At 70.8% G+C, this 52847-nt stretch carries 50 protein-coding genes, 1 tRNA gene and 1 pseudogene (1 of these 52 only partly in view); 31 read left to right on the forward strand and 21 right to left on the reverse strand.

The features are described from left to right. Positions 1 to 195, reverse strand: partial view of a low temperature requirement protein A gene (locus ABZT04_RS01605; RefSeq protein ID WP_356051612.1) — the beginning only. Its footprint begins 1008 nt before the window's first position; only the first 195 of its 1203 coding nucleotides appear in the window; its start codon is at positions 193 to 195; its stop codon lies beyond the left edge, outside the window. Between the two features lie 49 nt (positions 196 to 244). Between ABZT04_RS01605 and ABZT04_RS01610 the strand changes: the two genes are divergently transcribed. Next, on the forward strand, positions 245 to 421 hold the full coding sequence (locus ABZT04_RS01610; RefSeq protein ID WP_356051614.1) for a hypothetical protein: 177 nt from the start codon (positions 245 to 247) through the stop codon (positions 419 to 421). Between the two features lie 8 nt (positions 422 to 429). On the opposite strand, the gene mscL is transcribed toward ABZT04_RS01610, so the two are convergent. From mscL to ABZT04_RS01640, 6 genes are all read right to left on the reverse strand, one after another. Further along, on the reverse strand, positions 430 to 891 hold the full coding sequence (gene mscL, locus ABZT04_RS01615) for a large conductance mechanosensitive channel protein MscL (RefSeq protein ID WP_356051616.1): 462 nt from the start codon (positions 889 to 891) through the stop codon (positions 430 to 432). Between the two features lie 159 nt (positions 892 to 1050). Then, positions 1051 to 1596 carry a hypothetical protein gene (locus ABZT04_RS01620; protein WP_356051618.1) on the reverse strand — a complete coding sequence of 182 codons (546 nt, stop codon included), beginning with the start codon at positions 1594 to 1596 and terminating at the stop codon, positions 1051 to 1053. Between the two features lie 155 nt (positions 1597 to 1751). Continuing rightward, positions 1752 to 2585, reverse strand: coding sequence for an S-methyl-5'-thioadenosine phosphorylase (locus tag ABZT04_RS01625; RefSeq protein WP_356051620.1), 834 nt, complete (start codon positions 2583 to 2585; stop codon positions 1752 to 1754). Positions 2586 to 2685: 100 nt separating this feature from the next. Beyond that, positions 2686 to 3012: an FmdB family zinc ribbon protein gene (locus ABZT04_RS01630; protein WP_356051622.1), complete on the reverse strand. Its 327-nt coding sequence runs from the start codon at positions 3010 to 3012 to the stop codon at positions 2686 to 2688. Positions 3013 to 3081: 69 nt separating this feature from the next. Further along, on the reverse strand, positions 3082 to 4356 hold the full coding sequence (locus ABZT04_RS01635; protein WP_356051624.1) for an MFS transporter: 1275 nt from the start codon (positions 4354 to 4356) through the stop codon (positions 3082 to 3084). Between the two features lie 282 nt (positions 4357 to 4638). Further along, complete coding sequence (locus ABZT04_RS01640; protein ID WP_356051626.1) at positions 4639 to 6219, reverse strand: potassium/proton antiporter; 1581 nt, start codon at positions 6217 to 6219, stop codon at positions 4639 to 4641. A 194-nt stretch (positions 6220 to 6413) separates the two neighbouring features. On the opposite strand from ABZT04_RS01640, the gene ABZT04_RS01645 reads away from it, so the two are divergent. Next, a complete protein-coding gene (locus tag ABZT04_RS01645; protein ID WP_356051628.1) occupies positions 6414 to 9164 on the forward strand; it encodes a penicillin acylase family protein in 2751 nt (916 codons plus the stop codon). Positions 9165 to 9212: 48 nt separating this feature from the next. On the opposite strand, the gene ABZT04_RS01650 is transcribed toward ABZT04_RS01645, so the two are convergent. Continuing rightward, positions 9213 to 9794, reverse strand: coding sequence for a 5-formyltetrahydrofolate cyclo-ligase (locus ABZT04_RS01650; RefSeq protein WP_356051630.1), 582 nt, complete (start codon positions 9792 to 9794; stop codon positions 9213 to 9215). A gap of 132 nt (positions 9795 to 9926) precedes the next feature. On the opposite strand from ABZT04_RS01650, the gene galU reads away from it, so the two are divergent. From galU to ABZT04_RS01695, 9 genes and pseudogenes are all read left to right on the forward strand, one after another. Continuing rightward, the gene (galU, locus tag ABZT04_RS01655; RefSeq protein ID WP_355905330.1) at positions 9927 to 10829 is read left to right on the forward strand and encodes a UTP--glucose-1-phosphate uridylyltransferase GalU; all 903 of its coding nucleotides are present in this window, start codon (positions 9927 to 9929) and stop codon (positions 10827 to 10829) included. 5 nt (positions 10830 to 10834) lie between these two features. After that, positions 10835 to 12157, forward strand: a complete 1323-nt coding sequence (gene glp, locus ABZT04_RS01660) for a gephyrin-like molybdotransferase Glp (protein WP_356051631.1) — start codon at positions 10835 to 10837, stop codon at positions 12155 to 12157. Between the two features lie 62 nt (positions 12158 to 12219). After that, the gene (gene moaC / locus ABZT04_RS01665; RefSeq protein ID WP_019066545.1) at positions 12220 to 12732 is read left to right on the forward strand and encodes a cyclic pyranopterin monophosphate synthase MoaC; all 513 of its coding nucleotides are present in this window, start codon (positions 12220 to 12222) and stop codon (positions 12730 to 12732) included. Further along, on the forward strand, positions 12729 to 13235 hold the full coding sequence (locus ABZT04_RS01670; RefSeq protein WP_356051632.1) for a MogA/MoaB family molybdenum cofactor biosynthesis protein: 507 nt from the start codon (positions 12729 to 12731) through the stop codon (positions 13233 to 13235). The genes moaC and ABZT04_RS01670 overlap by 4 nt, the downstream gene beginning before the upstream one ends. Before the next feature lie 20 nt (positions 13236 to 13255). Further along, positions 13256 to 13870, forward strand: coding sequence for a GNAT family protein (locus tag ABZT04_RS01675; RefSeq protein WP_356051633.1), 615 nt, complete (start codon positions 13256 to 13258; stop codon positions 13868 to 13870). Positions 13871 to 14054: 184 nt separating this feature from the next. Further along, positions 14055 to 15302 carry a gephyrin-like molybdotransferase receptor GlpR gene (gene glpR, locus ABZT04_RS01680; protein ID WP_356051634.1) on the forward strand — a complete coding sequence of 416 codons (1248 nt, stop codon included), beginning with the start codon at positions 14055 to 14057 and terminating at the stop codon, positions 15300 to 15302. A gap of 61 nt (positions 15303 to 15363) precedes the next feature. Continuing rightward, a tRNA-Ala gene (locus ABZT04_RS01685) sits at positions 15364 to 15437 on the forward strand. A gap of 91 nt (positions 15438 to 15528) precedes the next feature. After that, positions 15529 to 16802, forward strand: a pseudogene (locus tag ABZT04_RS01690) (sensor domain-containing protein). Further along, a complete protein-coding gene (locus ABZT04_RS01695; protein ID WP_356051636.1) occupies positions 16802 to 17449 on the forward strand; it encodes a response regulator transcription factor in 648 nt (215 codons plus the stop codon). The pseudogene ABZT04_RS01690 and the gene ABZT04_RS01695 overlap by 1 nt, the downstream one beginning before the upstream one ends. Positions 17450 to 17471: 22 nt before the next feature. Here the strand turns inward: ABZT04_RS01695 and ABZT04_RS01700 are convergent, their stop codons facing one another. Further along, positions 17472 to 17948 carry a GNAT family N-acetyltransferase gene (locus ABZT04_RS01700; RefSeq protein WP_356051638.1) on the reverse strand — a complete coding sequence of 159 codons (477 nt, stop codon included), beginning with the start codon at positions 17946 to 17948 and terminating at the stop codon, positions 17472 to 17474. Positions 17949 to 18018: 70 nt separating this feature from the next. Here ABZT04_RS01700 and ABZT04_RS01705 point away from each other — a divergent pair, with 70 nt between their 5' ends. Continuing rightward, positions 18019 to 18822, forward strand: coding sequence for an exodeoxyribonuclease III (locus tag ABZT04_RS01705; RefSeq protein ID WP_356051641.1), 804 nt, complete (start codon positions 18019 to 18021; stop codon positions 18820 to 18822). On the opposite strand, the gene ABZT04_RS01710 is transcribed toward ABZT04_RS01705, so the two are convergent. Next, positions 18810 to 19481, reverse strand: coding sequence for a MerR family transcriptional regulator (locus ABZT04_RS01710; protein ID WP_356051643.1), 672 nt, complete (start codon positions 19479 to 19481; stop codon positions 18810 to 18812). The genes ABZT04_RS01705 and ABZT04_RS01710 overlap by 13 nt on opposite strands. A gap of 132 nt (positions 19482 to 19613) precedes the next feature. Between ABZT04_RS01710 and ABZT04_RS01715 the strand changes: the two genes are divergently transcribed. From ABZT04_RS01715 to ABZT04_RS01730, 4 genes are all read left to right on the forward strand, one after another. Continuing rightward, the gene (locus tag ABZT04_RS01715; RefSeq protein ID WP_356051646.1) at positions 19614 to 21125 is read left to right on the forward strand and encodes an NAD(P)/FAD-dependent oxidoreductase; all 1512 of its coding nucleotides are present in this window, start codon (positions 19614 to 19616) and stop codon (positions 21123 to 21125) included. Then, positions 21122 to 22057 (forward strand): alpha/beta hydrolase, encoded by a 936-nt coding sequence (locus ABZT04_RS01720; RefSeq protein ID WP_356051648.1) that lies wholly within the window; start codon positions 21122 to 21124, stop codon positions 22055 to 22057. Before ABZT04_RS01715 ends, ABZT04_RS01720 begins: the two co-directional genes overlap by 4 nt. After that, positions 22054 to 22941, forward strand: coding sequence for an SDR family oxidoreductase (locus ABZT04_RS01725; protein ID WP_356051651.1), 888 nt, complete (start codon positions 22054 to 22056; stop codon positions 22939 to 22941). Before ABZT04_RS01720 ends, ABZT04_RS01725 begins: the two co-directional genes overlap by 4 nt. A gap of 86 nt (positions 22942 to 23027) precedes the next feature. Further along, on the forward strand, positions 23028 to 23282 hold the full coding sequence (locus ABZT04_RS01730) for a hypothetical protein (protein ID WP_356051653.1): 255 nt from the start codon (positions 23028 to 23030) through the stop codon (positions 23280 to 23282). Between the two features lie 62 nt (positions 23283 to 23344). On the opposite strand, the gene ABZT04_RS01735 is transcribed toward ABZT04_RS01730, so the two are convergent. Next, complete coding sequence (locus tag ABZT04_RS01735) at positions 23345 to 26569, reverse strand: S41 family peptidase (protein WP_356051655.1); 3225 nt, start codon at positions 26567 to 26569, stop codon at positions 23345 to 23347. 167 nt (positions 26570 to 26736) lie between these two features. Here ABZT04_RS01735 and ABZT04_RS01740 point away from each other — a divergent pair, with 167 nt between their 5' ends. From ABZT04_RS01740 to ABZT04_RS01765, 6 genes are all read left to right on the forward strand, one after another. Continuing rightward, the gene (locus ABZT04_RS01740) at positions 26737 to 27339 is read left to right on the forward strand and encodes a TetR/AcrR family transcriptional regulator (protein ID WP_356051657.1); all 603 of its coding nucleotides are present in this window, start codon (positions 26737 to 26739) and stop codon (positions 27337 to 27339) included. Between the two features lie 122 nt (positions 27340 to 27461). Further along, positions 27462 to 29693, forward strand: coding sequence for an MMPL family transporter (locus ABZT04_RS01745; protein ID WP_356051659.1), 2232 nt, complete (start codon positions 27462 to 27464; stop codon positions 29691 to 29693). A gap of 98 nt (positions 29694 to 29791) precedes the next feature. Next, entirely contained in the window at positions 29792 to 30286 is a 495-nt protein-coding gene (locus ABZT04_RS01750; protein WP_356051661.1) for a hypothetical protein, read from the forward strand. 56 nt (positions 30287 to 30342) lie between these two features. After that, the gene (locus ABZT04_RS01755; protein WP_356051663.1) at positions 30343 to 30897 is read left to right on the forward strand and encodes an isochorismatase family protein; all 555 of its coding nucleotides are present in this window, start codon (positions 30343 to 30345) and stop codon (positions 30895 to 30897) included. Positions 30898 to 30968: 71 nt separating this feature from the next. Continuing rightward, the gene (locus ABZT04_RS01760; RefSeq protein WP_356051665.1) at positions 30969 to 31478 is read left to right on the forward strand and encodes a YbaK/EbsC family protein; all 510 of its coding nucleotides are present in this window, start codon (positions 30969 to 30971) and stop codon (positions 31476 to 31478) included. Beyond that, entirely contained in the window at positions 31475 to 32320 is an 846-nt protein-coding gene (locus tag ABZT04_RS01765) for a DMT family transporter (protein WP_356051667.1), read from the forward strand. The genes ABZT04_RS01760 and ABZT04_RS01765 overlap by 4 nt, the downstream gene beginning before the upstream one ends. 13 nt (positions 32321 to 32333) lie before the next feature. On the opposite strand, the gene ABZT04_RS01770 is transcribed toward ABZT04_RS01765, so the two are convergent. The 7 genes from ABZT04_RS01770 to ABZT04_RS01800 all read right to left on the reverse strand — a co-directional run bounded on the left by ABZT04_RS01770 (position 32334) and on the right by ABZT04_RS01800 (position 38663). Further along, positions 32334 to 33788 carry a metallophosphoesterase gene (locus tag ABZT04_RS01770; protein WP_356051669.1) on the reverse strand — a complete coding sequence of 485 codons (1455 nt, stop codon included), beginning with the start codon at positions 33786 to 33788 and terminating at the stop codon, positions 32334 to 32336. A 67-nt stretch (positions 33789 to 33855) separates the two neighbouring features. Continuing rightward, positions 33856 to 35019 (reverse strand): serine hydrolase domain-containing protein, encoded by a 1164-nt coding sequence (locus tag ABZT04_RS01775; protein WP_356051671.1) that lies wholly within the window; start codon positions 35017 to 35019, stop codon positions 33856 to 33858. A gap of 35 nt (positions 35020 to 35054) precedes the next feature. Then, the gene (locus tag ABZT04_RS01780) at positions 35055 to 35501 is read right to left on the reverse strand and encodes an organic hydroperoxide resistance protein (protein WP_356051673.1); all 447 of its coding nucleotides are present in this window, start codon (positions 35499 to 35501) and stop codon (positions 35055 to 35057) included. Positions 35502 to 35628: 127 nt separating this feature from the next. Continuing rightward, a complete protein-coding gene (locus ABZT04_RS01785) occupies positions 35629 to 36105 on the reverse strand; it encodes a MarR family transcriptional regulator (RefSeq protein ID WP_356051675.1) in 477 nt (158 codons plus the stop codon). Continuing rightward, on the reverse strand, positions 36102 to 36881 hold the full coding sequence (locus ABZT04_RS01790) for an ABC transporter ATP-binding protein (RefSeq protein WP_356051678.1): 780 nt from the start codon (positions 36879 to 36881) through the stop codon (positions 36102 to 36104). The genes ABZT04_RS01785 and ABZT04_RS01790 overlap by 4 nt, the downstream gene beginning before the upstream one ends. Further along, the gene (gene cbiQ / locus ABZT04_RS01795) at positions 36869 to 37630 is read right to left on the reverse strand and encodes a cobalt ECF transporter T component CbiQ (RefSeq protein ID WP_356051681.1); all 762 of its coding nucleotides are present in this window, start codon (positions 37628 to 37630) and stop codon (positions 36869 to 36871) included. The genes ABZT04_RS01790 and cbiQ overlap by 13 nt, the downstream gene beginning before the upstream one ends. A 1-nt stretch (position 37631) precedes the next feature. Next, entirely contained in the window at positions 37632 to 38663 is a 1032-nt protein-coding gene (locus ABZT04_RS01800; protein WP_356051683.1) for an energy-coupling factor ABC transporter permease, read from the reverse strand. 172 nt (positions 38664 to 38835) lie between these two features. Between ABZT04_RS01800 and ABZT04_RS01805 the strand changes: the two genes are divergently transcribed. Next, positions 38836 to 39189, forward strand: a complete 354-nt coding sequence (locus tag ABZT04_RS01805) for an SsgA family sporulation/cell division regulator (RefSeq protein WP_355908173.1) — start codon at positions 38836 to 38838, stop codon at positions 39187 to 39189. 12 nt (positions 39190 to 39201) lie between these two features. Here ABZT04_RS01805 and ABZT04_RS01810 read toward each other — a convergent pair whose 3' ends face one another. Both ABZT04_RS01810 and ABZT04_RS01815 read right to left on the reverse strand, forming a co-directional pair. Beyond that, positions 39202 to 40881, reverse strand: coding sequence for a penicillin-binding transpeptidase domain-containing protein (locus ABZT04_RS01810; RefSeq protein ID WP_356051685.1), 1680 nt, complete (start codon positions 40879 to 40881; stop codon positions 39202 to 39204). A gap of 130 nt (positions 40882 to 41011) precedes the next feature. Next, a complete protein-coding gene (locus ABZT04_RS01815; RefSeq protein ID WP_356051687.1) occupies positions 41012 to 42652 on the reverse strand; it encodes a penicillin-binding transpeptidase domain-containing protein in 1641 nt (546 codons plus the stop codon). A gap of 230 nt (positions 42653 to 42882) precedes the next feature. On the opposite strand from ABZT04_RS01815, the gene ABZT04_RS01820 reads away from it, so the two are divergent. Further along, positions 42883 to 43782 carry a calcium-binding protein gene (locus ABZT04_RS01820; protein ID WP_356051690.1) on the forward strand — a complete coding sequence of 300 codons (900 nt, stop codon included), beginning with the start codon at positions 42883 to 42885 and terminating at the stop codon, positions 43780 to 43782. Here ABZT04_RS01820 and ABZT04_RS01825 read toward each other — a convergent pair. Continuing rightward, on the reverse strand, positions 43779 to 45521 hold the full coding sequence (locus tag ABZT04_RS01825; RefSeq protein ID WP_356051692.1) for a phospholipid carrier-dependent glycosyltransferase: 1743 nt from the start codon (positions 45519 to 45521) through the stop codon (positions 43779 to 43781). The genes ABZT04_RS01820 and ABZT04_RS01825 overlap by 4 nt on opposite strands. A gap of 62 nt (positions 45522 to 45583) precedes the next feature. Here ABZT04_RS01825 and rsmI point away from each other — a divergent pair, with 62 nt between their 5' ends. From rsmI to ABZT04_RS01860, 7 genes are all read left to right on the forward strand, one after another. Continuing rightward, the gene (rsmI, locus tag ABZT04_RS01830; protein WP_356051694.1) at positions 45584 to 46444 is read left to right on the forward strand and encodes a 16S rRNA (cytidine(1402)-2'-O)-methyltransferase; all 861 of its coding nucleotides are present in this window, start codon (positions 45584 to 45586) and stop codon (positions 46442 to 46444) included. Between the two features lie 317 nt (positions 46445 to 46761). Further along, positions 46762 to 47187 carry a hypothetical protein gene (locus ABZT04_RS01835; RefSeq protein WP_356051696.1) on the forward strand — a complete coding sequence of 142 codons (426 nt, stop codon included), beginning with the start codon at positions 46762 to 46764 and terminating at the stop codon, positions 47185 to 47187. Between the two features lie 54 nt (positions 47188 to 47241). Further along, positions 47242 to 48120 (forward strand): TatD family hydrolase, encoded by an 879-nt coding sequence (locus tag ABZT04_RS01840; protein ID WP_356051700.1) that lies wholly within the window; start codon positions 47242 to 47244, stop codon positions 48118 to 48120. Positions 48121 to 48238: 118 nt separating this feature from the next. Beyond that, positions 48239 to 49543, forward strand: a complete 1305-nt coding sequence (locus ABZT04_RS01845) for a ubiquitin-like domain-containing protein (RefSeq protein WP_356051702.1) — start codon at positions 48239 to 48241, stop codon at positions 49541 to 49543. A gap of 100 nt (positions 49544 to 49643) precedes the next feature. Continuing rightward, the gene (rsmA, locus tag ABZT04_RS01850; protein ID WP_356051705.1) at positions 49644 to 50549 is read left to right on the forward strand and encodes a 16S rRNA (adenine(1518)-N(6)/adenine(1519)-N(6))-dimethyltransferase RsmA; all 906 of its coding nucleotides are present in this window, start codon (positions 49644 to 49646) and stop codon (positions 50547 to 50549) included. Beyond that, positions 50550 to 51479 carry a 4-(cytidine 5'-diphospho)-2-C-methyl-D-erythritol kinase gene (locus tag ABZT04_RS01855; protein WP_356051707.1) on the forward strand — a complete coding sequence of 310 codons (930 nt, stop codon included), beginning with the start codon at positions 50550 to 50552 and terminating at the stop codon, positions 51477 to 51479. It abuts the gene before it with no gap. 192 nt (positions 51480 to 51671) lie between these two features. Continuing rightward, positions 51672 to 52451 (forward strand): MHYT domain-containing protein, encoded by a 780-nt coding sequence (locus tag ABZT04_RS01860; protein ID WP_356051709.1) that lies wholly within the window; start codon positions 51672 to 51674, stop codon positions 52449 to 52451. Positions 52452 to 52847 lie beyond the last annotated feature (396 nt).

Below are 52847 nucleotides of genomic sequence, written 5' to 3' on the forward strand. Positions count from 1 at the left end.
CTGCATCGCGTAGTTGAGGATGCCCCCACCCGCATGGCCCTCGGCGACGGCGTGCGCCAGTTGGATGCCCGCCTGCGCGATGGCCACGACGAAGCACAGGTCGAAGAAGAGCTCCAGGGGCGAGGCGACCCGGTGCGGCTCGTCCCGGCCGCGGGCGGTGAGTGGACGCAGGGGTCTTTGAATCTCGGACGTCATGAGGCCAAGCACAGCAGATGACGTCCACCGGGGGCCGTACCCTGGAGGCATGAGTACCGCCCCCGCCCCCGAGCCGCGCGATCCGAAGCCCGCGCTGGTTTTCGACGATCCGTTGAGCCGGCCCTCCTCGGACGACACGGATCGCGGGTGGGGCGAGCGGGCCGAGGGCGACGGCACCGCCGATCTCAGGCGCTTCCTCGACGAGAAGCCGCCCCACCACATCTGAGCCGTCGGCTACTGCTCCCGGTGCCCGTCGCCGCGCTGTGCGACGAGCGCGTCGCGGATCTCCTTGAGCACCTCCAGCTCGGTGATCTCGATCACCTCGTGCGTGCCCTCCCTGGCCCTGCGCTGGGCTTCCACCCGGGCCAGGTACTTCGCCATCGGCAGCACCATCAGGAAGTAGACGACCGCCGCGGTGATCACGAAGCTGAGGGTGGCTCCCAGGACCGAGCCCCACATCAACTGGATGCCCTTCTCGCCCGAGCAGGAGCTGCTCAGACACGAGCTGTAGGTGTCCAGGTTCTGTGTACCGATCGCGCCGACGACCGGGTTGATGAGCCCCTTCACCACCGAGTTGACGATGTTCGTGAAGGCGGCGCCGATGACCACCGCGACTGCCAGGTCGACGACGTTCCCGCGCATCAGGAAGGTCTTGAAGCCCTGCCAGACGCCCGGTTCCTTCTTCTTCTCGCTCAACTCGGAGCCTCTTCTCGCACGCGCACGGTGTGGAACGAACAGCTCCGCAACCTACGTCAACGCACGGCCATCCTGTCCAATTCAGTAACTCGATCGAGCGACTTGACACGAATTCGCACAGGCGGCTGAGGGCGCGGCTCACGATACGGAGAGCACGGTTCACCACATCGTCACCGCCAGCCGCGCCGTAGCACCCGCACCGGCCAGCCGCGCCGCCGTCGCGCGCGGCACCGAGAGCACCACCAACGCGCCGCCACCGTCCGCCTCCTGGAGTGGCTCGGGCACCTTCGCCACCCGCGCCCCGCGCGCGACCACCCGGGCGTCACCGCCCGCCGCCGACTCCTCTGCGGCGATCACATCGACCCGGTCGCCGGACCGCAGCAGCCTGACCGTGCCGGCGTCGGCGATCCGCACCGGCGCCGACACCCACTCGACCGCCCGGCGCTGCCGTACCGGATCGGCCACCGGGTGCCCTCGGGGCCGCTCGCTGTGCCGCGCCTCCACCGCCTCGCGCGGGCCCGCCGCCACGAGGGCGGCCGCGGTCACCGCGAGCCCGGCCGCCACGGCCCGCCTGCGGTGCCGTAGCAACCGGCGCAGTTGATACCACCCGCCGCGCACCCGCACGGGCGCGAAGTGCGGCACCTCGCACGTGGCCGGAGCGTCGGTGCCCAACGGGCGCGGAAAGGGAGGGGGAGCGAGGGACATGTGGACCACCACCTGCGACGAGGGATCGGCTTGCGGTCCCACGATGAGGCACCGCGCCGCCGCCCGCCGAAGCCCGTGCGCTACCCGCCGGTTGTGGACAACTCCCTCACCCGAACGGGACGTTCCGCGCCCTGGAAGCCTCCCGGCTCCCTCCGCTACGGCAGTTCGAAGCCCGGATCCATCCCGCCCAGCGCGTTCACGCACAGGCAGTCCCGTGCCCCGCTCTCCGGCAGCGCGGCCACCGCGTCGAACAGCACGCCCCGCAGCCGGTCCACGTTCGCCGCGAACACCCGCAGCACCTCGTCGTGGGAGACGCCCTCGCCGGTCTCGACGCCCGCATCCAGGTCGGTGACCAGGGTCAACGAGGAGTAGCAGAGCTCCAGTTCACGGGCGAGCGCGGCCTCGGGATGGCCGGTCATGCCGACCACCGACCAGCCCTGCGCCCGGTGCCACAGGGACTCGGCGCGAGTCGAGAAGCGCGGGCCCTCGATCACCACGAGCGTGCCGCCGTCGACCGCCTCCCAGTCCCGCCCCTGCGCCGCCTTCAGCGAGGCCGCCCGGCCGGTCGGGCAGTAGGGGTCGGCCAGGGACACATGCACCACGTTCGGCACCCGGCCGTCGGGCAGCGGCAGCCCGTCGAAGTACGACCCCGCCCGGGACTTCGTACGGTCCACCAGTTGGTCCGGCACCAGCAGCGTGCCCGGCCCGTACTCGGGGCGCAGCCCGCCCACCGCGCACGGGCCGAGGACCTGGCGGACCCCGACGGAGCGCAACGCCCAGAGGTTGGCGCGGTAGTTGATGCGGTGCGGCGGCAGATGGTGGCCGCGTCCGTGCCGGGGCAGGAAGGCAACCCGCCGGCCGGCGATCTCGCCGAGGAAGAGGGAGTCGCTGGGTGGCCCGTAGGGGGTGTCGACCTGGACCTCGGTCACGTCGTCGAGGAACGAGTAGAAGCCGGAGCCGCCGATTACGCCGATCTCTGCGTTCGCCATGACCAGCACCCTAGCCGCCGCCGGGAAGCCCGCAGGAGGCGGCTCCGGAAACGCCGAGGACCCTGTCGTCGACGACGACAGGGTCCCGCGACGAAGAGTCCTACGCGGCGGAGCTGCTGCTGGACGAGGAGCCCGAGCTCGACGACTTCGACTTCGCGTCCGAGGACGAGGAAGCGGTCGACGGGGTGGACGGCTTCGAGTCCGAGGACGTCGACGGCTTCGGGGTCGCCGGCGAGCTGCTCGACGAGGAGCCGCGGCTGTCGTTCCGGTAGAAACCGGAGCCCTTGAACACAATGCCGACCGCGGAGAACACCTTCTTCAGGCGGCCACCGCAGTTGGGGCACTCGGTCAGGGCATCGTCGGTGAACTTCTGCACCGCCTCGAGGCCCTCGCCGCACTCGGTGCACTGATACTGGTAGGTCGGCACTGTGTCTTCCTCCTGGCACTCTCACTCAATGAGTGCTAACGAGCGTCCATAGTGACGTATTCCCGGGGATCAGTCCACTGCCACCGGCACTCGGTGACCGACGCCACGTGCCACGGTGCGGTTGTGGGGCCGGGTCGCGAGGCGCGACCGCAGGGCCACCAGGGTCCCCAGGGCGAGCACCGTACCGGCCATCGGGACCAGGAAACCGGCGCCGCCCCACAGGCGGTCCTCCAGTTGTCCGGCGGCCGTGACGGCGGCGGCCTGGCCGAGGGCGACCGCGCCGGTCAGCCAGGTGAAGGCCTCGGTGCGGGCGCCGGCCGGGACGAGCCCCTCGACCAGGGTGTAGCCGGTGATCAGGGCGGGCGCGATGCACATGCCGACCAGGAGACCCAGGGCGGCCAGGAGCAGCACCGAGTGGGCGGTCCACAGGGCGGACGCGGTCAGCGCGAGCGCCGCGTAGCCGACGAGGAGACGGCGTTGCGGGGCGACCTTCCAGGCGACGGCACCGCAGACCACACCAGAGAGCATGTTGCCGGCGGCGAAGGTGCCGTACAGGACGCCGTTCAGGCCCGGTTCGCCGATCGACTCGCTGAAGGCGGCCAGGGAGACCTGCATCCCGCCGAAGACGGAACCGATGCCCAGGAAGGTCACGATCAGAACGCGCACTCCGGGGACGCCCAGTGCGGAAACGTGCTCCACGCGTGCGTGCCCGGTGGCGGTCACCCTGGGCTGGGTGCTCTTCTGCGCGGCGAACAGCAGACCGCCGACGAGGGTGAGCGCCGACTCGGTGACCAGGCCGGCGGCCGGGTGCACGGCGGTGCACAGGGCGGTCGCGAGCAACGGGCCGAAGACGAAGGTCAGTTCGTCGGTGACGGACTCGAAGGCGGCGGCGGTCGTCATGAGGGGCGAGTCCTGGAGCTTCACGCCCCAGCGGGCGCGCACCATGGGCCCGATCTGCGGCACCGAGGCGCCGGTCGGCACGGCGGCCACGAACAGCGCCCACAGGGGCGCGTGTCCGAGCGCCAGCGCCGTGAACGTCAGGCCGGACAGAGTGTGCACCAGGACGCCGGGGAGCAGGACGGCCCGCTGTCCGTGGCGGTCGGCCAGACGTCCGCTGTAGGGCGCGAACAGGGCCATGGAGACGCCGGTGACGGCCGCGGCGGCGCCCGCCACGCCGTAGGAGCCGGTGGTGTGCCGCACCAGCAGCACGATGGAGATGGTGAGCATCGCGAACGGCTGGCGTGCCGCGAAGCCGGGGAGCAGGAACGTCCAGGCGCCGCGCGTGCGCAGCAGTTGCCCATATCCAGGACGGGATCCCGAGCGGGAGGTGACCGTGGATGCCACGGCCCGTGCCTTTCTGCCGCCTGGTAGCGCGCCCTGTGCGGGAGGCGCCGAGCACTGTCCTCTTGCGCGGAACTGCGGTAGATACCGGTGCCCACGCGGGGAGGGATTCGGCCGCCATACGGTCGCGCCAGCACTGCGTCAGGCAGGGTTTGGTTCGATGCTGGTTCGATCAGAATGTGCCTTCATCGTACAGGGGATAAGTGAGAGCGGGCCTGTGAAAATGGGCACCACGCGCGCGTTCACCTGTGATTGGTGCAGGCGTGAACCGTACGAAACATGCCCTTAACGGCCGCCCCGGTTGGTGTCCGTGCCCAGCCACCCGGCCAGCTTGCCGCCGTGGCCCACCGCGCGGAGCCGCTGTTCCGCCGCGTCCCGGACGGGGTCCGTGGTGACCACGAGGAGTTCGTCGCCGCGCCGCAGGACGGTGGTGGGCAGGGGGACAAACGATTTTCCGTCGCGTACGACGAGGGTGACCGCGGCCCCGGCCGGCAGCCTCAGCTCGTTGACCTCGACGCCGTGCATCTTCGACTCCGCGGGGATCGCGACGGACAGCAGATGCCCGCGCAGCCGCTCCAGGGGCGCCGATTCGACCCCCAGGTCGGCGGCCTCCGGCCCCTCGCCCAGCTTCAGCGTGCGCGCCAGCCAGGGCAGCGTCGGACCCTGGACGAGGGTGTAGACGACGACCAGGACGAACACGATGTTGAAGATGCGGCGGCTGCCGCCGACGCCGTTCACCATGGGGATCGTCGCCAGGATGATGGGCACGGCGCCGCGCAGCCCGGCCCAGGACATGAGGGTCTGCTCCTGCCACGGCACCCGGAACGGCGTGAGGCTGACCACCACGCTGAGCGGCCGGGCCACCATCGTCAGCACCAGGCCGATGATCAGCGCCGGCCAGACGTCGTCGCCCAGTTCGTGCGGGGTGACCAGGAGGCCGAGCAGGACGAACATGCCGATCTGGGCGATCCAGCCGAGCCCGTCGGCGAAGCCGCGCGTCGCGGGCCAGTGCGGCAGCTTGGCGTTGCCGAGCATCATCGAGGCGAGATAGACCGCGAGGAAGCCGCTGCCGTGCGCCAGGGCGCCCGCGGCGTACGCGGTGACGGCTATCGCCAGGACGGCGATCGGGTAGAGGCCGGAGGCGGGCAGTGCCACATGCCGCAGCCCCCAGGAGCCGAGCCAGCCCACCGCGAGGCCGATGGCCGCGCCGATGGCCAGCTCCAGGGCTATCTCGCCCACCAGCCTGTACCAGTGCTCGACGGGGCCCGCCGTGGAGAAGGCGACGACCAGGATGACCACCGGGGCGTCGTTGAACCCGGACTCGGCCTCCAACGTGCCCGTCACGCGCGCGGGGAGGGGGATTCTCCGCAGCACGGAGAAGACCGCCGCCGCGTCCGTCGAGGACACCACCGCCCCGATGATCAGCGCCTGCCGCCACTCCAGACCGACCAGGTAGTGCGCGCCCGCGGCGGTGACGCCGACGCTCACCGCCACTCCCACCAGGGCCAGCGTCGCGGCGGCCGACAGGACCGGCTCGACCTCCTTCCACTTCGTGCCGAGGCCGCCCTCGGCCAGGATCACGACCAGGGCCGCGTACCCGATGACCTGGGTCAGCTCGGCGTTGTCGAAGTGGATGTCGCCGATGCCGTCCTGGCCCATGGCGATGCCGATCCCCAGGTACACGAGCAGGCTGGGGAGCCCGCTGCGCGAGGAGATCCGGACCGCCGCGACGGCGACGAGCAGGACGAGCGAGCAGACGAGCAGAAGCTGGTCGAGGTGGTGGACAGTCAGTGGCCTTCCCTTCCTCGGCTGACGCGCGCGTGGGGCGGCAGCACACGTACAGGGGACGCGAGGCGGCGGTGCCATGCATCCAAGTACTTCGTTACCTTACCTAACTCTTGACGCTTTCTTGACACTTCTCAAGGCAAGATCGAACGCCCGTCCGCGTCGGTACCCGACTCCGCGTCAAGTCGCTCGGAACCCTGCGCCTATGGTTGCTCCAGCGCTCAGTCAAAAGCACAGCCCGCCCTGCCGCTCGCGTTAGGACAGCAAGGACAGCGATGCCCCCCAACACCACCGCCTCATCGGGTCATAAGCCCGGCAAGTCCGGCAGGAAAAAGGGGCGCAAAGCCCGTCTATTGGTTCTCGTCCTGGTCATGGCCATCATCGGGGGCATCGCCTACGGCGCGTACTGGTCCGTCAGCACCGTCCGCGCGTCCCTGCCGCAGACCACGGGCTCGATCACGCTCGACGGCCTGTCCGGACCCGTCGACGTCAAGCGTGACAGCTACGGCATCCCGCAGATCTACGCGTCCTCCGACGCGGACCTGTTCATGGCGCAGGGCTACGTCCAGGCCCAGGACCGGTTCTACGAGATGGACGTGCGGCGGCACATGACCGCCGGGCGACTGTCGGAGATGTTCGGCAAGGGCCAGGTCAAGAACGACGAGTTCCTGCGCACCCTGGGCTGGGACCGGGTGGCCAAGAAGGAGTACGACACCACGCTGTCGGCCTCCACGAAGAAGTATCTCCAGGCCTACGCCAAGGGGGTCAACGCCTACCTCCAGGGCAAGGACGGCAAGGACATCTCCCTGGAGTACGCGGCCCTCGGCTTCACCAACGACTACAAGCCCGAGAAGTGGACCCCGGTCGACTCCGTCGCGTGGCTCAAGGCGATGGCCTGGGACCTGCGCGGCAACATGCAGGACGAGATCGACCGCGCCCTGATGACCACCCGCCTCGGCCCGAAGCAGATTTCCGACCTGTACCCGGAGTACCCGTACAGCCGCAACCAGCCGATCGTCACCGAGGGCGAGTACGACCAGTACACCAAGACCTTCGACGGCGGCGACAGCTCCAGCGGCACGTCCACGAGCGGCACCACGGGCTCCTCGTCGTCCTCGTCCGGCTCGGCCCTCACGAGCCAGCTCTCGGGCCTCTCGAACGTCCTGGACGACCTTCCGACGGCCGTTGGCGTGAACGGCCAGGGCATCGGCTCCAACTCCTGGGTCGTCGCCGGGAAGTACACCATTACCGGCAAGCCGCTCCTGGCCAACGATCCCCACCTGGAAGCCTCGCTGCCGTCCGTCTGGTACCAGATGGGCCTGCACTGCCGCGCGGTCTCCAGCAAGTGCCAGTACGACGTCACCGGCTACACCTTCGCGGGCATGCCCGGCGTCGTCATCGGCCACAACCAGAACATCGCCTGGGGCATGACCAACTCCGGGGTCGACACCACCGACCTCTACCTGGAGAAGCTCTCCGGCGACGGCTACCTGTACGACGGCACGACGAAGCCCTTCACGACCCGCACGGAGACCATCAAGGTCGCCGGCGGCACGTCCAAGAAGATCGTCGTCCGGGAGACCAACAACGGCCCACTGCTGTCCGACCGCGACGACGAACTGGTGAAGGTCGGCAAGAAGGCCGCCGTCGACACAGCGGCCCCCGATAGAGGCGACGGCTACGGCATCGCCCTGCGCTGGACCGCGGAGGACCCGGGCACCACCATGGACGCCGTCTTCGCCATGGACAAGGCGTCCGACTGGAGCGACTTCCGCGCGGCCTCCACGAAGTTCGACGTGCCCTCGCAGAACCTCGTCTACGCCGACACCAAGAACAACATCGGCTACACGCTGCCCGGCAAGATCCCCACGCGCGGGAAGGGCGACGGCTCGCTGCCGGTGCCCGGCTGGGACTCCAAGTACGACTGGACCGGCTACATTCCGCAGGCCGCTCTGCCGTACGAGTACAACCCGAAACGCGGCTACATCGTCACCGCCAACCAGGCCGTGATCGACAAGGACAAGTACCCCTACACGCTCACCACGGACTGGGGCTACGGCACCCGCAGCCAGCGCATCACCGACCTGATCCAGTCGAAGATCGACGGCGGCGGCAAGATCTCCACCGACGACATGCGGCAGATGCAGCTCGACGACAGCAGTGAGATCGCCAAGCTGCTCGTGCCCAAGCTGCTGAAGATCGACGAGTCCGACGCGGACGTGCGCGAGGCGCAGAAGCTCCTGGAGGGCTGGGACTACACCCAGGACGCCGACTCGGCGGCGGCCGCCTACTTCAACTCGGTCTGGCGCAACATCCTCAAGCTCGCCTTCGGCAACAAGCTGCCCAAGGAGCTGCGGGTCAAGGGCCAGTGCCTGCTGGTCTCGCCGGTCGACACCACCGGTCCCGCCGACGAGACCAACCAGAAGGTGCGCGAGTGCGGCGAGCGCGACGCGGACCAGGCGCAGCCGGACGGCGGCGACCGCTGGTTCGAGGTCGTGCGCACGCTCATGGACGACCCGAACAGCGACTGGTGGAAGACGCCCGCCTCGGGCACCCGTCCGGCAGCGAGCAACATGAACCAGTTGTTCAAGCGCGCCATGATCGACGCCCGCTGGGAGCTGACCGCCAAGCTCGGCAAGGACATCGACACCTGGAGCTGGGGCCGGCTGCACCGCCTGTTCCTGAAGAACCAGACCCTGGGCACCGACGGCCCCGGCATCGTCCAGTACGTCCTCAACCGCGGCCCCTGGAAGCTCAGCGGCGGCGAGGCCACGGTCAACGCGACCGGCTGGAACGCGGCCGGTGGCTACGGAGTCGTCTGGGTGCCGTCGATGCGCATGGTGGTCAACCTCGACGACTTCGACAAGTCCAAGTGGATCAACCTCACCGGGGCCTCCGGACACGCCTACAGCGCGCACTACACCGACCAGACCAGCAAGTGGGTCAACGGTGAGCTGCTGTCCTGGTCGTTCTCGGACAAGGCGGTCGACGGCAGCACGAGCGACACCCTGGTGCTGAAACCGTGAGCCGCTGACATCTGAAATGGCCCTCCACGCGCGCGTGGAGGGCCATTTTCAGTTCTCCGGGAACCGGTGCACCCCGCTCGGTGTCACCGCCGCCCGCACCGGCCGGTCGTGCGCCTCCGAGGGGACGTGTCCGACGACCTCGGAGTCGTACAGCAGCACCATCAGCGCGGGATGCGCACCCGTCCGCTCCAGCCGTGCCAGCACGCGGTCGTACGACCCCCCGCCGCGCCCCAGGCGCATCCCGCGCCCGTCGACCGCCAGGCCGGGCAGCAGGACGACGTCGGCGGCGGCCACGGCCTCCGGGCCAAGCCGCTCCCCGGACGGCTCGAACAGGGCCATCCGTCCGCCGTGTTGGACCCGCGCGAGCGAGCCCTCGCCGCCGTAGGCACCCCAGTCCAGGTCGTTGTCCGGGAGCAGCACGGGAAGCAGGACCTCGACCCCCCGCGCGCGGAGGGCGTCCAGGAGCGCGAGCGTTCCGGGTTCGCTCCCCACGGAGACGTACGCGGCCACCGTGCGCGCCCGTGCCAACTCCGGCAGTTCCAGCGCGCGATCGGCGAGCGCGCGGCCGGCCGCCCGCACGTCATCGGCCGTCAACCTGTTCCTCACCGTGAGGAACTCTTGTCGCAACATTCGCTTGTCAGGCTCGGCTTCATGGCCTAGGTGACGCACAGGTCCCACCCGCATCCTTCCTTATGTGCTCATATGAGAGCGTTTTAACCGGAGCCACAGATTCAGCACAAAGGCACCGGATAAGGTTCGGGCATGACTCAGTCGCACCCCAGGATCAGCAAGGCTGTCATTCCCGCAGCCGGTCTCGGCACCAGGTTCCTGCCGGCCACGAAGGCAACTCCCAAGGAGATGCTGCCGGTCGTGGACAAGCCCGCGATCCAGTACGTGGTCGAAGAGGCCGTGTCGGCTGGGCTCGACGACGTCCTCATGATCACCGGACGCAACAAGCGCCCTCTTGAGGACCACTTCGACCGCAACTACGAACTCGAATCCGCCCTCCAGAAGAAGGGCGACGCGAGCCGGCTCGCCAAGGTCCAGGAGTCGAGCGACCTCGCGACCATGCACTACGTCCGCCAGGGCGACCCCAGGGGCCTCGGCCACGCCGTCCTGTGCGCGGCCCCGCACGTCGGCCACGAGCCCTTCGCCGTCCTCCTCGGCGACGACCTGATCGACCCCCGCGACCCCCTCCTCGCGCGCATGGTCGAGGTCCAGGAGCAGCACGGCGGCAGCGTCATCGCCCTCATGGAGGTCGCGCCCGAGCAGATCCACCTCTATGGCTCCGCGGCCGTCGAGGTCACCGGGGACGCCGACGTCGTCAAGGTCACCGGCCTGGTCGAGAAGCCGGACGCGGCCGACGCCCCGTCGAACTACGCGGTCATCGGCCGCTATGTCCTCGACCCCACCATCTTCGACATACTCCGCAAGACCGAGCCCGGCCGCGGCGGCGAGATCCAGCTCACCGACGCCCTCCAGCAGCTCGCCACGGACGAGAAGATCGGCGGCCCGGTGCACGGGGTCGTCTTCAAGGGCCGTCGTTATGACACCGGCGACCGGGGCGACTATCTGCGTGCCATTGTCAGACTCGCGTGCGAACGTGAAGACCTGGGCCCGGACTTCCGCGCCTGGCTTCGCAGTTACGTAGCCGAGGAGATGTAGCAACGTTGAGCACCGCCGCGACCCGCACCCCAGGACCGGACCACCTCTGGTCGGTGGACGAGCACCTGGAGGACATCCTCGCGACCGTCCGCCCTCTGGAACCCATCGAGCTGCAACTGCTCGACGCCCAGGGGTGCGTCCTGGTCGAGGACATCACGGTGCCGGTCTCGCTCCCGCCCTTCGACAACAGCTCGATGGACGGATACGCGGTGCGCGTCACAGACGTGGCGGGCGCGAGCGAGGAGTACCCGGCCGTCCTGACGGTCGTCGGCGACGTCGCGGCGGGCCAGTCCGAACCCCTCCATGTGGGCCCCGGCCAGGCCGCCCGCATCATGACCGGCGCCCCGCTCCCGCCCGGCGCCGAGGCCGTGGTCCCCGTGGAGTGGACCGACGGAGGCCTCGGCGAGGGCCCGGTCACCGGTATGCGGGCCCGCGGCCAGGACCCCGAGGCGGCCGGCGGACACGTGCAGGTGTACCGCTCGGCCGAGGCACGCGCGCACGTCCGCGCGAAGGGCAGTGACGTGAAGGCCGGCGACCGCGCCCTGGACGCCGGCACGATCCTCGGCCCGCCGCAGATCGCCCTGCTCGCCGCGATCGGCCGCGGCACGGTCCGCGTCCGCCCCCGCCCGCGCGTGGTCGTCATGTCCACCGGCAGCGAACTCGTCCAGCCCGACGAGCAGTTGGGCAGTGGCCAGATCTACGACTCCAACAGCTTCGCCCTCACCGCCGCCGCCCGCGACGCCGGCGCCATCGCCTACCGGGTCGGCGCCGTCGCCGACGACGCCGAGACGCTCCGCTCCACCATCGAGGACCAGCTCGTCCGCGCCGACCTCCTGGTCACCACCGGCGGCGTGAGCGTCGGAGCGTACGACGTCGTCAAGGAGGCCCTGTCCTCGGTGGGCGACGAGGACGAGGAGGGCGCCGGGATCGACTTCCGCAAGCTCGCCATGCAGCCCGGCAAACCCCAGGGCTTCGGCTCCATCGGCCCCGACCACACCCCGCTGCTCGCGCTCCCCGGCAACCCGGTGTCGTCGTACGTCTCCTTCGAGCTGTTCGTCCGCCCCGCGATCCGCACCCTGATGGGCCTGGACGACGTCCACCGACCGACGACCCGGGCCACCCTCACCACCGACAAGGCGCTGACCTCGCCCAAGGGCCGCAGACAGTTCTTGCGCGGGACGTACGCCGACGGCGAGGTGACCCCGGTCGGCGGCGCCGGATCGCACCTGGTCGCCGCCCTCGCGCTGGCCGACTCGCTGATCGTCGTCCCCGAGGACGTCGTGTCCGTCGAGCCCGGCACCGAGGTCCAGGTGGTCCTGCTCCGCTGAGCAGGCGCGGTTGGCGGTACCGTGTCGCGCACAACACGCCCGGACCGGGAGCGCCACACAGCATGACTGAGCCTTTCCGGGGGGACACCCCCGGACCCCTTGAGCAAGACCGGCTGACGCACATCGACGACGCGGGCGCCGCCCGGATGGTCGACGTGTCCGGGAAGGACGTGACCGCGCGTACCGCCACCGCCAGCGGACGCGTCCTCGTCTCGCCCCGCGTGGTCGAACTGCTGCGCGGCGAGGGGGTCCCCAAGGGCGACGCCCTGGCCACCGCTCGCATCGCGGGGATCATGGGTGCCAAGCGCACCCCGGATCTGATCCCGCTCTGCCACCCGTTGTCGGTGTCGGGTGTGAAACTGGATCTGTCAGTCGCGGACGACGCCGTACGGATCCGGGCCACCGTGAAGACGACGGACCGCACGGGCGTCGAGATGGAGGCGCTCACCGCGGTCTCCGTCGCGGCGCTCACCGTGATCGACATGGTCAAGGCGGTCGACAAGGGAGCGGTCATCACGGACGTGAGGGTCGAGGAGAAGACGGGCGGCAAGTCGGGCGACTGGAGCCGGACATGACGTACCGCGCGCTGGTGCTCACCGCCTCCAACCGGGCCGCCGCCGGGGTCTACGAGGACAAGGGCGGCCCCTTGATCGCCGACGGCCTCAAGGGCTTCGGCTTCGCCGTCGACGGGCCGCAGGTCGTCCCCGACGGCGCCCCCGTCGAGTCCGCCCTGCGGGCCGCCGTAGCAGCCGGTTACGACGCCGTCGTCACCACCGGTGGCACCGGCGTCTCGCCCACCGACCGCACCCCCGAGGCGACCCGCGCGGTGATCGACTACGAGGTGCCGGGCATCGCCGAGGCCATCCGGGCGTTCGGACGGGAGAAGGTGCCGACCGCGGCCCTGTCCCGGGGCCTGGCCGGAGTCGCCGGGCGCACACTGATCGTCAACCTGCCCGGTTCCACCGGCGGGGTGAAGGACGGCCTCGCCGTCCTGGAGCCCCTGCTGGCGCACGCCGTGGACCAGATCCGCGGCGGCGATCACCCCAGACCCGCCGACACCAGTGGGGGTGCGAGCTGAACAGCCCATCCTGGCCCGCCGTGCTGGTGGACGGTGACATCGTCCTGCGGCCGATAAAACTCCGCGACCAGCGGGCCTGGCGCGAGGTCAACCGGCGCAACCGGGACTGGCTGCGCCCCTGGGAGGCGACCATTCCGCCGCCCACGCCCAGCGGGCCGATCGCACACCGGCCGACGTACCGGCAGATGGTCCGGCATCTGCGCTCCGAGGCCAACTCGGGCCGGATGCTGCCCTTCGTCATCGAATACCAGGGGCGCCTGGTCGGGCAGTTGACGGTCGCCGGGATCACCTGGGGTTCGATGTGCTCGGGCCATATCGGTTACTGGGTGGACGAGTCGGTGGCCGGGCGCGGGGTGATGCCGACGTCCGTGGCGCTTGTGGTGGACCACTGTTTCCGGGCCGTCGGACTGCACCGCATCGAGGTCTGCATTCGCCCGGAGAACGGCCCGAGCCGTCGGGTCGTCGAGAAACTCGGATTCCGTGAGGAGGGGCTCAGGCCCCGTTATCTCCACATCGACGGCGCCTGGCGCGACCACCTCGTCTTCGCGCTCACCGCGGAAGAGGTGCCCGAGGGTTTGCTGAGCCGCTGGCAGCGGGCACGCTCCCGGAGCACCCCGCACGACAATCCCGCATAGCGCGGAAATTGAATGAGTGTTCGAATGTGATCGCCGGATGACCGCCTTGGGGCAATGAATTCGCCAACTCGGCGGCCTGTTGATCGCATCGGTCACAAAAAAAGCTCGAAATATCAGCCGGATCGTGCGACACACCGGCTCAATTGGCAGATGGCCTCACGCAAACCCCTCTACCGTGTGAGGCGTGAGCAGCAGCGGCCTCATCTACGCAGTCATTGTCGGGGCCTGGGCCGCCTACTTGGTGCCGATGTGGCTCCGTAGGCAGGACGAGCTGAACGAGGCCCGTCCGACGGAACGCTTCAGCACCGCCATCCGGCTGCTGTCCGGACGGGCGGGAATGGAGCGCCGGTACGCCAAGGACCTGCGGGCGCGCTCCACCGAGGAGGGGGAGCCCAGCGCCGTCGTGCCGGACGTTGTCACCGACTCGGTGGACGTCCGGGCCTTCGCCATGCCACCGGCCCGTCCCCAGGTGCACGCACCGGTTCGCCGGCAGAGCCAGGACCGGCCGGAAGCGGCGCGGGAACCGGAGCGCGCGCCGGTTCGCGAACCGGCGCGCGACCAAGCGGCCAAACCGGCAGCCCAGCAAGCCCCCGTCCCCGCCCAAGCACCCAAATCCGCACCCGCGCCCAAGCCCGCGCCCGCACGCAAGCGCGTCCCCGGTGCGCGGCGCACCCCCGCCGAGGAAGCCGCCGCGGCGCGCGCCCGGCGGGTGAAGGTGCTTGCGCGCCGCCGACGTACCACCGTGATGCTCTTCCTCGCCTTCACACTCGGCGCGGTCGTCGCGGCGGTCGGCGGGCTGACCCTCCTGTGGGCGCCCGGCGTACCGGCGGTGCTGCTCAGCGGATACATCGCCTACTTGCGCTCCCAGGAACGCCGCCGCTTCGCCTACCAGATGGACCGGCGCCAGGCCGAAGTCGCCGCGCAGCGACTGCGGGAGCGTCAGACGCGCCGGCGCGCCTCCGTGGACGCCGGGATCGACGACGCCGACGAGGGACCCGACGCGGACACGGACCCCGGGATGTCCGCGCTCGCCGCCGACCGCCGTGCCCTGGTCGAGCAGACCGACCACGCCGAGTGGGTCGACCAGCAGCGCGAGCGGCAGCACCGGCCGGGCCAGGGCGACAGTTGGGACCCGGTACCGGTACCCCTGCCGACGTACGTCACCGCGCCGGTCGCGCCGCGCGCCACGTCCGACGTGGACCTCGGTGCACCCGACGCGTGGAGCTCCGCGCGCTCCAGCGCGGTGTCCCCGGAGCAGGAGACGGTGGCCCACGACGAGGACGCGGAGGACCCGTCGGACGACAAACCGTCGGCGGACGGCCGCACCGACGCCCGCCGCGCGGCCTCCGCCCGCCGCGCCCGCGAGCGCGGTCGCACCCCCCTGTTCGACCAGTACGAGGACGGCGAGCGGCCCCGCGCGGCCAACGAGTGACCAGGCACGGAACGGATTTCCAAGCACCCTGAGGGGGATGCTAGAGTTTCACTCGTTGCAAGGGCCTGTGGCGCAGTCTGGTAGCGCACCTCGTTCGCATCGAGGGGGTCTGGGGTTCAAATCCCCACAGGTCCACCGCAATGAAGATCCCGTCCGATCTGATGATCGGGCGGGATTTTCGCATGTACGGAGCCCCGCAACCACCCCTCCTTCTACGGTGATCCGCATGCGAACCGTCTGGCAGGCCCTGGTGTGGCGTCGGTTTCTGTGGTCGGTGTGGCCGTGGCGGGCCGTGCTGTATCTCGGGAGCGGGGCGGTCGGTGGGGTCGTCGTGCTGGTGGCGGTGTCGGCCGGGGTCGTCGGCGGGGGTGTGCTGGCCGTCGTGCTCGTGGGGGTGCCGTTGCTCGTGCTCACCGCGCTCGCCGGGATACCTGTGGCTGTCGCCGAGCGGTACAGGTTGAGGCTTGTCGACCGGGAGCCGGTGCCGGGGCCGCACCGGGTGCCGGTCGAGCCGGGGTTGCGCGGCTGGCTGACGACACGGTTGCGGGAGCGGGCGACCTGGCGGGAGTTGGCGTACACGCTGCTGTTCGCGCTCGTGCTGTGGCCGCTCGACGCGCTCGCGGTCGGCCTTGGGCTCGGCGCCCCGCTGGCCATGCTGGGGACGCCCGCGCTGATGGGCGACGGCGAGGCCAAGGTGCTCAAGGTGTGGACGGTCACCACCTGGCCGGCCGCCGCCGGGGTCGCCCTGCTCGGGCTCGTGCTGCTGGCGCCCGGGCTCTACGCCCTCGGGGTCGTCGCCGGGGCGCGGGGCGGGCTGACCCGGCTGCTGCTGGGGCCCGATCGCGAGGAGTTGGGACTGCGGGTGGTCGAACTCGCTCGCTCCCGTGGGCGGTTGGTGGACGCGTTCGAGGCCGAGCGGCGGCGGATCGAGCGCGATCTGCACGACGGCGCCCAGCAGCGGCTCGTCGCGCTCACCGTGACGCTCGGTCTGGCCCGGCTTGACGCACCGCCCGGCCCCCTCGCCGACCAGCTCGCCAGGGCCCACGACGAGGCCGGGCGCGCGCTCGCCGAGCTGCGTGAGCTGATCCACGGCATCCACCCCCAAGTACTGGTCGACTACGGCCTCGAAGCCGCCGTCGCCGATGCCGCCGACCGGAGCGCCGTACCCGTCGATCTCGAACTGGAGCTGCCCGGGCGGCTTCCGCCGGCCGTCGAGGCCACCGCCTACTTCGTCGTCTGCGAGGCCCTTGCCAACGTCGACCGGCACAGCGGGGCCGCGCGGGCCGGGGTGCGGGGCGAACACCGGGACGGGCGGCTGGTGTTGGAGGTGCGGGACGACGGGTGGGGGGCGCGGACGCCGGGCGGGGGAGCGGGCTGACCGGGCTCGGGGACCGGGTGTCAGTGCTGGATGGCAGACTTTCGGTGTCGAGCCCGGTGGGGGGTCCGACGGTCCTGCGCGTGGACATTCCCTGCGCTGTGGCCGAGGGGAGGGGGGACTGATGGCGCTGCGTGTCGTGCTGGCCGAGGACAGCGTGCTGCTGCGGGACGGGATCGTCGCGCTGCTCGCCCGGTTCGGGCACGAGGTGGTGGCCGCCGTAGGGGACGCGGACGCGCTGGTGGCCGCCGTCGCCGAGCACGCTCCCGACATCGTGGTGACGGATGTGCGGATGCCGCCCGGATTCCAGGACGAGGGACTGCACGCGGCGGTGCGGCTGCGGGCGGGGCGGCCCGGGCTGCCGGTGCTGGTACTCAGTCAGTATGTGCAGCGCGCGTACGCGGCCGAGCTGCTCGACTCCGGGGACGGGACCGGCGTCGGCTATCTGCTCAAGGACCGGGTCGGCCAGGTCGAGGAGTTCGTGGACGCCCTGCGCGAGGTCGCGGCCGGGGGCACGGTCGTGGACCAGGAAGTCGTACGGCAGTTGCTGCGCCGGCGCCGTGATCCGCTGGCGCGGCTGACCCCGCGCGAGCGGGAGGTGCTGGGGCAGGTCGCGCAGGGCCGGTCGAACGGCGCGATAGCCCGCGAGCTGGTGGTCACCGAGGCAGCCGTCGGCAAGCACATAGGCAGCATCCTCGCCAAGCTGGACCTGCCGCCGGCCGACGACGTGCACCGCCGGGTGCTGGCCGTGCTCACCTACCTGAGAAGCTGAGCCACACCCGCCGAGACACCGGTCACAGCGCCTTCGCGAAGCACAGGCTGTCCTCGTGGAAGCGGTAGTAGCCGAAGCGCACGCAGGGCTCGTAGCCACTGGACGTGTAGAGGGCGATGGCCTCCGGCTGCTTGGTGCCCGTCTCCAGGACCATGCGGATACGGCCGGCCGCGCGGGCGTCCGCCTCCAGGGCGGCCAGTATGCGGCGGGCGAGGCCCAGACCGCGCGCGTGCTCGACGACGTACATCCGCTTCAGCTCGGCGTCGCCGTCCTCGTTGCCCTCGCCGTTCGCGTCCTGGGCGCGCCAGCCGCCGGTGGCGACGGGGGCGTCCTGCTCGTCGTACGCGATCAGGTAGACCCCGTTCGGGGGCTGGAAGTGCGACGGTTCCAGGGTGGTGGCGTCGCCGCCGTCGCCGTAGCGGGCGTGGTACTCCGCCTGGACCTGGTCGTTCAGCTTGACGGCGTCGGGGTGGTCGAACGGGACGGGTCGAATATTCACGCGGAGAATCGTACTTCTCTGTGAAAGGAGGGATCGGGGGCTCCGTCCGGTGTGCCGGTATCGTGCCGGAGTGCTCACTGTGACCTCTGCCAATGTGAACGGACTGCGGGCCGCCGCGAAGAAGGGCTTCGTGGAGTGGCTCGCCGGGACCTCCGCCGATGTGCTCTGCCTCCAGGAGGTGCGAGCCGAGCCGCAGCAGTTGCCGGAGCAGGTCCGTGCCCCCGAGGGCTGGTATGTCGTGCACGCGCCGGCCGCCGCCAAGGGGCGCGCGGGTGTCTCCCTCTATACGCGCCGGGAGCCGGACCACGTCCGGATCGGCTTCGGGTCGGCCGAGTTCGACGGCAGTGGCCGGTATGTCGAGGCCGACCTGCCCGGTGTCACGGTCGCGAGCCTGTATCTGCCCTCCGGCGAGGTCGGCACCGAGCGGCAGGACGAGAAGGTCCGCTTCATGGGTGAGTTCCTCGCCCACCTGAAGGGCCTGCGGGAACGGGCCGCCGCCGACGGCCGCGAGGTCCTCGTCTGCGGTGACTGGAACATCGCCCACCAGCCCGCCGACCTCAAGAACTGGCGCGCCAACCAGAAGAACTCCGGGTTCCTGCCGGAGGAGCGCGAGTGGCTGAGCGGTGTCCTCGCGGCCGAGAACGGCGGGTACGTCGACGTCGTACGGGCCCTGCACCCGGACGTGGACGGGCCGTACTCGTGGTGGTCCTACCGGGGCCGGGCCTTCGACAACGACAGCGGCTGGCGCATCGACTACCACGTGACGACCCCCGGGCTCGCCGCCAAGGCGGTCAAGGGGTACGTCGAGCGCGCGGCCACACACGAGGAGCGCTGGTCGGACCACGCGCCGGTCACCGTGGTCTACGACCTCTGAGGGCCCTGGCCGGACTGCAGTCGCCGGTCCATCGCCAGCGACAGCTCCGCCTCCACCACGCTCTTCGCCAGTGGCCGCAGCCGTTGCAGATCCTCCGTCGTGCCGCCCCGGGTGAGCACCAGGTCGGCGAAGAGTTCCGCGAGGGACTCGGTGTGCTCGCGGACGCGGCGGCCCGCGCTGAGCACGTCGGCGAGCGGGATGCCCTCGCGCACCAGCGCGGCCGTGACATCCAGGAGGCGGCGGCTGATGTGGACGATCTCGCCGCCGTCGGTGCCGAGATAGCCGAGTTCGAGCGAGGCGGCGAAGTTCTCCGGGGTGGCCTGGTCGCCGAAGTAGTCGGCGAGGGCCTCCGGGGTGAGCCGGACCGGGGTCTCCTCGGTGGGCGCGCCGAGGCCCAGCAGCTCGCCCACGTTGCGGCCGTGGTCGAAGGCCTCGGCCAGTTCCGCGATGCCGTTGAGGGTGTGGCCGCGTTCGAGCAGCGCCGAGATGGTGCGCAGCCGGGCCAGGTGGGTCTCGTCGTACCAGGCGATACGGCCCTCCCGGCGGGGCGGGTGGATGAGTTTGCGCTCGCGGTAGAAGCGCAGGGTGCGCACCGTGATGCCGGCCGCCTCGGCCAGCTCCTCCATGCGGTATTCGCGCTTCTCGGTGTTCTCCGCCACGCCCGCACCCTACGTCGTACCCTCAGTAACTTTCCTCGTGCTGCCCCCTACCCATGAGTACGGAGCTGCTCTACGCTCCGATTGCGCCAGTGTTCACTGGCGTGGTCGCATGGTCGTAGGGAAGGGCACGGGATGACCGAACACGAGCATGTGCGGGTGGCGGTGATCGGGTCCGGGTTCGGTGGGCTGGGGGCCGCGGTGCGGCTGCGGCGCGAGGGCGTCACCGACTTCGTCGTCCTGGAGCGCGCCGACAGCGTGGGCGGGACCTGGCGGGACAACAGCTATCCGGGGTGCGCCTGCGACGTACCGTCCCATCTGTACTCGTTCTCCTTCGCGCCGAACGCCGACTGGCCGCGCACCTTCTCCGGGCAGGGGCACATCCGCGCCTATCTGGAGAATGTCGCGGACGTCTTCGGGCTCAGGCCCCACCTCCGCCTCAACACCGAAGTGAAGATGATGACCTGGGACGCGGAGCGACTGCGCTGGGACATCGAGACCAGCGGCGGTTCGTACTCCGCCGACCTCGTCGTCTCCGCCACCGGGCCGCTGTCCGACCCCAAGATCCCGGACGTCCCCGGGCTCGAATCCTTCCCCGGCAAGGTCTTCCACTCGGCCCGCTGGGACCACGACTACGACCTGCGCGGCAAGCGCGTCGCCATGGTCGGCACCGGCGCCTCCGCGATCCAGATCGTGCCGTCGATCCAGCCCGAGGTGGAGCGCCTCACCCTCTTCCAGCGCACCCCGCCCTGGGTCATGCCCCGCGTCGACCGCGCCATCAGCGGCGCCGAACGCGCCATGCACCGCGCACTGCCCTTCACCACCCAGGCCCGCCGCGGACTCCTGTGGGGATTGCGGGAGTTGCAGGTCCAGGCGTTCACCAAACGGCCCAACGAGCTGGGCCTGGTGGAGCAGTTGGCCAAGCGGAACATGGCCCGCTCCATCAAGGACCCGGCGCTGCGCGCCAAACTCACCCCCGACTACCGCATCGGCTGCAAGCGCATCCTGCTCTCCAGCACCTACTATCCCGCCCTCACCCAGCCCAATGTCGACGTCGTGACCAGCGGGTTGAGCGAAGTCCGCGGTTCGACGGTCGTCGCCGCCGACGGCAGCACGGCCGAGGTCGACGCGATCGTCTTCGGCACCGGCTTCCACGTCACGGACATGCCGATCGCCGACCGGGTCGTCGGCGCGGACGGCCGCACCCTGGCCGAGGCCTGGAAGGACGGCATGCAGGCCCTGCGCGGCGCCTCCGCCGCCGGATTCCCCAACTGGATGACCGTCATCGGGCCCAACACCGGCCTCGGGAACTCCTCGATGATCCTCATGATCGAGTCCCAGTTGAACTATCTCGCCGACTACGTACGACAGTTGGACGTCCTCGGCGGACGCGTGGTCCTCGACGCCCGGCCCACCGCCGTGAGCGCCTGGAACCGGCGCGTGCAGGAACGGATGAAACGGACCGTGTGGAACACCGGCGGCTGCACCAGTTGGTACCTCGACGCGAACGGCCGCAACACCACCATCTGGCCCGGTACGACGACCGAGTTCAGGCGCGCGACCCGCCGCGTGGATCTCACGGAGTACGACGTCGTCCGAGCGCGGGCCGACAAAAAGGCGGAGCAGGCGGAGGTGGTGGACGCATGAGCCGGCTGCTGCACGTCTCGTCCGGGCCCTACGCCCCGCCCGCGCCCGTCAGCGAACTCACCGTCACCTCGGCCGACGGCTCCCGGCTGCACGTCGAGGTGCACGGCCCCGAGCACGCGCCCGCCGTCGTCCTCGCGCACGGCTGGTCCTGCTCAACCGCCTTCTGGGCGGCGCAGATCCGGGACCTGTCCGCCGACCACCGCGTCATCGCCTACGACCAACGGGGCCACGGACGCAGCCCGGTGAGCGTCGCGCACAGCACCGACGCCCTCGCCGACGACCTGGAAGCCGTACTGGAGAAGGCGCTCGCGCCCGGTGAGAAGGCCGTGGTCGTGGGGCACTCCATGGGCGGGATGGCCGTGCTGGCGGCTGCCGGGCGGGCCCGGTTCCGGGAGCACGCGGTGGCCGTTCTGCTGTGCAGCACGGGGAGTTCGCGGCTGGTCGACGAGTCGCTCGTCGTGCCGTTGCGAGCCGGGCGGGCCCGGACCTGGCTGACCCGGAAGGTCCTCGGGACCCGGGCGCCGCTCGGGCCGGTCACGCCGGCCGCGCGGCGGATCCTCAAGTACGGGACCATGGGCCCCGGTTCGGCACCGCACATGGTCGAGGCGTGCGCGCGGATCGTGCACGCGTGTCCACGAGCGGTGCGGTACGCGTGGTCGCGGGTCCTCGACTCCCTCGATCTCGACCACGGCGTACGGGAGTTGGCGGTGCCCACCGCGGTCGTCGTCGGTACGGCGGACCGGATGACACCGCCGGTGCACGCACGGGCGCTGGCCGCCGCGCTGCCGCAGTGCGTCGGAATCACCGAGCTGGCGGGGCTCGGCCACATGACGCCCGTCGAGGCGCCCGAGCTGGTCAGCGCGAAGATCCGCGAACTGACCGCCACCTACCTGGAGTTCGACCAGGCCGAGCAGGTCAAGGAGGGCACATGAGCGACAGGGTGAGCCTGGAGGGTCAGGTCGCGGTCGTGACCGGGGCCGCGAGGGGCGTCGGCGAACTGCTCGCACGCAAGCTCTCCGCGCGCGGCGCCAAGGTGGCGCTGGTCGGCCTGGAGCCTGACGCGCTCAAGCAGGTCGCCGAGCGGCTGCACACCGACAGCGGCCACTGGTACGCCGACGTGACGGACCACGAGGCGATGGCGCGGGTCGCCGCCGAGGTCAAGGAGCGGTTCGGGAAGGTCGACATCGTCGTCGCCAACGCGGGCGTCGCCAGCGGCGGGCCGTTCCTCGACTCCGACCCGGTGGCCTGGCGGCGGGTGATCGAGGTCAACCTCATCGGATCCGCCGTGACCGCGCGGGCGTTCCTGCCCGTGCTGATGGAGAGCCGCGGCTATCTGCTGCAGATCGCCTCCCTCGCCGCGATCACACCCGCGCCGATGATGAGCGCGTACTGCGCCTCCAAGTCCGGCGTCGAGGCGTACGCGCACAGTCTGCGCGCCGAGGTCGGCCACAAGGGCGTGCGCGTCGGTGTCGGGTATCTGTCGTGGACCGACACGGACATGGTGCGCGGGGCCGACCAGGACGAGGTGATGCGGGAGCTGCGGCAGCGGTTGCCGTGGCCGGCCAACAAGACGTATCCGCTGGGCCCCGCCGTGGACCGGATCGTCGCCGGCATCGAGCGGCGGTCCAGTCATGTGTACGGGCAGCGGTGGCTGCGGGGGATGCAGGGCGTGCGCGGGTATCTGCCGGGGATCATCGGATCGGTGGGGCAGCGGGAGATGCGGCGGTTCGGATCCCGGCTGGAGGGGATGCGATCCGGGCTCGTCGGCGCAGGTGGGGCGGCCGATGAACAGGCGCGCGCTACGGACCGTAGTTGATCGAAATGCGGAGTGTGTCCGCCCGTGTGAATCTGGTCGAGGCCCGACCAAGGGCCAATCCCCTCCGTTTACGGGAGTGAACCCACATGGGTATGAAGGACCAGTTCCAGGACAAGGGTGAAGACCTCGCGAACAAGGCCAAGGAGAAGATGGGTCGGGAGCGTGGCCAGGGCCAGCGCCAGGGCCAGGGCCAGGGCCAGGGCCAGGGCCAGGGCCGCGAGGGCCGCGAGGGTCGCGAGCAGGAGCGCGAGCGCGGTCAGCGGCGTGACGAGGACGTCGAGCGTACGTCCCAGGACGCGCGGGAGCAGCAGGACCGCATGGACCAGGACTACGACATCTGACGTCTTTTCCTGAGCGAAGGGTGCCCCTGACGAGGGGCACCCTTTCTCATGTACCCGCGCCCTCAGGAACGCGGCGGGAGCTTCGGCCGGGAGCGGTCCGGTACCTCGCTGTAGTCCGGGGGAGTCGCCGCCGGGTGGATGGCCAGGAGGTCCAGGGCCAGCCTGATCGCGTCGTCCAGTTGGGCGTGGCGGCCCTCCGCCCAGTCCAGGGGGGTGCGCAGGATCTCCAAGTCCGGTGTCACGCCCCGGTTCTCCACCGACCAGCCGTACGCGTCGAACCAGGCCGCGTTCATGGGGATCGTGATCACCGTGCCGTCCCCCAGTTGGTGGCGGCCGGTCATGCCGACCACTCCGCCCCAGGTGCGCTGGCCGACCACCGGGCCGAGCTTCAGCAGCTTGAAGGCGGCCGTGATCATGTCGCCGTCCGAGGAGGTCGCCTCGTCGGCGAGGGCAACCACCGGACCCCGCGGGGCGTTTGAGGCGTACGACACCGGCTGGGCGTTGCGGGTCAGGTCCCAGCCGAGGATCGTGCGGGTGAGCTTCTCCACGACCAGCTCGCTGATGTGGCCGCCCGCGTTGCCGCGCACATCCACGATGAGCGCGGGGCGGGAGACCTCCAGGCGCAGATCGCGGTTGAACTGGGCCCAGCCGGAGCCGCCCATGTCGGGGATGTGCAGATAGCCGCAGTGGCCGCCGCTCAACTCCCGTACCACCGCCCGGCGTTTGGCCACCCAGTCCTGGTAGCGCAGCGGGCGCTCGTCGACGAGGGGGACGACCGCCACCCGGCGTGCCCTGCCCTCGCCCTCCGCCGGGGTGAACGTCAGCTCCACCGTCGTACCGCCCGCGCCCGCCAACAGCGGGTAGGGGCCGGTGAGTTGGTCCACCGGGCGGCCATCCACATGGGTCAGGACGGCGCCCTCGCGGATGCCGGTGCCGGCCAGCGGGGAGCGGGCCTTGGAGTCGGAGGACTCGCCGGGGAGGATCCGGGCGACGGTCCAACCCCCCTCCCTGCGGACCAGGTTGGCGCCCAGCAGGCCCTGGCGGCGCTGGTAGTGGGGCGGCCCCTCGTTGCGGCGGGAGGGGGAGACGTAGGCGTGCGAGGTGCCCAGCTCGCCCAGGACCTCCCGCAGGAGATCCGCGAAGTCGTCGGGGGACGCGACCCGTTCGACCAGCGGGCGGTACTGCTCCACCACCGCGTCCCAGTCGATGCCGCACATGTGCGGGTCCCAGTAGTAGGCGCGGATCAGACGGGCCGCCTCCTCGTACGACTGGCGCCACTCGGCGGGCGGGTCCACCTCGTGCAGGATGCGGCGCAGGTCGATCCAGACGGTCGAGTCGCCGTCGCCCGACTCCGTGGAGGGGACCGCGCGCAGCTCGTCCTCGTCCACCACGACGAGCCGTGAGCCGTCGCCGCTCACCGCGAACCAGTCGAGGTGGTCGACGAGTTCGGACTTCTTCGCCTTGCTGATGTTGAAGTACTCGAGGGTCGGCCGCCCGCTGGTGTCGTCCGGGTTGGCGAAGGTCTCGCCCAGCGCGCCGGAGATCGGCCAGCGCAGCCAGACCAGCCCACCGCCAGAAACCGGGTACAGCGCCGAGTACTTGGAGGCGGACACCGGGAACGGCGTCACCCGGTTCTCCAGCCCCTCCACCTCGACGGTCACCGCGCCGTCAGCGCCCTCGTCCTCCGCCGGGTCCAGGCCCCCGGCGGCCGGGCGGCCCTCGGGGGTGAGCGCGAAGGGGGAGGGCGTGGCCGAGGAAAGGGGGACGAGGTAGGGGCGGCAGCCGAGTGGGAAGGACAGGTCGCCGGTGTGGACGTCGTAGACCGGGTCGAAGCCGCGCCAGGAGAGGAAGGCGAGATAGCGGCCGTCCCTGGTGAAGACCGGATTCTCGTCCTCGAAGCGGCCGTTGGTGACATCGACGATCAACCGGTCCTTTATCCGGGCCATCTTGATCTGGCGGAGGCTGCGTCCGATGCCCGGGTGGGACCAGGTCAGCCAGGTGCCGTCGGGGGAGAAGGCGAGGTCGCGGACCGGGCCGTTGATCGAGCGGATCAGCTCGGTCACCTCGCCGCTGGACTCCTCCGTGGCGTCCAGCAGCAGAAGCCGTCCGTCGTGCGCGGCGACCGCGAGGCGCTCTCCGGCCGGGTCCGACACCAGCTCCAGGACGCGGCCCACCTCGCCGGAGGCGAGCCGGCGGGGATCGCGGTCGCCGGTGGCGCGGGGCAGATAGGCGATCTCGATCGTGTCCTCGCCGTCCGCGTCCGTGACGTAGGCGACCTGTCCGCCCGAGCCGAGCATCTCGGGGAGCCGGACCCGTACGCCCGGGGTGTCGGTGATCGTGCGTGCGGGGCCGTCGCGGTGCGTCAGCCAGTACAGGCTGCCGCGTACGACGACGGCGCTCGCCCGGCCCGTCTCGTCGACCGAGATGCCGTCCACGTGCTGAGCGGCCGGGACCTGATACCTGCGGCGGCCGGCGCGCGGGCCGTCGAGGCGTACATCGAGGCGGCGTGGGCCGGCGTCCGGTGACAGGTCGTCGACCATCCACACGTCACCGGCGCACTGGTACACGACCCGGGTGCCGTCGCTCGCCGCGTGCCGGGCGTAGAACGCGTCGTGGTCGGTGTGGCGGCGCAGGTCGGAGCCGTCGTAGGCGCAGGAGTAGAGGTTGCCGATGCCCTCGTGGTCGGAGAGGAAGGCGATACGGCCGTCGACGAACATCGGGGAGTGCAGATGGCCTTCGAGGTCGGCGAGCAGACGGCGGCCGTGCAGCCAGAGGCGGCCCATGGCGCCACCTCGGTAGCGCTTCCAGGCGGCCGGTTCGTGCGGCGGTGTGCCGGTCAGCAGCAGGGTCCGGCGTTCGCCGTCGATGTCGGCGAGCTGGATGTCGGAGACCGGCCCCCAGGGGAGCCGGCCGCCGGGGTCGCCGTCGGTGGGGACCTTGTAGGCCCAGGTGAAATAGGAGAACGGTTCGCCGTGGGACGCGACGGCGAGGATGTCGCCCTCGGGGGTCCAGCCGCAGACCTGGGTGTCGGGGCTGCCCCAGTAGGTCAGCCGACGGCCCGGCCCGCCGTCCACCGGGACCAGATGGATCTCCGGCACCAGGCTCCGCCAGGTCGTGTACGCGATATGGCGGCCGTCCGGCGAGAAGCGGGGGTGACCCACCTTCGTACGGTCGACGGTGAGCCGCCAGGCGCGGCCCCTGCCGTCGAGAGGGGCCAGCCAGAGGTCGTCCTCGGCCACGAAGCTCAGGAGATCGCCACTGAGGTGCGGCAAGCGCAGATAGCTCACCTCCCTATGCTTTTCCGCGGGACGGACCGGAGCAACTTGTGAAAAACCACCGGCAGCCGACTCAGGGGTGAGCCAGCACACGTACGAAACGGTTTCGTTTCGAAGAGTGGTGCGCTACATTCGTCCTGTACGACACCGTGTCGTTCGGAGCCGGGAAGGTGAGTGGCATGACTGAGGTCGCAACGGCGCGTCGCAGTCGCATCACACCCGAGCGCGAGGCCGAGTTGTACGAGGCCGTGCTCGACCTGCTCCGCGAAGTCGGCTACGACGCCCTCACCATGGACGCCGTGGCGGCCCGCACCCGTTCCAGCAAGGCGACCCTCTACCGCCAGTGGGGCGGCAAGGCCGAGCTGGTGGCCAAAGCGGTGCGGCACAACAAGCCGGGTGCCCTGGGCGCCGACGTCGACACCGGGTCGCTCAAGGGCGACCTGCACGCCCTCACGATGCGCTCGGACGACTGCGAGATGGAGCAGAACTCCGCGCTCATGCGGGGCCTGGCCATGGCGATGCACGGCAGCCCGGAACTCCTCAAGGCGTTCCGGGAGCATCTCGTCGAGCCCGAGATGCAGGAGTTCCAGAAGGTGCTCCAGCGGGCGGTCGACCGGGGTGAGATCCGTGCCGACAACCCGGCGAAGGAGTTCATCGTGCACATGATGATCGGTGCCTTCGCCGCCCGCACACTCATCGACGAGCAGCCGCCCACCCAGGCGTTCCTGCTGTCGTACATCGACGCCGTGGTGCTCCCCGCACTGGGCGCACCCACCACCTGACCGACCCACAGCACGCCCACCTGACGTAACCGCTCACGTCGTCGGGCAGATCAGCCGTGTCCCCAACCGGTCGATCACCCCTGCCCCGAAGAACCCCACGACCTGACCGGGAGTACGCCCTCGTGGCCACGTTCCTCTACAAAGTAGGCCGGCTCGCCTTCAGGCGACGGCACTTCGTCGCCCTCCTGTGGATCGCCCTGCTGACCCTCGCGGGCATCGGCGCGGCCAGCGCGCCCGCCGCGGGCTCCACCTCCTTCTCCATCCCCGGGACCGAGGCCCAGAAGGCCTTCGACCTGCTGGACCAGCGCTTCCCCGGCTCCAGTTCGAACGGCGCCACCGCGCGGGTCGTCTTCAAGGCGCCGAGCGGCGAGAAGATGACCGACGCCGACAACAAGGCGACCGTCGAGAAGACGGTGAAGGAACTGGCCGACGGCTCCGAGGTCGTCTCCGTCAGCGACCCGTTCACCACCAACGCGGTGAGCAAGGACGGGACGGTCGCCTACACCTCGGTGAAGTACGACGTCGCCGGCATGGAACTCAAGGACTCCAGCAAGAACGCCCTGGAGGACACCGCGGCCCAGGCCCGGGCCACCGGGCTGACCGTCGACGTCGGCGGTGACGCGCTCCAGGCCGCCGCCGAGATGGGCATCGGCGAGATCATCGGCATCGCCCTCGCCGCCGTCGTCCTCCTCATCACCCTGGGCTCGCTGGTCTCGGCCGGACTGCCGCTGCTGACGGCGATCATCGGGGTGGGCATCGGCGTCTCGACGATCACCGCCCTCGCCAAGACCCTGGACCTGGGCTCGACGACCTCCACGCTGGCGATGATGATCGGCCTCGCGGTCGGCATCGACTACGCGCTGTTCATCGTGTCCCGCTACCGCGCCGAACTGGCCGAGGGCCGCGAACGCGAGGAGGCGGCCGGCCGGGCCGTCGGCACCGCGGGCTCCGCGGTGGTCTTCGCCGGACTCACCGTCGTCATCGCACTGGCCGGTCTCGCCGTCGTCAACGTGCCGATGCTGACCAAGATGGGTGTCGCGGCGGCGGGCACGGTCGTCGTCGCGGTGCTCATCGCGCTGACCATGATCCCGGCGCTGCTCGGCTACGCGGGCCGCAGGATCAAGCCGACCGGCGAGAAGGCCAAGTGGCTGGGCGGCGGCAGCGCCAAGGAGGCCGCCAAGTCGGCCAGGCCGAACATGGGCACCCGCTGGGCGAGCTTCGTCGTACGGCGTCCCGCGGCCGTCCTGGTCCTCAGCGTGCTCGGCCTCGGCGCGATCGCGCTGCCGGCCAGCCAGCTCCAACTGGGCCTGCCCGACGACAGCTCGCAGCCGACGTCCACCACCCAGCGGCGGGCCTACGACCTCCTCGCGGAGGGCTTCGGGCCCGGCTTCAACGGCCCGCTGATGATCGTCGTCGACGCGAAGAACAGCGACGCCCCGAAGGCCGCCGTCAGCACGGTGACCGACAAGATCAAGACCCTCGACGACGTGGTGACGGTCAGCCCGGCCGCCTTCAACAAGGCCGGTGACACCGCCACGATCACCGTCATACCGGACTCCAAGCCGTCGTCGGTCACCACCGAGGACCTGGTGCACACCATCCGGGACGAGGGCGCCGGCATCAAGGCCGACACCGACGCGCAGGTGCTCGTCACCGGCACCACGGCGATGAACATCGACTTCTCGCAGAGGCTCAACGACGCGCTCATCCCGTACCTGGGCCTGGTGGTCGGCCTCGCCTTCCTCCTCCTGATCGTGGTCTTCCGCTCGATCCTGGTCCCGCTGAAGGCGGCCCTCGGCTTCCTGCTCAGCGTGCTCGCCTCGCTCGGCGCGGTCGTCGCGGTCTTCCAGTGGGGCTGGCTGGCGAGCCTGATCGGCGTCGAGGAGACCGGTCCGATCATGTCGATGATGCCGATCTTCCTGGTCGGCGTGGTCTTCGGCCTGGCCATGGACTACGAGGTGTTCCTCGTGACCCGGATGCGCGAGGCCTACGTCCACGGCGAGAAGCCGAGCCAGGCGGTGGTCACCGGCTTCAAGCACGGCGCGCGGGTCGTCACCGCCGCCGCGGTCATCATGATGGCCGTCTTCTCCGGCTTCATCACCTCCAGCGAGTCCATGGTCAAGATGATCGGCTTCGGCCTGGCGGTCGCGGTCCTCTTCGACGCGTTCGTGGTCCGCATGGCGATCGTCCCGGCGGTGCTGGCCCTGCTCGGGAAGCGGGCGTGGTGGCTGCCGAAGTGGCTCGACCGGATCCTGCCCAACGTGGACGTCGAGGGCGAGGGCCTGCGGAAGCTGGACGCCGAGAACTCCACGGACTCCGACCCCGACGGGGACCGGGAGCTGGTCCGGGCCTGAGGCGGCTGCCGCGAGGCACTGAGGCACCGGGCAACCGGGCTGCCGCGTCACCGAGTTCTGGTGGCGCGGCAGTTCGCGTCGGTGGCAGGGTGACCGGCGTGACAGCACTGGATGATCTGGTACGGCTGCTCGGGCCGGGGGCAGCGGCAAGGGACTCGTCCGCTGATGACTGGACGGGGGTCGAGACGTACGTCGCCTCGGCGCTCCCCGCCGACTTCAAGCGGTTCCTCGACACCTTCGGCACGGGTGTGATCTGCGACGAACTCGTGGTCTTCCATCCCCGGGGCACCAGCCCGCTGTTGGACCGGATGCGGCAGATCCACAAGAGGTTCGGCGAGTCCCGGCGCCGCATCCCGGACTTCCACCCGTTCCCCTACCATCCCGAACCCGGCGGCCTGATCTCCTGGGGCTACGACCACTCCGGCGACGAGCACTTCTTCTGGCCCTGCGATCCGGACCCGGGGCGGTGGAAGGTCGTCACCCACAGCCACGGGACGGAACCGGAGGTCTTCGAGGGCTCGTTCACCGCGTTCGTCCTCGACTTCGTCGAACAGTCGCGGGACGCGGAGCCGCCGGGTTTCCGGCCGATCTGAGCGGAGCCGTTGTCGGTGCGGAGCCGTTGTCAGTGGGGCGGGCTAGCGTGGAGGACATGACCACTTTGTCCGAACGTCACCGCACCGCACTGCTGTTGATCGACGTCCAGGTCGGCGTCGTGGCCGACGCGTACGAGCGTGACAGGGTCGTCGCCACCATCGCCGCGCTCGTCGACAGAGCACGCGAGGAAGGCGTCCCGGTCGTCTGGGTCCAGCACTCCGACGAGAACGTCACGGAGGGCAGCGACGCCTGGCAGTTCGTCCCCGAGCTGACCCGCCGCGACCCGGAACCCCTCGTCCCCAAGCGCTACCCCGACTCCTTCGAGGACACCTCCCTGGAGGAGGTACTGGCGGCCGCCCAGGTCGGACACCTGGTGGTGGCCGGCGCGTCCACCGACGCCTGCATCCGCTCCACGCTCCACGGCGCGTTCGTCCGCGGCTACGACGTCACACTCGTCGGCGACGCCCACACCACGTCGGACCTCAGCAGGTGGGGCGCGCCGCCCCCGGACCAGGTCATCGCGCACACGAATCTGTACTGGAAGTACCACACGGCACCGGGGCGTACGGCGGAGGTCGCCGAGGCGAAGGCGGTGGCCTTCGGAGGCTGACAAGGAAGCGGGCGGTCCGGCGGTTGGAACTCGGTCGCAGGGCCCGTGCAGCCGCCGCTACCGTGCCTCACATGACGACCATGAATGACAGCGAGGACTCCGGAGCCAGCCCCCGTTTCGCTGAAGCCCTGCGGGAGTTGGGGCTCGGGGAGGTGCTGCCCCGTATTCGGCGGTTCCCGGATGCGACGCGTACCGCCGCCGAGGCCGCCGCCGCGATCGGGTGCGAGTTGAGTGAGATCTGCAAGTCGCTGATCTTCGCGGCGGACGGGGTGCCCGTGCTGGTGTTGATGGACGGGGCGTCCCGGGTGGATGTGGAGCGGGTGAGGGAGGAGCTCGGCGTAGAGAAGGTGACCCGGGCCAAGGCCGAGGTCGTGCGGGAGACGACCGGGTATGCCATCGGGGGTGTGCCTCCCTTCGGGCACCGTACGAAGACGCGGGTGCTCGCCGATCGGTCCCTGCTCGCGCACGGTGTCGTGTGGGCCGCCGCAGGTAATCCGCACGCCGTGTTTCCCATGGAGCCCAAGGAACTTGTCGCCCACGCCGGTGCGACTCTCGTGGATGTGCGCGAGCTGAGCTCGTGACCCCGGGGGTCGCCGCCGCCGTTCTGCTCGCCGCGGTCGCCCACGCCTGCTGGAACGCCCTCGCGCACCGCATCACCGACAAGGTGGTCGGGTTCACGCTGATCTCGGGCGGCGGGATGGTCATCGGGCTGGCGCTCGTACCGTTCGCCGCCTTTCCGGCGGCCGGGGCGTGGCCCTATCTCGGATGCTCCGCGCTCATCCATGTCGTGTACTACCTGCTGCTGATGAAGTCCTTCCGGCTCGGGGACTTCGGGCAGGCCTATCCGATCGCGCGCGGCACCGCGCCTCTCGTCGTCACCTTCCTCGCCGCCGTCTTCGCCCACGAGGTGCCGGACGGGTGGGCGGCCGCGGGGATCGTCCTGTCGTGCACGGGGCTGACCGGCGTCGCGCTGTGGGGACTTCGGGGGCGGCGGCCCAACTGGGCCGCGATCGGCGCCGCGTTGGCGACGGGGCTGACGATCGCCGCGTACACCGTCGTCGACGGGCTCGGGGTGCGGGCCTCGGGGTCCTCGTTCGGGTACATCGGCTGGCTGATGGCCGTTCAGGGCTGGATGGTCCCGGCTTACGCCCTGTATCTGCGACGCGGTCAACTGCTGTCTGATCTACGGCCGTTCGCCGCCGTGGGATTCCTCGGCGCCGCTCTGTCCTTCGCGGCGTACGGCTTCGTCCTATGGGCGCAGACACGCGCGGACCTCGCTCCCGTCGCCGCTCTGCGCGAGTCGTCGATCATTGTCGGTGCGGCCATCGGGGCGTGCTTCTTCAAGGAACGCTTCGGGGCGCCCCGGATCGCCGCCGCGGTGCTGCTCGTCGCCGGTATCGGGCTGATGCTGCGGGCGGGGTGATCGGCGACTCGTCTCAGGCGGGGACGGGGAGTGAGGTGATGCCGGACAGGTCATGCGCCCGCACACTGTTGCGGTCCGTGGCCGAGCGGCCCAGGGCGTGGTGGGGCCAGAGGCCGCCTGCCATACGGCGGGCTCGTTCGGTCCACTCGCGGGCCTCGGGGGCGCTGGACTTGTAGTGGTTGAGGGCGTAGCCGCCGGTGTGGATGCGGAGCAGGCTGAAGCCGCCGGGGTAGTCCTTCGCCGCGGTGACCTCCTGCTGGACGACGTGCGGGGCGCGGGTCAGGAGGGTCCGCTTGTTGCGGTGGGTGTGGCCCGCGTGGTGCAGGAAGACGCCCGGCGCCGCGGCGTAGGCGTCGACGATCGCGCGGGCCTGGCGGCGGTCGAGCTGCTGGCCCCGCGTCACCGGGAACACGGAGTCCCGTACCGTCAGCGGGTGGTGGCCGAAGACGAGGGTCGGCCGGTCCGGCTCGGACCTCAACCGGGCCCGGAACCACGACAGTTGCTCGTCGCCGAGGCCGCCCGCGTCGCCGCCGTTGCCGGCCTTGTGGTAGGTGTCGAGGCCGATGATCCGCAGGCCGCCCAGGTCGTGCGCGAAGTAGCCGGGCCCTGTGCCGGTGCCGAAGGTCTCGCTGAACGTGTCGGTGGACAGTCCGGCGCGGTCGTGGTTGCCGCGGACGACGAGGTAGTCCCGGCCGAGGGTGCCGAAGCCGTCCAGGATGCGCCGCGCCTCGGCCACGTCCCGCGGTGATCCGCCCGCCGAGAGGTCCCCGGCGGCCAGCAGCACGTCCGCGCCGCGCAGCCTGGCCTCCTCGACCAGGGCCCGGCTCATGATCTCCGGGTAGGCCGCGAGACCCGCCGTCTGGGACACCCCGCGCACGATGGGGAAGCCGGCCACCAGGCCCGCGGTGGTCTCGCCGAGGTGCAGGTCGTTGCAGAGCGCGATCGACAACAGGTGCCTGCCGGGCGGGGGTTGGGGCGTGGTGAAGGAGTAGGTGCCGGTCCGGGAGCCGAGCCCGTGTCCGGAGGTGCCGACCGCGTTGCCCCGCACATGGTGCAGCGGCGTCGGCAGCGCGGTCACACCCCGCGAACGCGCCCGGTAGTAGTACGTCTGCCCGGGTTCGAGACCGGTCAGCTCCACCTGGTGGTGCGCGGTCGGCCGGTTCTCGGCGGCGACACGGTTGAGCCGGGCCGGATGCGTGCCGTAGACGACCTCGCCCTCGGTGAGCACGGGGAGGAGATGGCCGCGGGCGCCGTCGGTTCCCCGTATGCCCGTGTGCCACGTGATGATGGCGCTGTCCTCGGTGAGCGTGACCAGTTCCAGATGGACGGCCACCAGGGAGTTGTCCCGGCCGCGCGAGGGGACGGCGCGCAGCAGGGCGGGGACGAGGAGGGCGCCGGAGCGCAGGACGTCGTAGGGAGTGGGGAGCGCGGCGAGTGCCGCGAGGGGAGCGGAGATGCAGCAGCGCATACCCCAGTGTTGCCCATCGGCCGTGAACGGCAGTAATGGTGCCGAAAGCCGTATCCCTACCAATGCGCTACGACAGGGCGGTGCGGACCGCCCTGACCAGCGCCTGCGCCCTCGGGTCCGCCGTCACGCTCTTGCGGAAGCCGTTTGTGACATATCCCATGGCGATACCCGACTCCGGGTCGGCGAAGCCGAGCGCGCCGCCCCGGCCCGGGTGGCCGAAGGAGCGGTCGGAGAGGAGCGGGGACGCGCCGCCGTGCAGCATGTAGCCGAGGCCGAAACGGGTGTTGATCACCAGGACGCGGTCGGGGCCCGACGAGCGTTCCGTGCGGGCCAGTTCGACCGTCTCCGGCGCGAACAGCCTTGTCCCGCCGTCCAGTTCGCCGATGAGCGAGGCGTAGAAGCGCGCCAGCCCGTCCGCCGTCGCGATGCCGTTAGAGGCGGGGAGTACGGCCGCCCGGTACGCCGGGTCGTTCTCGTCCGGCATCGGGGTGATCGCGCCGAACGCGCGCCGGGTGAGGGAGTCGGGGTTCGCGTACGCCTCGGAGACCGACCGCTTGGGGCGGACGCGGAGTGCGCCCGCTTCCGCCTGGGCGGCCTCCACCTGGGCCACCCGGCCCACCCGGCCTGCCTCGCCCTCCGGCAGGCCCACCCACAGGTCCGCTCCGAGCGGACCGGCGATCTCGTCCGCGATCCACTCGCCGATCGACCTGCCGGTCGCCCGGCGGACGAGTTCGCAGGTCAGCCAGCTGTAGGTCTGCGCGTGATAGCCGTGATCCGTGCCCGGCTCCCACACCGGCGCCTGCGCCGCCACCGCCTGCGCGCCCAGTACCGGGTCGGCGGCCTGTTCCGGTGTCAGCGGGCGGTCCAGGACGGGCACGCCCGCGCGGTGGGCGAGCAGATGCCACACCAGGGTCCGTTCCTTGCCGGCCGCCTTGTACTCCGGCCAGTACTCGCCCACCGGAGCGTCCAGGTCCAGCTCCCCGCGCTGCGCGAGCAGGAGCGGTACGGCCGAGGCCACCCCCTTGGTCGCCGAGCGGATTATCTGGGCGGTGCCCCGCTGCCAGGGCGCGGTGCCGTCGACGTCCTTCGTGCCGGCCCACAGGTCCACGACCCGGTGCCCGTCGCGGTACACCGTCACCGCCGCGCCCCGGTCCCCGAGCAGCTCGAAGTTCCCTGCGAACGCCTCCCTGACCGACTCGAAGCCCTCGGCCACCACGCCGTTCACGTCCACGTCCGCGCTCCTCGTTCCGCTGTCCGGCCCCTCTGTCAACCAAGCAGGATCGTGACGTCGATGTTCCCGCGGGTCGCGTTCGAGTACGGGCAGACCTCGTGGGCCGCGTCCACCAGCTTCGCCGCGATGTCCTGGTCGAGGATCGGCAGGGACACGCTCAGGGCGACCGCGAGGCCGTAGCCGCGCTGCTTGTTGGGGCCGATGCCGACCTTCGCGGCGACCGTGGAGCCGGTCAGGTCGAAGCCGGCCCGGCGGCCCACCAGGACCAGCGCGTTGTGGAAGCAGGAGCTGTAGCCGGCCGCGAAGAGCTGCTCGGGGTTGGTGCCGTTGCCGTCGCCGCCCAGCGCCGGGGGCATCGCGACCTGGAGGGCGAGCTGTCCGTCCAGGCTGCTGACATAGCCGTCCCGGCCGCCGTGGGCAGTGGCCTCGGCGACGTACATGATCTTCGTCGGGCGGGTGTCGACTGCGGTGTCGTCGGCCATGGCGGGACCTCCCCAGGACGGAACAAGAGAACGGGAACACGAGAGTGGGCAACTACATCGTGCACAAGATACTGACCGGTAGGGGCCCGCTGGCCGCCAGGGGGTGGGAACCGCTGGTAACCCATGGTCAGCGGGTCCGCTCGGCTGTGGCTGCCGCCTCCGCGCGCTCCGCCAGCCGCCACAACTCCGCACGCAGCCGTGCGACCTCCGGCATCTCCAGCTCCGTCGCCGCGAGCAGCGCGCCGGGTACTCGGGCCGCGCGCTCCCTCAGGGTGCTGCCGCGCTCCGTGCAGGCGACCAGGACCGAGCGCTCGTCGTGTGCCGCGCGCTCCCGGCGGACGAGTCCCGCCGTCTCCAGGCGCTTCAGCAGCGGTGACACCGTGCCGTAGTCGAGGCGCAGGGCGGTCGCCAGTTCCTTGATCGGGGTCTCGCCGCGCTCCCACAGGACGAGGAGGACGAGGTACTGCGGGTAGGTCAGCTCCAGCTCTTCGAGGAGCGGGCGGTAGGCGGCCGTCAGCGCGCGCTGGGCCGCGTACAGCGCGAAGCACAACTGCTCGTCGAGAAGCAGCGACCCGCCAACAACCGTATGGTCCTCGTTCGTCACGCGCCCATTGTCACGGACCGCGTCACCGAGCGCGGGTCGAACCCGAAGGGCAGCTCCAGCCGATGGGCGCGCATCAGCGCCTCGTCGGCGAGGAGTTCGCCGGTCTTCCCGTCCGCCGCGATCACGCCCTCGCTCAGGATCAGCGCGCGCGGGCACAACTCCATCGCGTACGGCAGGTCGTGCGTGACCATGAGGACCGTGACGTCCAACGACCGCAGGATGTCGGCCAGTTCGCGCCGGGAGGCCGGGTCGAGGTTGGAGGAGGGCTCGTCCAGGACGAGGATCTCCGGTTCCATCGCCAGCACCGTCGCGACCGCGACCCTGCGGCGCTGGCCGAACGACAGATGGTGCGGGGGACGGTCGGCGAAGTCCGCCATGCCGACCAACTCCAGTGCCGTACGCACCCGTTCGGCCAACTCAGCGCCCTTCATCCCGGCCGCCGCCGGGCCGAACGCCACGTCCTCGCGGACCGTCGGCATGAAGAGCTGGTCGTCGGGGTCCTGGAAGACGATGCCGACCCGGCGCCTGATCTCCGCCATGTGCCGCTTGCCGACCGGGAGTCCGGCGACCGTCACCGTGCCCGCGCCGCCGGTGAGGATGCCGTTGAGGTGCAGCACGAGGGTGGTCTTGCCGGCGCCGTTGGGGCCGAGGAGGGCGACCCGTTCGCCGCGCGCCACGGTGAAGTCGACGCCGAACAGGGCCTGATGGCCGTCGGGGTAGGCGAAGGCGAGGCCGGCGACCTCCAGGGAGGCGGGGGAAACGGTCACAGGGTCCATCCCAACAGGCATACGACGAGGGCGGCACAGGGCAGGGCGAGGGCGTACGACCACTGCGCCCGGGACGCGGTCACCTCGTCGATCACCGGCATCGAACCGGCGTAACCCCGGCTCACCATGGCCAGATGGACACGTTCCCCGCGTTCGTAGGAGCGGATGAACAGCGCGCCCGCCGACTTCGCGAGCACGCCCCAGTGCCGGATGCCCCGGGCTTCGAAGCCCCGTGACTCGCGGGCGATCCGCATCCGGCGCATCTCGTCGGTGATGACATCGCCGTAGCGGATCATGAAGGACGCGATCTGGACGAGGAGCGGGGGAAGCTTCAACCGCTGTAGGCCCAGGAGGAGTTCGCGGAGTTCGGTGGTGGCGGCGAGGAGGACGGAGGCGGCGACGCCCAACGTGCCTTTCGCCAGGACGTTCCACGCGCCCCACAGGCCGTTCACGCTCAACTCAAGCCCCAGGACGTGCACTTGATCGCCCTCCGCCACGAACGGCATGAGCACCGCGAACGCGACGAAGGGGACCTCGATCAGCAGCCGGCGGAGCAGGAAGGCGGCGGGCACACGGGCCGCGTACGCGACGCAGGCGAGGAGGGCGGCGTAGAGGCCGAACGCCCACATCGCCTCCCTCGGGGTCGACACCACGACCACCACGAAGGCGAACACGCCGGCCAGCTTGGTGTGCGGCGGCAGCGCGTGGACGGGGGAGTGGCCGTGCCGGTAGAGCCGGTGGGCGTGGCCCGCGCCCATCTCAGGCCGCCTGCGAGGTGCTACGGCGCCTGCGGACCGCCCAGAAGACCCCGCTCCCGGCGACGACCGTGACGCCGACGCCGATCACGCCCGCGAGCCCGCCGGAGACCCGGGCGTCCTCGACGTCCTTGACGCCGTAGTCGGCGAGCGGGGAGTCGGCCGAGGCGTGCTCCTTCGCCTTCTGGTCGATGCCCTGGTCGGCGGCGACCTTCTCCAGGCCGTCGGGGTTCGAGGAGGCGTAGAAGCTGACGAATCCGGCGAGGAGGAGGGAGGCGGCCAGGCCGGTGAGCCACACCTTGCGGTGCGAGGTCCGCCGGGCGGCGACCGGCTCCAACTGGCCGGGCGTGTCCACCAGTTCGCCGTTCACCCGCAGCTTGAGCCGCCGCTCCAGGCCGCGCGCGCCGTACACGAGATCCGGGCGTACGGCGATCACGGCGCCCACGGTGAGCGCGGTGATGGCCGCCTCGCCGACGCCGATGAGGACGTGCACGCCGATCATCGCGGTGGCGACCTTGCCGATCGAGACGTCGGTGGTGCCGCCGAGCGCGTAGAGGAGGGTGAAGACGAGGGCGGCGGCCGGGACGGAGAGCAGGGCCGCGACGAAGGATGCGACGGTGACCGAGCGGCGGCCGCGGGGCAGCACCTTCACCAGGCCGCGGAAGACGGCGTACGCCACGACCGTCGTCGTCAGCGCCATGTCGGTGATGTTCACGCCGAGCGCGGTCAGCCCGCCGTCCGCGAAGAGGATGCCCTGCATGAGCAGCACGACGGACACGCACAGGACGCCTGTGTAGGGGCCGACCAGGATCGCGGCCAGGGCGCCGCCCAGCAGATGGCCGCTGGTGCCGGCCGCGACCGGGAAGTTGAGCATCTGCACGGCGAAGATGAAGGCGGCGACCAGACCGGCCAACGGTGCCGTGCGCTCGTCGAGCTCGCGCCGCGCACCGCGCAGACTCCATGCGATGGCGGCGGCCGCGACCACTCCGGTCGCGGCGGATACGGGGGCGTCGATGAATCCGTCAGGCACATGCACGGAGATGATTTTAGATGGTTATTGCGAGTGCTTTGCAAGAGGGCGAAAATACCAGGCCGCGGATGTGAGATCTGTCGCCTCGGAAGGCGGTTCCGGGAAAATATGCGACATTGGGGTAGTGGAAGCGGATGCATAGCTTTCACACAGGTCACTCAGCGTAAGGGGCCGCCCGATGTCCGTAGTCGAACAGTACGCGCGAGCCCATATCGTCACCGACGAGGACGTGGACCGGCTGGATGCTGACGCCGTCCCTGTGGTCCTGCGGTACGACCCCGATTCCGATCCGCGAGCCGTCCGTATCGGCCTGCCCGGAGCGCATGAGTGGACCTTCTCCCGCGCGCTGCTGGAACAGGGGCTGCGTGCCCCGGCCGGCAGCGGCGAGGTGCGGGTGTGGCCGTGCGGGCGGGTGCAGGCCGTGGTGGAGTTCCACTCCGAACAGGGCGTCTCCGTCGTCCAGTTCGAGACGAAGACGATCATGCGGTTCCTGCGGCGGACCTATATGGCCACCGCACCCGTCGGGAGCTGAGCCCCCGGCGGGTCAGCCGCCGAGGCTGCTGCCCAGCTTCAGCAGCGCCGCCACCATCGGGCCCGCGGTGTCGCCGCCGTGGCCGCCCGCCTGGACCACGCCCGCGCCGACGAGGTCGCCCTTGTACGCGGTGAACCAGCCGTTGGGCTTCTTCTGGCCGTCGACCTCTGCCGAGCCGGTCTTCGCGCCGTAGTCCGGACCGAGCCCGGCCATCGCCTTGGTCGCCGTGCCGTAGTCCGCCGTGTACTTCATGACGTCCTTCAGCTCGGCCTGCGTCGTCGACGACATCGTGCGCGAGGCCTTCGCCAGCGTGCGGCCGTCGACCTTCGCCGAGACCAGATACGGCTGGTGGAAGGTGCCCGTGTCGACCGTCGACGCCACCGACGCCATGTTCAGCGGGTTCATCCGGACCCCGCCCTGGCCGATCAGCGAGGCGCCCATCTGCGCGCCGCTCTGCACCGGGATCGAGCCGTCGAAGGTGGGGACGCCGATGGCCCAGTTGTTCATGCCGAGGCCGTAGACCTGCTGGGCCTCCGTCGTCAGGTCGCTGTTCGACAGCTTGGGCGCGAAGTTGATGAAGGCGTTGTTGCAGGAGGCCCCGAAGGCCATCTTGAACGTGCCCTTCTTGATCTCCGAGTCGTCGTCGTTGTGGAAGGTCCAGCCCGCGAGCTTGTACGTCTTGGGGCAGGGGTGCGACGCGTCCGGGGTGATCAGGTTCTTCTCGAAGAGCATCGTCGACGTCACGATCTTCATCGTGGAACCGGGGGCCAGGGAGCCCTGGAAGGCCACGTTGAAGCCGTGCGAGGCGTTCGCCACGGCCAGGATCTCGCCGGTCGACGCGCGCATCATCACGACCGAGGAGTTCTTCTGCTTGTCGACCTGCTGCTCGGCCGCCGCCTGGAGCGTCGGGCTCAGCGTCGTCTTCACCTTGCCCGGCGTGCCCTTGCTCAGCTCGACCAGCGTCTTGTCGGACTCCTTGGACGTCTTGCCGCGGACCACCCGCAGCTCGATGCCCGCCTTGCCGCCGGCCTTCTTGCCGAACTTCTCCCGCAGCCCGTCCAACACCGGCCCCAGGGACGGGTACTTGGCCGTCGTCAGCTCGCCGCCGTCACGGTCGTAGGCCTTGATCGGCGGGGTGCCGGACTCGCCGGTGACCAGGGTGTCGCCGTCCGCGAGGTCCGGGTGGACGACGGAGGCGTGCCAGGCGACGTACGGCTTGCCGTCCTTGGCGCTGCGGACGACGCTGAGTGAAGTGCTGTACGACATCGGCTTGGTGATGCCCTTGTACGACACCGTGCACTTCACGGAGAAGGGGACCTTGGCGCCGGCGGGGGTGCCCTCGGTGACGGTGATACCCGCCATGTGGGCGTTCTTCGTGTAGCCCGTGAGCAGGGCGGTGGCCGCCGTGGACTTGTCGGTGGCGGCGGCGGCCTGGGCGACCTTGCCCTGCTGCCAGTCGGCGAGGAACCGTTTCGCGGTCGTCTGCACCTCGGTCGCCGACAGCGGGCCCTTCTTGATGGCCTTGTGGTCCGCGGTGTTCGACGTGCGCGCCTCGGCCGAGGCCCCGCCGTCGTACAGCGCGTAGGCGCCGACGCCCGCGCCGACGACGGCCACCGCGATCACCCCGCCGACCACGGCGGGTCTCGCCTTCCGCCGCTCGGCGACGCGCCTTCTCTTGCCCCTCGTGCCCACGTTCCCGATCCTCCGCGAATCCCTTTGGGCCCCCGTCGATATCGGCCCTCAGCCCTCACACACCCCAACGACGGGGCCCAGCCTAGAGTCCCGTCCTGTGCGGGTGAGTTCCCGTCCTGCGGGCGTGAGTTCAGCCACTTGCCGCCAGGACCGCGCGGACGATCGGTCCGGCGGCGTCGATGCCGTGGCCGCCGTCCTGGGTCATGGCCGCCGCCGCCACGTCGTTGCGGTAGCCGGCGAACCAACTGTTCGACTTGGACTGCCCGTCCACTTCGGCGGAGCCCGTCTTCGCGCCGATGGTGCCGCCGAGCCCCGACATGATGCCGGCCGCGGTGCCGCTGGTCGCGGTGCGGTTCATCATCGCCCGCAACTGGGCCGACGTACTGGCCGACAGGCCCTTGGCGGTGGCCAGTTGACGGTCGTCGAGGCTCTGCGCGACGAGCACCGGCTGCCGGAACGTGCCCGTCTTCGCGGTGGCCGTCACCGACGCCATGTTCAGAGGGCTGAGCTGCACCTGGCCCTGGCCGATCAGGTTGGCCGCGGTGTCCGGGCCGCCGGACGCGGGCACCGAACCGTCGAAGGACGGGATGCCGGTCTTCCAGTTGTCCCGGCCGAGCCCGAAGCGGTCCTCGGCCTCCTTGGTCAGCGAGTCGACCTTGACCGAGTCGGCGAACTTCACGAACGCGGTGTTGCAGGAGCGGGCGAAGCTGTCGGCGAGCGTGGCGCCCTCGTCCGGGGCCAGTCCCGCCAGGTTGTGGAAGGTCTGGCTATGCCAGGTCGCGGTGGCCGGACAGGGCGCCGCACCGCTCATCGACGTGATGTCGTTGTCGATGAGCGTGGCGGCACTGATGATCTTCATCGTCGAGCCGGGCGCCAGCTTCCCCAGGAACGCGGCGTTGAAGCCGTCGACCCGGTTGTTGGCGACCGCCAGCACCTGCCCGGTGCTCGGCTCCAGGGCCACGACGGACGACTCCGTGTACTTCGTGACGGCCTTCTCGGCGGCGGCCTGCGCGGGGGCGCTGAGCGTCGTCCGCAGCTTGCCGGCCCTGCCCTTCTCCAGGGTCACCAGCGTGGTCTCGGCCGAGTCCTCCGCCTGGTGCTTGATCGACAGCTCGATACCGGGCGTACCACCCGCCTTGTCGCCGTACTTGGCGCGCAACTCGTCCAGGATCGGCCCCAGCGAGGGGTACCTCTCCTTGGTCAGCACGGCCCCGTTCCGGTCCACGGCCTCGATCGCCGGGCTCGCGGACTCACCGGTGACGAGGGTGTCGCCGGTCTTCAACTCCGGGTGCACGACGGTCGGTTGCCAGTCGACGAGGGCCCGCCTGGTGGTCTTCCCGCGTACGACGGTCAGTCGACTCCCGTACGACAGCGGCTTGGACTTCCCGTCGTACGACACCGTCGCCTTCACGGTGAACGGCACGGTGGCGCCGCCGGTGCCGGTGGCCGCACCGGGGGTGATCTTCACGCCGGTGATGTGCGCGGCCCCGCTGTAGGACTCCAGCACGGCGTCGGCCGCCGCGTCGTTGTTCGTGTACGACGCCGCCGTCACCGCCTGTCCCTTCTCCCAGGCCGCGAAGAACTTCGCCGTCGTCTCCTTGACCTCGGAGGCACTCGGCGGCCCGGTCTTCACAGCCTCGGACCCGCTGGAACCCCCCACACCCGAACTGCCGCCCAACGCGGACACGACGTTGTACGCGCCGTACCCCGCCCCTCCCACCATCACGGCGAACACGCTGCCGATGACGGTGGCCTTTACCCCCTTGCGCATGACGCAGTCCCTCCCCGGATCAGTCCTCCGAACTGTAGGTGGCGTGGGGGAAAGCTGTGAGGGGTGTTGCCTTTTGTTGTCCTAACGGAGATCAGGTGTCTGAATCTGACCCCCGGGCCGGGTCACCTACATGAACGCCGAGTGAATGCTCGGAGGGGGTGCGCAACCGGGGGCGGAGACCGCGGGTCGTCTGAATCGCCGTATTCCGTGACCGGCCATGGGGGTAGCACATGCTCGCTCGACTTACCGGCAGACGGGCGCTCGGCGCCGGGGTGGTGCTGGTGGTCCTGCTCGCGGTGGGGGTCGCCGTGCGGATCGGGATGCGGGCGGAGTCCGAACCTCTCGACGGGCCGCCCGCCGTTGCCAGAGGGGGCGGCCAAGCGGTCCAGTACACGGCGGGCCGTCACCAGGCCAACCATGTGGTCGTCACCGAGACGGCGTTGGACGACACCAGGAAGAACCTCCGCTATGTGATCGACGACGTGGTCCGGATCAACGCGGTGGCGCCCGGCTGCGTCTACCCCGACCCCGAGGACCACACCAAGGTCGCCTGTACGGCCATGGTCGACGACATGATGACGGACGCGGTCTCGACGCTCCACATGAGCCTCAGCGACGCCAACGACTCCGTCGTCGTGCACAACCACGTAGGCCCGTCATCCCTCTACAACTTCGGCTACAACGAGATCAGCCTGGGCTCAGGCAAGGACACCTGGACCGGCACCGCCCAAGAGGCCCAGATCGTCCGGGGCGACAACGGCGACGACACCCTCACGATGAGCGGGCGTCCCGGGATCGTCTACGGCGGCAAGGGCGACGACACGATCCACGTCGACGGCGGCGGCAGCGCCGACGGCGGACCGGGTGACGACGTCCTCTACGGCGGTTCGGGCGACGAGAGCCTGCACGGCGAACAGGGCGACGACACGATCTACGGCGGCCCGGGCGACGACCTGCTGTACGGCGGCATCGGTGACGACGTCCTCCACGGCAACAGCGGCGACGACATGCTGCGGGGCGACAACCGCGACGGCGGCCGGTTCGACGGGGGCAAGGACGAGCTGTACGGCGGACCCGGCACGGACAAGCTGGACGGCGGGCCCGCCGATGACGTCGTGCGGCAGGACTAGACCCAGGTGTCCAGCCACATCCGCGACCGCCACTGGTCGATCGGCAGGGCCGTGCCCGTGTACAGGGGCCAGAAGTAGATGAAGTTCCAGGTGATCAGCAGGACGAGGACGCCCGCGCCGACCGCGCCCGTCACCCGGCGGGTGTCGCTGGAGCCCGGTGGGCCGATGATCGCGCCGATCAGCATCGCGACCGCGAGGCAGAGGAAGGGGAGGAAGACGATGGAGTAGAAGAAGAAGATCGTGCGGTCCTGGTACAGGAACCAGGGGAGGTAGCCGGCCGCGACGCCGCAGGCGATCGCGCCCGCGCGCCAGTCGCGGCGGAACGCCCAGCGCCACAGGACGTACAGGAGCGCGAAGCAGGCCGCCCACCACAGCATCGGGGTGCCGATGGCGAGGACCTCGCGGGCGCACTTCTCGCCGGCGTTGACCGGGCAGCCGTCCGAGCCGGGGGAGGGGGACTCGTAGAAGTACGAGACCGGGCGGCCGTCGACGAGCCAGCTCCAGGGGTTGGACATGTACGTGTGCGGCGAGTGCAGGCCGACGTTGAACTCGTAGACCTCGTGCTCGTAGTGCCACAGGCTGCGCACCCAGTCCGGCAGGAAGTGGCTCCAGAAGCCGCCCTTGCCGTCGGTCGCCGCCCAGTTGCGGAAGTAGCCGCCCTTGCCGTTGGTCGGCGAGACGATCCAGCCGATCCAGGACGTGAGGTAGACCGTGACGGCCACCGGGACCGTGGCGAAGAAGGCGAGACCGAGGTCGTACTTCAGGACCGCCACGTACGCGTTGCGGGCGCCCGCGACCTTGCGGGAGCCGACGTCCCACAGGAGGGTCATCACGAGGAAGGCGGCCATGATGTAGAGGCCGTTCCACTTGGTGCCGATCGCGAGGCCGAGCAGCAGGCCCGCCAGCCAGCGCCAGGGGCGCCAGCCGAGGAACAGGGTGTCGGCGGTGTGCGCGTCGGGGCGGACCCGGCCGTCGGCGTCGACCGGTAGTGCTGCCGCGAGTTTCGCTCTGGCCCTGTCCCTGTCGATCAGCAGACAGCCGAACGCGCCCACCACGAAGAACATCAGCACCCCGTCGAGCAGCGAGGTGCGGGCCATCACGAAGGCCAGGCCGTCGAGCGACATCAGGACGCCCGCCACACAGCCCAGGAACGTCGAGCGGAACAGGCGGCGGCCGATCCGGCACAGCATCAGGACGGCCAGCGTGCCGAGCAGCGCCGTCATGAAGCGCCAGCCGAACGGGTTGAAGCCGAAGATCAGCTCGCCGAGGCCGATGACGTACTTGCCGACCGGCGGGTGCACGACATAGGCCGCGTCCGACGGGATGGCGATGTGACCGTTGTGCTGGAGGATCAGGTCGTTGGCGTTCTTGTCCCAGTTGACCTCGAAGCCGTGGTGGACGAGGGCCCACGCGTCCTTCGCGTAGTACGTCTCGTCGAATATCACCGCCTTGGGGCTGCCCAGGTGGTAGAAGCGCAGCGCGCCCGCCAGCAGTGTGACCAGCAGCGGGCCGCCCCACGCGGACCAGCGGGTGATGCGGTCGGTGAGGGTGGGCGTAAGGCCGAGCGCCGACCACAGCCGGGGGCTGGGCTCCGCGTACGCCGGCACCAGCCGGTCGCGTACGTCGCCTCTGGGCCCCGCCGAATATCCGAATCGGCGCAGCCGCTGCTGCCACGACGGCCGCTGGTCTTGCGGTGCCTGCCCTTGCAGGGTGTCCGTGGAGGACGCGGTACTGGTCACCGCGCCATCGTAGGGAACCCATCTGTGTGAGTCCCGTTCCTTGCTCCTGAGAGGATGGAAACGTGACAGTTGCTCCCGGAACTCTGGTCCTTGCCGGCACTCCCATCGGTGACATCGCGGACGCCCCGCCGCGGCTCGCCGAGGAGTTGGCGGGGGCCGATGTCGTCGCCGCCGAGGACACGCGGCGGCTGCGGCGGCTGACGCAGGCGCTCGGGGTGCAGCCCAAGGGGCGCGTCGTGTCGTACTTCGAGGGCAACGAGGCCGCGCGGACGCCCGAGCTGGTCGAGGCCCTGCTCGGCGGGGCGCGGGTGCTGCTGGTGACCGACGCGGGGATGCCGTCGGTGTCCGACCCGGGGTACCGGCTGGTCGCCGCCGCCGTGGAGCGGGACATCAAGGTGACCGCCGTACCGGGGCCGTCCGCCGTGCTCACCGCGCTCGCGCTGTCGGGGCTGCCGGTGGACCGGTTCTGCTTCGAGGGGTTCCTGCCGAGGAAGGCCGGCGAGCGGCTGTCACGGCTGCGCGAGGTGGCGGGCGAGCGGCGGACCCTCGTCTACTTCGAGGCGCCGCACCGGCTCGACGACACCCTCGCCGCGATGGCCGAGGTGTTCGGTGCCGAGCGGCGGGCCGCCGTCTGCCGGGAGCTGACCAAGACGTACGAGGAGATCAAGCGCGGCCCGGTCGGCGAACTGGCCGAGTGGGCCGCGGAGGGCGTGCGCGGCGAGATCACCGTCGTGGTGGAAGGGGCGCCGGAGAAGATCGAGGAACTCGACGCCGACGAGCTGGTACGGCGGGTGCGGGTGCGCGAGGAGGCGGGGGAGCGGCGAAAGGAAGCGATCGCCGCGGTCGCGGTGGAGGCGGGCGTTCCCAAGCGTGAGGTGTTCGATGCCGTGGTGGCGGCGAAGAGTGCGCAAAAACCCCTCTGAGCGTGCGCTCCGAGCGTCCGCGAAATCCCTTCTGAGCTGGGCGGAAACCCCTTCTGAGCAGGGCGCTCCTCCCATGAGCGTGCGCCCCATGGCGGGGCAAAGCGGGGTCGCCGAATGCAAAGTCCCGACCGGGTCGCCAGGGTGATTCGACAAGGAAAGTCCAAATCGCCTCCAACAGTCGACAGGACTGATGCGTTCGCCCTGCCGGAGGCGTCCACTGGATGAAGGGACGCACCCGTCCCTCGCCTCCAACGGGATTCCGGGGGGAATCTCCTGGCCGGGGGCGCTTGTCCAGCGGACAGCAAGCAGGAGCTGGCATGAGTGAGATCGCAGGGCAGACCGGCCTCCGTGGCCCCGCCACCGCCGTGGTGAACGAGTCGTACTCCTTCGCCTGCATGCGGTGCGGGCACGGCTGGGAGCAGTCGTACGAGATAGAGCACCACGTCGACACCGACGGCCACCAGTTCGTGATGTACGTGGCGGACGGCCAGGTCGTGCCGTCGCCGCTGAGCCGTCCGGCGTGCTTCAACTGTGACGGGCATGTCGTGCGCATCATGCGGGCGGGCCAGGTGTCGTCGGTGCGGGACGCGGCGCAGCGGCAGTACCAGGCGCCACGGCCCCGGGTCGCGGCGGAGCAGGAGGAGGGCGCGGACGACTCCGTGACCCCGCTCCCGGAGACCGGGGAACACCACTGGCACCTGTCCGACCTTCTGCACCCGTTCCACCACCGCAAGGCGAGCTAGCGCCGGACCGGCTCCGAGAACCGGGTGGGCATGCCCCTTTCGTAGGATCGGGGCATGCCTGCCTCCAGCGACAAGAACGCGGCGCCACCGCTCCCGGAGCCCCTCCGGGTGCCCGTCGCCGACTCCCACACCCACCTCGACATGCAGTCCGGCACGGTGGAGGAGGCGCTCGCGAAGGCCGCGTCCGTCGGTGTCACCACGGTCGTACAGGTCGGCTGCGACCTGAAGGGCTCCCGCTGGGCCGCCGAGACGGCCGCCCGGTATGACGCCGTCCACGCGACGGTGGCCCTGCACCCGAACGAGGCCCCGCGCATAGTCCACGGCGACCCCGACGGCTGGTCCCGGCAGGGCGCAAGGGTGCCGGGGGGACAGGCCGCCCTGGACGAGGCGCTCGCGGAGATCGACCAACTGGCCGGGCTCCCGCAGGTCAAGGGCGTCGGCGAGACCGGGCTCGACTACTTCCGCACCGGGCCCGAGGGCAAGGCCGCTCAGGAGCAGTCGTTCCGCGCGCACATCGAGATCGCCAAGCGGCACGGCAAGGCCCTGGTCATCCACGACCGCGACGCCCACGCCGACGTCCTGCGCGTCCTCAAGGAGGAGGGCGCCCCCGAGCGGACCGTCTTCCACTGCTACTCCGGCGACGCCGAGATGGCCGAACTCTGCGCCCGCGCCGGGTACTTCATGTCGTTCGCCGGCACCGTCACCTTCAAGAACGCCCAGAACCTGCGGGACGCGCTCGCCGTGGCCCCCCTCGAACTGGTCCTGGTGGAGACCGACGCCCCCTTCCTGACCCCCGCCCCGTACCGCGGACGGCCCAACGCCCCCTATCTCGTTCCGGTCACGGTCCGGGCGATGGCAGCGGTCCGGGACCTGGACGAGGACGCGCTGGCGTCGGCGATCGCCGCCAACACGGCCCGAGCGTTCGCGTACTGAGGCGCCCGAACCACCCGAACACAACTCTGAGTAGCCGCGCCGCTTTGGAGAGTGACAGTCGCTCCGCTAGGTTCTGGTGGCCCGATCCGGACCCCTCTGGCCCTCTGGAGCGTGTCGCGTGAGCAACTCCGAGACCTACGAGACGTACGAGCCCTACGAAACGTACGAGACGTACGACCGCGGCCTGCGCGCCGATTTCTACGGCGCTGGCTACGAGGACACCTACCGGCCCGCCTACGAGGCGACGGAGCCCATGTTCCCGCGGCAGGCGGTGAGCCCCGCGCCGGGCCGGGCGGAACGCAGACGCAGAGCCGAGCGTCCGGGCCCGACGGCCGCCGGCATGCGGCGGCTGGTGCCGCAGGCACTGGTCGTCGCGTTCCTCGCCGGCGGCACCACCGCGTTCGTCGCCAAGGACAAGGCGATCGAGCTGAACGTCGACGGCAAGCCGCGCACCCTGCACACCTTCGCCGACGACGTCACCGAACTCCTCGCCCAGCAGGGCGTGGACGTCGGCGCGCACGACGTGGTCGCGCCCGGCCGCGACGCGCCCCTCGCCAGTGGCGACGAGGTCGCGGTGCGCTACGGCCGCCCGGTGCGGCTCACCATCGACGGGCACCAGCGCGAAGTGTGGACCACGGCGCGCACGGTCGACGAGGCGCTCGAACAGCTCGGGGTGCGTGCGGAGGGGGCGTACGTCTCGACCTCGCGCTCCCAGCCCATCGGCCGCGCCGGGCTCGCGCTCGACGTGCGCACCGAGCGTTCCGTCACGATCATGGCCGACGGCCGCGCCCGCACGATCCGCACCAACGCGGCCACGGTCGGCGAGGTGGTCGAGGAGGCCGGGATCGGTCTGCACGGCGAGGACACCACCTCGGTCCCGGCCGACAGCTTCCCGCGCGACGGCCAGACGGTCACCGTGCTGCGGGTCACCGGCACCCGCGAGGTCCGCGAGGAGGCGATCCCCTTCAAGGTGGAACGCACCGACGACCCCACCCTCTTCAAGGGCACCGAGGTCGTCGAACGCGCCGGACAGCCCGGCCTGCGCCGGGTCACCTACGCCCTGCGCACGGTCAACGGCGTCAAGGAGAAGCCCCGCCGGGTCGAGGACCGACTGGTGCGCGAACCCCGCTCCGAGCTCGTCAAGGTCGGCACAAAACCCAGGCCCACCTCGGTGCAGGGCGCCGACCACCTCAACTGGCACGGCCTCGCGACCTGCGAGTCCGGCGGTCGCCCCGGCGCGGTCGACCCCTCGGGCACCTACGGCGGCCTCTACCAGTTCGACACCCACACCTGGCACAGCCTCGGCGGCACGGGCCGCCCTCAGGACGCGAGCGCGGAGGAACAGACGTTCCGAGCGAAGAGGCTGTACGTACGGCGGGGGTCGAGCCCATGGCCGCACTGCGGGACGAGGCTGCACGGGTGAGGGATAGGGGGCGCAGCCCCCATCCCTCAGGGGCGCGGGGAACTGCGCACCTAGCTACAGTCGACCCGCACCTGAAATCAGGCCCCGTACCCTTAGTCCCGTGAGCAGCAACCCCGCCCCCGACACCGCCCTCCTCGGCCCCGCCGAAATCCGCGAACTGGCCGCAGCCCTGAACGTCCGCCCCACAAAGCAACGCGGCCAGAACTTCGTGATCGACGCCAACACCGTCCGCCGCATCGTCCGCACCGCAGACGTCCGCGAGGACGACGTGGTCGTAGAGGTAGGCCCAGGCCTCGGCTCGCTCACCCTCGCGCTGCTGGAAGTCGCCGACCGCGTCACCGCCGTGGAGATCGACGACACCCTCGCCGGGGCGCTCCCGGCCACGGTGACCGCCCGCATGCCCCAGCGGGCCGAGCGTTTCGCGCTGGTGCACTCCGACGCGATGCAGGTGACCGAGCTGCCGGGCCCGCCCCCGACCGCACTGGTCGCCAACCTGCCGTACAACGTGGCCGTACCGGTCCTGCTGCACATGCTGGAGCACTTCCCGAGCATCGAGCGCACCCTGGTGATGGTCCAGGCGGAGGTCGCCGACCGGCTGGCCGCGCCGCCCGGTTCGAAGGTGTACGGCGTCCCGTCCGTGAAGGCCAACTGGTACGCCGAGGTCAAGCGGGCCGGTTCCATCGGCCGTACCGTCTTCTGGCCCGCGCCGAACGTGGACAGCGGCCTGGTGGCGCTCACCCGGAGGGCCGAGCCGCTGAAGACCACCGCCGACCGGCGCGAGGTGTTCGCCGTGGTCGACGCGGCCTTCGCGCAGCGCCGCAAGACCCTGCGGGCCGCGCTGGCCGGCTGGGCGGGGTCGGCGGCGGCGGCCGAGGCGGCGCTGGTGGCGGCCGGGGTGTCGCCGCAGGCGCGCGGGGAGTCGCTGACGGTCGAGGAGTTCGCCCGCATCGCCGAACACAAGGCTGACGCCGCCGAACACAAGGCTGAGCACAAGGAGTCCGAGTAAGTGAGCGTGACGGTCCGCGTCCCCGCCAAGGTCAACGTCCAGCTCGCGGTGGGCGCCGCGCGCCCCGACGGCTTCCACGACCTGGCCAACGTCTTCCTCGCGGTGGGCCTGTACGACGAGGTCACCGTGGCCCCGGCCGACGAACTCCGCATCACCTGTGCGGGCCCGGACGCGGCCCAAGTGCCGCTGGACCGCGGCAACTTGGCGGCGCGGGCGGCCGTAGCGCTCGCTGAGCGATACCACCGTGACCCCGCCGTGCACATCCACATCGACAAGGACATCCCCGTCGCCGGGGGCATGGCGGGCGGCAGTGCGGACGGCGCGGGCGCGCTGGTGGCCTGCGACGCCTTGTGGGGCACCGGTGCTTCGCGGGCCGAACTCCTCGACATCTGCGCCGAGTTGGGCAGCGATGTGCCGTTCAGCCTGGTGGGCGGGGCGGCGCTGGGTGTCGGGCGGGGGGAGCGGCTCACGGCCCTGGAGGTCGGGGGCACCTTCCACTGGGTGTTCGCGATGGCCGGGCGGGGGCTGTCGACACCGGCGGTGTTCCGGGAGTTCGACCGGTTGGGCGAGGGGACCGACATCCCCGAACCGGTGGCCTCCCAGGCGCTGTTGGCCGCGCTCGCGAAGGGCGACCCGGACGCGCTCGCCGCAGCTGTCTCCAACGACCTTCAGCCCGCGGCTCTTTCACTCTTCCCGGAACTGACCGACACCCTCGCCGCGGGCCGCGCCGCGGGCGCCCTCGCGGCGCTCGTCTCCGGCTCGGGCCCGACGACGGCGTTCCTCGTCCGCGACCCGGAGTCGGCGGCGAAGGTGGCCGAGGCGCTGGCGGCCTCCGGGACGTGCCGGACGGTCCGTACGGCGGCGGGTCCGGCGGCGGGGGCGACCCTGATTGACCGACCTTCACGCGAGATCCACGAATCACCCGCCTGACCTGCATAAACAGACGTGTGGAGTGTTATCCAAACCACACTGATTTAATGTTCACCAATAGTCCTCATGGCCCCTTTCGCGCCCTTTGTCCCAGAGGTACGGCTGGCATGATCAGCCGACCCCGGTCCTCGTTACCGGTGGTACTCCCTGCGCGCGCGGTCTCGCCGCGCCACGCCCGAGAGGAACCTCCCCATGGGCCACATGAATCACTTCAGCGCGGGCTGGGTCACCCCGGTCCTGTCCTACGCGATGGCCTGCGTCGGCGCCGCGCTCGGACTGCGCTGCACCGTAAGGGCACTTGAGGCGGACGGCGCCTCCAAGCGGAACTGGCTGACCCTCGCCTCCGTCGCCATCGGCTCCGGCATCTGGACCATGCACTTCGTGGCCATGCTCGGCTTCAGCGTCGAAGGCACCCCCATCCGCTACGACGTCCCGCTCACCGTCCTCAGCCTGCTGATGTCCATCGGCGTGGTCGCCGCCGGCGTCTTCACCGCCGGATACGGCCGCTCCCGCGTCACCTCGGTCGCCTTCGGCGGACTCGGCACCGGACTCGGTGTCGCCGCCATGCACTACACCGGCATGGCCGCGCTCGACCTGCACGGCGAGATCGACTACGACCCCGGGCTCGTCATCGCCTCCGTCGTGATCGCCGTCGTCGCCGCGACCGCCGCGCTCACCCTCACCCTGGTCGTGCGCGGGCCCGTCCTCGCCACGATCGCAGCCCTCGTCATGGGGCTCGCGGTCAGCACCATGCACTACACCGGCATGTACGCCGTGAGCGTCGCCCTCGCACCCAGCGGCGCGGCCCTGTCCGGCGCCCCCGCCACGGAGTTCATCTTCCCGCTCGCCGTGGTGCTCGGCTCCTTCCTCTTCCTGGCCTCCGCCTACGTCGCCCTCTCCCCGACCGGCAAGCACCACGAGTCGGCCGTCGCCGCGGAGTTGCTCCGCGAGGTCGAACTCGCCACGGTCTGACCCGACTTCGACCGTACCCACGATGATGTCGCCCACGTCCCGCGCTGTCGGCGCCGACCGCCGCACGAGCCCGAACCAGCCACCGTCCGGCCCGGTTTCGACCGCCCCTGTGCCAACTGCCCCCGCCCGCCCCGGGGCGTCGGCACCACGCACCGGCTTGCGCCGAACCCGCCACGGTCCGAGCCGCCTCCGGCTCTCCACCCGGCCTCGGCCCCGACTCTCCGGGCCGCAGGCGCCGGATCGCTGTGCGAGGTCGAACTCGCCGCGGTCCGAGTCGTCTTCGGTTCTCCATCCGGCTCCGGCCCCGACTCTCCGGGCCGCAGGCGCCGGATCGCTGTGCGAGGTCGAACTCGCCGCGGTCCGAGTCGTCTTCGGTTCTCCATCCGGCTCCGGCCC

It is taken from the genome of Streptomyces sp. NPDC005492, assembly GCF_040605995.1.
In the GTDB taxonomy this organism is placed as follows: Bacteria; Actinomycetota; Actinomycetes; order Streptomycetales; family Streptomycetaceae; genus Streptomyces.

Excerpts from the sequence above, each read along its gene's own strand:
- ABZT04_RS01610 (WP_356051614.1), top strand. The coding sequence starts at position 245 with ATGAGTACCGCCCCCGCCCCCGAGCCGCGCGATCCGAAGCCCGCGCTG.
- ABZT04_RS01620 (WP_356051618.1), bottom strand. The coding sequence starts at position 1,596 with ATGTCCCTCGCTCCCCCTCCCTTTCCGCGCCCGTTGGGCACCGACGCT.
- ABZT04_RS01625 (WP_356051620.1), bottom strand. The coding sequence starts at position 2,585 with ATGGCGAACGCAGAGATCGGCGTAATCGGCGGCTCCGGCTTCTACTCG.
- ABZT04_RS01640 (WP_356051626.1), bottom strand. The coding sequence starts at position 6,219 with ATGGCACCGCCGCCTCGCGTCCCCTGTACGTGTGCTGCCGCCCCACGC.
- ABZT04_RS01645 (WP_356051628.1), top strand. The coding sequence starts at position 6,414 with ATGCCCCCCAACACCACCGCCTCATCGGGTCATAAGCCCGGCAAGTCC.
- ABZT04_RS01650 (WP_356051630.1), bottom strand. The coding sequence starts at position 9,794 with ATGTTGCGACAAGAGTTCCTCACGGTGAGGAACAGGTTGACGGCCGAT.
- galU (WP_355905330.1), top strand. The coding sequence starts at position 9,927 with ATGACTCAGTCGCACCCCAGGATCAGCAAGGCTGTCATTCCCGCAGCC.
- moaC (WP_019066545.1), top strand. The coding sequence starts at position 12,220 with ATGACTGAGCCTTTCCGGGGGGACACCCCCGGACCCCTTGAGCAAGAC.
- ABZT04_RS01670 (WP_356051632.1), top strand. The coding sequence starts at position 12,729 with ATGACGTACCGCGCGCTGGTGCTCACCGCCTCCAACCGGGCCGCCGCC.
- ABZT04_RS01695 (WP_356051636.1), top strand. The coding sequence starts at position 16,802 with ATGGCGCTGCGTGTCGTGCTGGCCGAGGACAGCGTGCTGCTGCGGGAC.
- ABZT04_RS01715 (WP_356051646.1), top strand. The coding sequence starts at position 19,614 with ATGACCGAACACGAGCATGTGCGGGTGGCGGTGATCGGGTCCGGGTTC.
- ABZT04_RS01720 (WP_356051648.1), top strand. The coding sequence starts at position 21,122 with ATGAGCCGGCTGCTGCACGTCTCGTCCGGGCCCTACGCCCCGCCCGCG.
- ABZT04_RS01725 (WP_356051651.1), top strand. The coding sequence starts at position 22,054 with ATGAGCGACAGGGTGAGCCTGGAGGGTCAGGTCGCGGTCGTGACCGGG.
- ABZT04_RS01730 (WP_356051653.1), top strand. The coding sequence starts at position 23,028 with ATGGGTATGAAGGACCAGTTCCAGGACAAGGGTGAAGACCTCGCGAAC.
- ABZT04_RS01740 (WP_356051657.1), top strand. The coding sequence starts at position 26,737 with ATGACTGAGGTCGCAACGGCGCGTCGCAGTCGCATCACACCCGAGCGC.
- ABZT04_RS01755 (WP_356051663.1), top strand. The coding sequence starts at position 30,343 with ATGACCACTTTGTCCGAACGTCACCGCACCGCACTGCTGTTGATCGAC.
- ABZT04_RS01760 (WP_356051665.1), top strand. The coding sequence starts at position 30,969 with ATGACGACCATGAATGACAGCGAGGACTCCGGAGCCAGCCCCCGTTTC.
- ABZT04_RS01770 (WP_356051669.1), bottom strand. The coding sequence starts at position 33,788 with ATGCGCTGCTGCATCTCCGCTCCCCTCGCGGCACTCGCCGCGCTCCCC.
- ABZT04_RS01780 (WP_356051673.1), bottom strand. The coding sequence starts at position 35,501 with ATGGCCGACGACACCGCAGTCGACACCCGCCCGACGAAGATCATGTAC.
- ABZT04_RS01790 (WP_356051678.1), bottom strand. The coding sequence starts at position 36,881 with ATGGACCCTGTGACCGTTTCCCCCGCCTCCCTGGAGGTCGCCGGCCTC.
- cbiQ (WP_356051681.1), bottom strand. The coding sequence starts at position 37,630 with ATGGGCGCGGGCCACGCCCACCGGCTCTACCGGCACGGCCACTCCCCC.
- ABZT04_RS01805 (WP_355908173.1), top strand. The coding sequence starts at position 38,836 with ATGTCCGTAGTCGAACAGTACGCGCGAGCCCATATCGTCACCGACGAG.
- ABZT04_RS01815 (WP_356051687.1), bottom strand. The coding sequence starts at position 42,652 with ATGCGCAAGGGGGTAAAGGCCACCGTCATCGGCAGCGTGTTCGCCGTG.
- ABZT04_RS01820 (WP_356051690.1), top strand. The coding sequence starts at position 42,883 with ATGCTCGCTCGACTTACCGGCAGACGGGCGCTCGGCGCCGGGGTGGTG.
- ABZT04_RS01835 (WP_356051696.1), top strand. The coding sequence starts at position 46,762 with ATGAGTGAGATCGCAGGGCAGACCGGCCTCCGTGGCCCCGCCACCGCC.
- ABZT04_RS01840 (WP_356051700.1), top strand. The coding sequence starts at position 47,242 with ATGCCTGCCTCCAGCGACAAGAACGCGGCGCCACCGCTCCCGGAGCCC.
- ABZT04_RS01860 (WP_356051709.1), top strand. The coding sequence starts at position 51,672 with ATGGGCCACATGAATCACTTCAGCGCGGGCTGGGTCACCCCGGTCCTG.